Source organism: Flavobacterium bomense, assembly GCF_003970355.1.
Genome location: NZ_RYDJ01000003.1, coordinates 1 through 57,671 on the forward strand (window position 1 = coordinate 1; position 57,671 = coordinate 57,671).

56 protein-coding genes, 2 tRNA genes and 1 pseudogene (1 of these 59 running past the window's edge) are annotated in these 57,671 nt (G+C 34.6%); 39 read left to right on the plus strand and 20 right to left on the minus strand.

The window, feature by feature from the left end; translation table 11 throughout:
- Positions 1-60 precede the first annotated feature (60 nt).
- From EKL98_RS03980 to EKL98_RS04025, 10 genes are all read right to left on the minus strand, one after another.
- The gene (locus EKL98_RS03980; RefSeq protein ID WP_126561613.1) at positions 61-228 is read right to left on the minus strand and encodes a GxxExxY protein; all 168 of its coding nucleotides are present in this window, start codon (positions 226-228) and stop codon (positions 61-63) included.
- Between the two features lie 69 nt (positions 229-297).
- Positions 298-1,116, minus strand: a complete 819-nt coding sequence (map, locus tag EKL98_RS03985) for a type I methionyl aminopeptidase (protein ID WP_126561614.1) — start codon at positions 1,114-1,116, stop codon at positions 298-300.
- Between the two features lie 43 nt (positions 1,117-1,159).
- Positions 1,160-2,548, minus strand: a complete 1,389-nt coding sequence (locus tag EKL98_RS03990; RefSeq protein ID WP_126561615.1) for a TolC family protein — start codon at positions 2,546-2,548, stop codon at positions 1,160-1,162.
- Complete coding sequence (locus EKL98_RS03995; RefSeq protein WP_126458830.1) at positions 2,548-3,894, minus strand: HlyD family secretion protein; 1,347 nt, start codon at positions 3,892-3,894, stop codon at positions 2,548-2,550. Before EKL98_RS03995 ends, EKL98_RS03990 begins: the two co-directional genes overlap by 1 nt.
- A gap of 6 nt (positions 3,895-3,900) precedes the next feature.
- Positions 3,901-5,559 (minus strand): peptidase domain-containing ABC transporter, encoded by a 1,659-nt coding sequence (locus EKL98_RS04000; protein WP_126458833.1) that lies wholly within the window; start codon positions 5,557-5,559, stop codon positions 3,901-3,903.
- Positions 5,560-5,583: 24 nt separating this feature from the next.
- On the minus strand, positions 5,584-6,255 hold the full coding sequence (locus EKL98_RS04005; protein ID WP_126561616.1) for a TetR/AcrR family transcriptional regulator: 672 nt from the start codon (positions 6,253-6,255) through the stop codon (positions 5,584-5,586).
- 350 nt (positions 6,256-6,605) lie between these two features.
- Positions 6,606-7,103: a leucine-rich repeat domain-containing protein gene (locus EKL98_RS04010; protein ID WP_158618319.1), complete on the minus strand. Its 498-nt coding sequence runs from the start codon at positions 7,101-7,103 to the stop codon at positions 6,606-6,608.
- 485 nt (positions 7,104-7,588) lie between these two features.
- A complete protein-coding gene (gene gpmI, locus EKL98_RS04015) occupies positions 7,589-9,106 on the minus strand; it encodes a 2,3-bisphosphoglycerate-independent phosphoglycerate mutase (RefSeq protein ID WP_126561617.1) in 1,518 nt (505 codons plus the stop codon).
- Positions 9,107-9,247: 141 nt separating this feature from the next.
- Entirely contained in the window at positions 9,248-11,653 is a 2,406-nt protein-coding gene (locus EKL98_RS04020) for a DUF5916 domain-containing protein (protein ID WP_126561618.1), read from the minus strand.
- A gap of 132 nt (positions 11,654-11,785) precedes the next feature.
- Positions 11,786-14,179 carry a DUF5916 domain-containing protein gene (locus tag EKL98_RS04025; protein ID WP_126561619.1) on the minus strand — a complete coding sequence of 798 codons (2,394 nt, stop codon included), beginning with the start codon at positions 14,177-14,179 and terminating at the stop codon, positions 11,786-11,788.
- A gap of 189 nt (positions 14,180-14,368) precedes the next feature.
- On the opposite strand from EKL98_RS04025, the gene EKL98_RS04030 reads away from it, so the two are divergent.
- From EKL98_RS04030 to EKL98_RS04040, 3 genes are all read left to right on the plus strand, one after another.
- Complete coding sequence (locus EKL98_RS04030) at positions 14,369-15,091, plus strand: murein L,D-transpeptidase catalytic domain family protein (RefSeq protein WP_126554545.1); 723 nt, start codon at positions 14,369-14,371, stop codon at positions 15,089-15,091.
- A 758-nt stretch (positions 15,092-15,849) separates the two neighbouring features.
- Positions 15,850-15,922, plus strand: a tRNA-Gly gene (locus EKL98_RS04035).
- A 45-nt stretch (positions 15,923-15,967) separates the two neighbouring features.
- Positions 15,968-16,040 (plus strand) — tRNA-Gly (locus EKL98_RS04040).
- A 53-nt stretch (positions 16,041-16,093) separates the two neighbouring features.
- On the opposite strand, the gene pepE is transcribed toward EKL98_RS04040, so the two are convergent.
- Complete coding sequence (gene pepE / locus EKL98_RS04045; RefSeq protein WP_126561620.1) at positions 16,094-16,801, minus strand: dipeptidase PepE; 708 nt, start codon at positions 16,799-16,801, stop codon at positions 16,094-16,096.
- A gap of 150 nt (positions 16,802-16,951) precedes the next feature.
- Between pepE and EKL98_RS04050 the strand changes: the two genes are divergently transcribed.
- The 8 genes from EKL98_RS04050 to EKL98_RS04085 all read left to right on the plus strand — a co-directional run bounded on the left by EKL98_RS04050 (position 16,952) and on the right by EKL98_RS04085 (position 23,538).
- Complete coding sequence (locus EKL98_RS04050) at positions 16,952-17,707, plus strand: hypothetical protein (protein WP_126561621.1); 756 nt, start codon at positions 16,952-16,954, stop codon at positions 17,705-17,707.
- The gene (locus EKL98_RS04055) at positions 17,697-18,425 is read left to right on the plus strand and encodes a carboxypeptidase-like regulatory domain-containing protein (RefSeq protein WP_233589355.1); all 729 of its coding nucleotides are present in this window, start codon (positions 17,697-17,699) and stop codon (positions 18,423-18,425) included. The genes EKL98_RS04050 and EKL98_RS04055 overlap by 11 nt, the downstream gene beginning before the upstream one ends.
- Before the next feature lie 115 nt (positions 18,426-18,540).
- A complete protein-coding gene (locus EKL98_RS04060; RefSeq protein WP_126561623.1) occupies positions 18,541-18,771 on the plus strand; it encodes a hypothetical protein in 231 nt (76 codons plus the stop codon).
- A gap of 35 nt (positions 18,772-18,806) precedes the next feature.
- Entirely contained in the window at positions 18,807-19,562 is a 756-nt protein-coding gene (locus tag EKL98_RS04065; RefSeq protein WP_233588543.1) for a hypothetical protein, read from the plus strand.
- Positions 19,563-19,642: 80 nt separating this feature from the next.
- A complete protein-coding gene (locus tag EKL98_RS04070; RefSeq protein ID WP_126458867.1) occupies positions 19,643-20,149 on the plus strand; it encodes a DUF6702 family protein in 507 nt (168 codons plus the stop codon).
- 59 nt (positions 20,150-20,208) lie between these two features.
- Positions 20,209-22,452 (plus strand): M1 family metallopeptidase, encoded by a 2,244-nt coding sequence (locus EKL98_RS04075; protein WP_126561624.1) that lies wholly within the window; start codon positions 20,209-20,211, stop codon positions 22,450-22,452.
- Positions 22,453-22,561: 109 nt separating this feature from the next.
- Entirely contained in the window at positions 22,562-22,963 is a 402-nt protein-coding gene (locus EKL98_RS04080; protein WP_126451902.1) for a Sec-independent protein translocase subunit TatA/TatB, read from the plus strand.
- Positions 22,963-23,538, plus strand: coding sequence for a phosphatase PAP2 family protein (locus tag EKL98_RS04085; RefSeq protein WP_126554537.1), 576 nt, complete (start codon positions 22,963-22,965; stop codon positions 23,536-23,538). Before EKL98_RS04080 ends, EKL98_RS04085 begins: the two co-directional genes overlap by 1 nt.
- A gap of 128 nt (positions 23,539-23,666) precedes the next feature.
- Here the strand turns inward: EKL98_RS04085 and EKL98_RS04090 are convergent, their stop codons facing one another.
- Positions 23,667-24,308: an O-methyltransferase gene (locus EKL98_RS04090; protein WP_126458875.1), complete on the minus strand. Its 642-nt coding sequence runs from the start codon at positions 24,306-24,308 to the stop codon at positions 23,667-23,669.
- A gap of 80 nt (positions 24,309-24,388) precedes the next feature.
- On the opposite strand from EKL98_RS04090, the gene rlmN reads away from it, so the two are divergent.
- Positions 24,389-25,432, plus strand: coding sequence for a 23S rRNA (adenine(2503)-C(2))-methyltransferase RlmN (gene rlmN, locus EKL98_RS04095; RefSeq protein ID WP_126554535.1), 1,044 nt, complete (start codon positions 24,389-24,391; stop codon positions 25,430-25,432).
- A gap of 64 nt (positions 25,433-25,496) precedes the next feature.
- The gene (locus EKL98_RS04100; protein ID WP_126458881.1) at positions 25,497-26,474 is read left to right on the plus strand and encodes a polyprenyl synthetase family protein; all 978 of its coding nucleotides are present in this window, start codon (positions 25,497-25,499) and stop codon (positions 26,472-26,474) included.
- 357 nt (positions 26,475-26,831) lie between these two features.
- On the opposite strand, the gene EKL98_RS04105 is transcribed toward EKL98_RS04100, so the two are convergent.
- From EKL98_RS04105 to EKL98_RS04120, 4 genes are all read right to left on the minus strand, one after another.
- Complete coding sequence (locus tag EKL98_RS04105) at positions 26,832-28,403, minus strand: SusD/RagB family nutrient-binding outer membrane lipoprotein (protein WP_126458884.1); 1,572 nt, start codon at positions 28,401-28,403, stop codon at positions 26,832-26,834.
- A 10-nt stretch (positions 28,404-28,413) separates the two neighbouring features.
- Positions 28,414-31,533: a SusC/RagA family TonB-linked outer membrane protein gene (locus EKL98_RS04110; protein ID WP_126561625.1), complete on the minus strand. Its 3,120-nt coding sequence runs from the start codon at positions 31,531-31,533 to the stop codon at positions 28,414-28,416.
- A 595-nt stretch (positions 31,534-32,128) separates the two neighbouring features.
- Positions 32,129-33,211, minus strand: coding sequence for an ATP-binding response regulator (locus tag EKL98_RS04115; RefSeq protein ID WP_126554533.1), 1,083 nt, complete (start codon positions 33,209-33,211; stop codon positions 32,129-32,131).
- Positions 33,198-35,195, minus strand: a complete 1,998-nt coding sequence (locus tag EKL98_RS04120) for a sensor histidine kinase (protein ID WP_126458893.1) — start codon at positions 35,193-35,195, stop codon at positions 33,198-33,200. The genes EKL98_RS04115 and EKL98_RS04120 overlap by 14 nt, the downstream gene beginning before the upstream one ends.
- Before the next feature lie 307 nt (positions 35,196-35,502).
- Here EKL98_RS04120 and EKL98_RS04125 point away from each other — a divergent pair, with 307 nt between their 5' ends.
- A complete protein-coding gene (locus EKL98_RS04125) occupies positions 35,503-36,288 on the plus strand; it encodes a response regulator transcription factor (RefSeq protein ID WP_126458896.1) in 786 nt (261 codons plus the stop codon).
- A 130-nt stretch (positions 36,289-36,418) separates the two neighbouring features.
- Here the strand turns inward: EKL98_RS04125 and rlmB are convergent.
- The 4 genes and pseudogenes from rlmB to EKL98_RS04145 all read right to left on the minus strand — a co-directional run bounded on the left by rlmB (position 36,419) and on the right by EKL98_RS04145 (position 44,018).
- Positions 36,419-37,149 (minus strand): annotated as a pseudogene (rlmB, locus tag EKL98_RS04130) (23S rRNA (guanosine(2251)-2'-O)-methyltransferase RlmB).
- A 69-nt stretch (positions 37,150-37,218) separates the two neighbouring features.
- Complete coding sequence (locus EKL98_RS04135) at positions 37,219-38,658, minus strand: SusD/RagB family nutrient-binding outer membrane lipoprotein (protein WP_126458899.1); 1,440 nt, start codon at positions 38,656-38,658, stop codon at positions 37,219-37,221.
- Positions 38,659-38,669: 11 nt separating this feature from the next.
- Entirely contained in the window at positions 38,670-41,927 is a 3,258-nt protein-coding gene (locus tag EKL98_RS04140) for a SusC/RagA family TonB-linked outer membrane protein (RefSeq protein ID WP_126561626.1), read from the minus strand.
- Between the two features lie 468 nt (positions 41,928-42,395).
- Positions 42,396-44,018: a BamA/TamA family outer membrane protein gene (locus tag EKL98_RS04145; protein WP_233589357.1), complete on the minus strand. Its 1,623-nt coding sequence runs from the start codon at positions 44,016-44,018 to the stop codon at positions 42,396-42,398.
- A gap of 272 nt (positions 44,019-44,290) precedes the next feature.
- On the opposite strand from EKL98_RS04145, the gene rpsL reads away from it, so the two are divergent.
- The 25 genes from rpsL to secY all read left to right on the plus strand — a co-directional run.
- Positions 44,291-44,674 carry a 30S ribosomal protein S12 gene (gene rpsL / locus EKL98_RS04150; protein WP_007136570.1) on the plus strand — a complete coding sequence of 128 codons (384 nt, stop codon included), beginning with the start codon at positions 44,291-44,293 and terminating at the stop codon, positions 44,672-44,674.
- Between the two features lie 73 nt (positions 44,675-44,747).
- The gene (gene rpsG / locus EKL98_RS04155; protein WP_035668130.1) at positions 44,748-45,224 is read left to right on the plus strand and encodes a 30S ribosomal protein S7; all 477 of its coding nucleotides are present in this window, start codon (positions 44,748-44,750) and stop codon (positions 45,222-45,224) included.
- Positions 45,225-45,234: 10 nt separating this feature from the next.
- A complete protein-coding gene (fusA, locus tag EKL98_RS04160; protein ID WP_126451835.1) occupies positions 45,235-47,391 on the plus strand; it encodes an elongation factor G in 2,157 nt (718 codons plus the stop codon).
- A gap of 11 nt (positions 47,392-47,402) precedes the next feature.
- Positions 47,403-47,708: a 30S ribosomal protein S10 gene (rpsJ, locus tag EKL98_RS04165; protein ID WP_011963470.1), complete on the plus strand. Its 306-nt coding sequence runs from the start codon at positions 47,403-47,405 to the stop codon at positions 47,706-47,708.
- 155 nt (positions 47,709-47,863) lie between these two features.
- Positions 47,864-48,481, plus strand: coding sequence for a 50S ribosomal protein L3 (gene rplC / locus EKL98_RS04170; protein ID WP_126451836.1), 618 nt, complete (start codon positions 47,864-47,866; stop codon positions 48,479-48,481).
- Entirely contained in the window at positions 48,481-49,110 is a 630-nt protein-coding gene (gene rplD / locus EKL98_RS04175; RefSeq protein WP_091173690.1) for a 50S ribosomal protein L4, read from the plus strand. The genes rplC and rplD overlap by 1 nt, the downstream gene beginning before the upstream one ends.
- Before the next feature lie 6 nt (positions 49,111-49,116).
- Positions 49,117-49,407, plus strand: coding sequence for a 50S ribosomal protein L23 (gene rplW, locus EKL98_RS04180; RefSeq protein WP_126451837.1), 291 nt, complete (start codon positions 49,117-49,119; stop codon positions 49,405-49,407).
- 9 nt (positions 49,408-49,416) lie between these two features.
- Entirely contained in the window at positions 49,417-50,241 is an 825-nt protein-coding gene (gene rplB, locus EKL98_RS04185; protein ID WP_059114053.1) for a 50S ribosomal protein L2, read from the plus strand.
- 6 nt (positions 50,242-50,247) lie between these two features.
- Positions 50,248-50,526 carry a 30S ribosomal protein S19 gene (gene rpsS / locus EKL98_RS04190; protein ID WP_007136562.1) on the plus strand — a complete coding sequence of 93 codons (279 nt, stop codon included), beginning with the start codon at positions 50,248-50,250 and terminating at the stop codon, positions 50,524-50,526.
- Between the two features lie 6 nt (positions 50,527-50,532).
- Complete coding sequence (rplV, locus tag EKL98_RS04195; protein ID WP_007136561.1) at positions 50,533-50,943, plus strand: 50S ribosomal protein L22; 411 nt, start codon at positions 50,533-50,535, stop codon at positions 50,941-50,943.
- A gap of 5 nt (positions 50,944-50,948) precedes the next feature.
- Positions 50,949-51,707, plus strand: a complete 759-nt coding sequence (gene rpsC / locus EKL98_RS04200; RefSeq protein WP_126451838.1) for a 30S ribosomal protein S3 — start codon at positions 50,949-50,951, stop codon at positions 51,705-51,707.
- Positions 51,708-51,726: 19 nt separating this feature from the next.
- Positions 51,727-52,152: a 50S ribosomal protein L16 gene (gene rplP / locus EKL98_RS04205; RefSeq protein WP_007803637.1), complete on the plus strand. Its 426-nt coding sequence runs from the start codon at positions 51,727-51,729 to the stop codon at positions 52,150-52,152.
- A 13-nt stretch (positions 52,153-52,165) separates the two neighbouring features.
- Entirely contained in the window at positions 52,166-52,351 is a 186-nt protein-coding gene (gene rpmC / locus EKL98_RS04210; protein ID WP_091203666.1) for a 50S ribosomal protein L29, read from the plus strand.
- Between the two features lie 17 nt (positions 52,352-52,368).
- The gene (gene rpsQ / locus EKL98_RS04215) at positions 52,369-52,629 is read left to right on the plus strand and encodes a 30S ribosomal protein S17 (protein ID WP_066081027.1); all 261 of its coding nucleotides are present in this window, start codon (positions 52,369-52,371) and stop codon (positions 52,627-52,629) included.
- A gap of 2 nt (positions 52,630-52,631) precedes the next feature.
- The gene (gene rplN, locus EKL98_RS04220) at positions 52,632-53,000 is read left to right on the plus strand and encodes a 50S ribosomal protein L14 (RefSeq protein ID WP_026717863.1); all 369 of its coding nucleotides are present in this window, start codon (positions 52,632-52,634) and stop codon (positions 52,998-53,000) included.
- An 11-nt stretch (positions 53,001-53,011) separates the two neighbouring features.
- A complete protein-coding gene (rplX, locus tag EKL98_RS04225; RefSeq protein ID WP_035668111.1) occupies positions 53,012-53,326 on the plus strand; it encodes a 50S ribosomal protein L24 in 315 nt (104 codons plus the stop codon).
- Between the two features lie 2 nt (positions 53,327-53,328).
- Positions 53,329-53,880, plus strand: coding sequence for a 50S ribosomal protein L5 (rplE, locus tag EKL98_RS04230; protein WP_126451840.1), 552 nt, complete (start codon positions 53,329-53,331; stop codon positions 53,878-53,880).
- Positions 53,881-53,883: 3 nt separating this feature from the next.
- On the plus strand, positions 53,884-54,153 hold the full coding sequence (gene rpsN, locus EKL98_RS04235) for a 30S ribosomal protein S14 (protein WP_007136553.1): 270 nt from the start codon (positions 53,884-53,886) through the stop codon (positions 54,151-54,153).
- 140 nt (positions 54,154-54,293) lie between these two features.
- On the plus strand, positions 54,294-54,692 hold the full coding sequence (rpsH, locus tag EKL98_RS04240; RefSeq protein WP_066081018.1) for a 30S ribosomal protein S8: 399 nt from the start codon (positions 54,294-54,296) through the stop codon (positions 54,690-54,692).
- A gap of 17 nt (positions 54,693-54,709) precedes the next feature.
- Positions 54,710-55,252, plus strand: a complete 543-nt coding sequence (rplF, locus tag EKL98_RS04245) for a 50S ribosomal protein L6 (RefSeq protein WP_126451841.1) — start codon at positions 54,710-54,712, stop codon at positions 55,250-55,252.
- 11 nt (positions 55,253-55,263) lie between these two features.
- A complete protein-coding gene (rplR, locus tag EKL98_RS04250) occupies positions 55,264-55,614 on the plus strand; it encodes a 50S ribosomal protein L18 (protein ID WP_113636694.1) in 351 nt (116 codons plus the stop codon).
- A gap of 6 nt (positions 55,615-55,620) precedes the next feature.
- The gene (gene rpsE / locus EKL98_RS04255) at positions 55,621-56,148 is read left to right on the plus strand and encodes a 30S ribosomal protein S5 (protein ID WP_035668102.1); all 528 of its coding nucleotides are present in this window, start codon (positions 55,621-55,623) and stop codon (positions 56,146-56,148) included.
- Positions 56,149-56,160: 12 nt separating this feature from the next.
- Complete coding sequence (rpmD, locus tag EKL98_RS04260; RefSeq protein WP_027310825.1) at positions 56,161-56,343, plus strand: 50S ribosomal protein L30; 183 nt, start codon at positions 56,161-56,163, stop codon at positions 56,341-56,343.
- Positions 56,344-56,354: 11 nt separating this feature from the next.
- Positions 56,355-56,807, plus strand: coding sequence for a 50S ribosomal protein L15 (rplO, locus tag EKL98_RS04265; RefSeq protein ID WP_126451843.1), 453 nt, complete (start codon positions 56,355-56,357; stop codon positions 56,805-56,807).
- Between the two features lie 13 nt (positions 56,808-56,820).
- On the plus strand, positions 56,821-57,671 hold the 5' portion of the coding sequence (gene secY, locus EKL98_RS04270; protein WP_126451844.1) for a preprotein translocase subunit SecY. Its footprint extends 496 nt past the window's final position; 851 of the gene's 1,347 nt are visible here — the first part of the coding sequence; the start codon lies at positions 56,821-56,823; its stop codon lies beyond the right edge, outside the window.

The following is a 57,671-nucleotide window of genomic DNA, read 5'->3' on the forward strand; positions in this document are numbered from 1 at the left end:
AATTTTGCGGACTTGTTTCATAGGCTAAAATTAAGATTATTTCTTAACTTAATGTGATGGCTAAGTTAGCATGTCCACTTTTTTGATTTCATAAAAAAGACATTCTTGATAGGTTGATTCCAAAAGTCCCGGACCAAGCTGACGATGAACTTCAATAGCTAGACCAATTACTTTATAAGAAATTGCTTGTAAATCTTCAGAGATCTCTATAAATTCTTCGTTTGTCATTTATAAATAATTTAGGACTTAAATTTTTGTGAATCTTTGAGTTTACTTTGTGAATCTTTGTGAAATGCTTTACAATACTAAAGGCTCTCGTCTAAACTCATCTTCTTCTGTACTTACAATTCCTAACGCTTTATAAACATAAGCAAAAGTGGATAAAATTTCTGGTTTCCCATCGATAATGGCTACGTCGTGTTCAAAATGGGCACTTGGTTTTCCGTCAGCTGTCGTGATTGTCCAGCCGTCTTTGTGTTGCTTGATGTTTCTAGTTCCCATGTTAATCATCGGCTCAATGGCAACAACCATTCCTTCTACAAAAAGTTTGCCTCTTCCTTTTTTGCCATAATTAGGCATCTCAGGATCTTCATGCATTTTTTGTCCTACGCCATGACCCACTAATTCCCGTACGACACCGTATCCATATGATTCGGTATATTTTTGAATGGCATTGCCCACATCTTCCACGCGGTTTCCTATTTTAAATTCTCGGATTCCTACATATAAAGATTCTTTGGTTATCTGTAATAGTTTTTTAGTTTCCGGAGCCACTTCGCCAATTTCAAAAGAGTACGCATGATCGCCATGGTATCCATTTTTGTAAGCTCCACAATCTACCGAGATTACATCCCCGCTTTCTAATGGTTTGTTATTTGGAATTCCATGGACTACTTGTGCGTTTGGACTCATGCAAAGGGAGTTTGGAAAACCATATAAGCCAAGAAAACTTGGTTCAGCGCCATGGTCGCGAATGAAGGTTTCGGCTAATTTATCCAGGTATAATGTGGTAACTCCTTCTTTGATTTCAGAAGCAATCATTCCTAATGTTTTTGATACGATCAGCGCACTTTCGCGCATTAATTCTATTTCTTCACGGGATTTTATAATAATCATAATTTCATTTTTTCAAGTTGCAAAAATACAATTTTATAAGTATTTAATCCGGATTGGCCATGATTTTAAAAAGGTCCGAATTAGAGATGTAAAAACGGTTTTCTAATGCTATTTTCGAAAGTTGTGCCGTAACTAAATTATTTTCCCGGATATTGATTAAAAACAACGAGCTTTCACCAAAAGAGAACAAACGTTCCTCTGAATTTAGCATGATGAGATTGTCTTGCACTAAATCTTTGATTAACTCCTGTTGTTTTAAGAGTGATTTGATTTCTAGTTTTTGGGCATTGATTTTATTAGTCAACTGCACTTTTTCCAAATCCAATACAAATTCAGATTCCTGTACTTTGTATTTTGCCAGTTTCAAACTACCGCGTTCTTTTCTAAGAAATAAAGGAAAATAGAAATCCAATCCAATTTTATAATCCTCAAATTGATAGTTGTCAATATAACTGGGTTCTGAAATATAAGAGTACCCCACATCAATTTTAGGCAAAAGCATGTTGGCTTTTAGTTTTCGTTCCACATTCAGCATATCAATTTTGCTTTGCAATGCATTTATTTTGGGGTGATTGGTGATGGAGAAATCTGAATTCAATAAGGCATTGGTTTTTAAACTTTCCTGAATGGTAAATTCTAATTGTATTTCAGGAATTAAGGCATCGGATAATTCCAGCGGAATGTTGTTTTCTAGCCAAAGAAAAGTTGCTAGTTCTAATTTGGCTTTAGCCAATTTTAGGTTCGAATCCTCCAGGCTCAGCTTTCTGTTTTTCACAATAATTCCTGCTTCAACACTATCAATGGCGGGTTTGTCCCCTTGAATGATTAACGATTGAATTCCTTTGAAACGAATTTGTGCATTCTGGTTGTATTCCTGGTACAAGGCAACTTCGTTGAAGTTTTTTTTCCAATTGAAATACGCCAGTGAAGCATCATATAAAACCACAATGGCCTGCAGTTTTCGTTCTGCCAGACTCAGTTGCATTTGCATTTTGGCTTTTCGAACATCAGCCATCCTTTGATTTATAAACAAACCTTGCCCAAGCGGAATGGTCACTCCTAGCGAAGTTAATCCTTGATTGGGAAGCGTGTTTTGGGGATTCAAGTACACACCTTCACTATTATCGAAGCCCGCTTTAATCTCGATGCCATACCATGTGGGTATTTTGAAACTGCTGTTTAAAATGGAATAATATTCGCTGCCTTTGAATTGTTTTTCACTGAAATCAACTTCAATTTTTGGGTCAAAACCACCACGGGCCATCATCAAATTAGCTTGCGATTTACTGATCTCTAAATTGGCATTTTTCACTAAGGGATGGTACTTTTTTACATACCCCAGAAATTCAGTAAAGGTCAGTTCGTTGGATATTTTTTCTTGAGCACCCGCAGAAAGCCCGAAGAATAAAAATGCTAAAAATATCTGTTTCATTATTTTTTTTCTGTTGTTATTGTAGGCGAAGGTTTGTAATAATTAGGCGGAAATCCGTTTAAGGTTCTCCACAGCTCGAACCATACAGGAACATTGTCCAATAAAGCGATTGTTTGCGCACCAGCACCAATACTTAATTGAACAGGCCATTTATCTTCGTTTTTATCTGGAGCAATCAAAACTCGGTATTTTCCATTGACGCTAATGAAATTTTCAATAGCTACAATTTCACCTCCAAAAGTTCCGTAAGACATATTAGGCCATCCTGAAAAAACAATAGTAGGCCATCCATCAAACCAAACGCGTACTTTTTCACCTTTCGCTAATAATGGTAAATCGATTGGATTTACAAATGTTTCCACAGCGATATCATAATCTGAGGGCATGATAGTGGCTATTGGAGTGCCTTCTTTCACTGTTTCCCCAAGGCCGGATTGCAAGGCCCTGTTGATATAGCCGTTTTGGGATGCTTTGATGTAATACATTCCATTACGGATGCTGTAGTTTGCGTATAGATTCTCCAGTTTAGAGACTTGAACATCTGTTTCAAACTGGCTGCTGAGCGCTGTGAATTTTTCACTATTTGCTTTAGAAACTTTCTCCGTATACTCCGCACTTATTCGGTTTATTTCTACTTTTGCATTGATCAACTCGTTTTTACTGATTAAGTACTTGTTTTCTTGAGTGATGATTTTAGCTTCAACTTCCTGCAGTTTTAATCTTTTTTCTTCAATATCAGTTAGCGGTTTCAAGCCTTCTTTGTTCAATTGTACGGATCGATTGTATTGTGTAGTTGCAATTTTTAGTTGGGTTTTTACCGCAACAAGATCCATACTGTCACTTTCTATTTTTAAAACAGATTGTTTTATTTTGTTTTGTGCTTGTTCTAGTTTTAAGACTTTCTCCCTTTCAATGGCTTGAATTTGTTCTAAAAGCGTGCTTACTTTAGACCCATAAGATTGCAAAGATTGTTTTTTGGCATCGATCTGACTTTTGGTATTTTGCACTAAATTTGGATCCATATAATCTTCTTTGATCTCTGAGATAAAGAGTATGGTGTCGCCTTTCTTGACAAAATCGCCTTCCTGAACGTACCATTTTTCAATTCGACCGGAGATTATACTTTGGATAGATTGTGGTCTTTGACTTGGTTTTAAGGTGGTAACAGCTCCAGTACCAGAAATATTTTGAGTCCATGGCAAGAAAAGTGCAATTATACCAATTATGGAAACACCCGCTATAATTTTATTTAAAATTTTATAATGCGGCCTGTTTGTTAGATTTTTGACCGCTTCGTATTGGTCTAGCTGTTGCAGTTTTATTTTGTTGTCTGAAATGTTTAGCATGACTAATTATTTTTTTAAATCAAGTTGAATATGCCCATTTTTCATCGTGATTTTTCGATTGCATTTGGTTTCCCAATACGGGTTTTTTGAGGATACGATAATCGTCCATTTATTTTTATCGGATGTAATAAAATCTATAATTTCATTAGCTACTTTTTCATCCATGGTGTCAGTTGGGTCTTCGTAAAAAAGTATTTTGGGTTTGTGAATGATGCTTCTGGCTAATAGTACTTTTTGCGCGTTAGACGAGGATAATTGTCGTCCTTCTGGGTAAATTCGGGTGTCTAATCCTTTAGGGAACAATTTGATAAAAGAGGTGAGTTGTACTCCGTCTACCGCCCATTTTATATCTTCGGAACTGACGGAAGGATCGTTAAAAGTAATATTTTCTTGCAAGGTTCCCTCAAAAGGTTTCTCTCCATAAATGACACTTCCTATTTGCGAGAGGTATTGTTTTATGTTTATTTTACGAAAAGTATCGTCATTTACATAAAAGGAACCGCTGGTAGGCTGCAATAAGCCGGATAATATCCTAATTAAAGTTGTTTTTCCAGAGCCATTTTCTCCATTTATTACAATTCGGTCTCCTTGTTCTATTTTTAATGAAATAGAGTTTAAAATTTCTTTTTCTGAATCTGGAAATTTGAATGTAAGGTTTTCTATTTCCATTGAGATTTTATTGTAACAGATGTCACTGTTAACAATGGAAGAATTTTCTAATTCTAAGTCCGTTACCTCTCCGATTTTTTCAATAGATGTGAGTACGTCATAAAAAGTTTCCAATCCAATAATTATTTTTTCGACGGAATTGATAACTAATAAAATAATAATTTCAGCAGCTACAAATTGGCCAATATTCATTTGTTGAGATAAAACTAAGAATCCACCGATGGATAGTAAACTTCCGGTAATGATGACTTTGAAAATAATCAAATGCGTAAATTGTTTTTTGATCACATTAAAATGTTTATCTCGATACACCAGGTAATCGGTTACAATCATGTTGGTTTTTTTTAAAGCAAAATCATAATTTAGCTCGTTTCTAAAACTAAAATTATTGCGAGCTATTTCTTGTAGCCAACTCGCTACCTTGTATTTGAATTTAGATTCTTTTAAGCTCGTTTCCAGTCCGGATTTAAAAGAAAATTTAAAAATAAAATACAGCAATGCAAGCAGTAAAACACCAAATATGATAAAGTAAGGATGGTATAAGGACAATAATATTATCCCGAAAACAATTTGTAACAATGCTGCAGAGAAATCAGTTAGTAACTTTGAAGTCCCTTTTTGAATTATCATTGTGTCAAAGAAACGATTGGCTAGCTCCGGCGGATAGCTGTAGTATAATTCTTTTGATTTTATTTTAGGCAGTCGTGCAGCAAACTCAAAAGAGGAACGTACAAATATTTTTTGTTGTAAGTTTTCCGTAATCCGCAATTGCATGATGGATAAAATACCCACTAATGCCACACCAAAAATGACTAAAATGATTAGCACAATCCATGATGCGCTAACTCTTCCGGATTGGATAAAATTTGTAATTGCCTGTATTCCCAGTGGAAGGGACAAACTGAGTAGTCCGGCAAAAATGGCGTAAAAAAATATTTGATAGACGTCTTTTTTATCTAATTCAAGTAGATTGTAAAATCGTTTTAAGGGAGTCATAATGGGAGTGTTTTTTTTTTTTTTTTAACTTAAAACTTTTTCTGCAAGATTTTGATAAAAATCAGTGGTGCTCTCAGAATCAGTACAATCTGTGATGGTTTTTAAATGATCCATTAAAAAATGTTGGTGCAAACTTCCTTCAACAATTGTTGAAATTAGGGATTTTGAAAAGGGGTATTCCGGATTTACTTCTTTTACAATAGCCACAATTCTATTGATTACTCTTTTGTAAATCAAGAAAAAACCTTCCTTGTTTTCCTGATCGATTTCTTTGGTATGTAACGTTTTAGTAAATTCTGAAATGATAATTTTATTTAGAACGGCCTCGTTAATGTATAAGGCACTATTGTCATTCGTTATTTTTTCAGTAACAATTGTAATGGCTTTTCTGAGTTTTTCTTTGGGATCCAAAACATTTGTGGTTGCAATAACTAGCTTGTATTCCATCCAACTCCAATGCCAGGACGATAAATAAACCAGTAATTTATGTTTGTTCTCAAAATACCGATAGATGGAACTTTCATTAGATTTGATTTTCTCTCCTAATTTCTTGAAAGTAAAATTATCAAAGCCAATCTCATGGATTAAAAGGATACTTTGCTCTATGATTTTTTTTCCTAAAGCTGATGTCTCAGGATCCTTTACATAGATTTTTTCGTTGATTTGTATTTTTAAATTGGAGAGAACCGTATTCATTTTATTGAAATTTTATATAAATATAGTAGCATTACCAGCTATAAAAAAGTGTTTTACTAAATATATTGTAAGCATTGAATTTAGATACATTTATTCTCTGATTTCTGGGTGTAATTTCTTTAATTTTAGATTCTATATTTGGTTAATGCGGATGCTTAGCGCACCATAATTAGCAGGATCATTCAGACGAACTGAATAAATTGCAATAGAGCTAGCCGTTTTTTGTACTGCCCAAGTTCTTTACTTTTGTTAAAAACAAATAAAAATGTAGCAACTACTTGTTTTAATACGGCCACCATACTAAAACGTTCAGTCCGTGAATGGTTGCTACTCTGTTTTTTATGCCTGTTCTATAGATTTACTCTAAAACCAAAATTCAAATTTTCTGTAGACCGCTCTGGAACCATAATTTTATTATCTTTTATTTCGAGTAATTGTAAGTGTTTTAATTGTTTGATTTCTTTTGGAATTTCTTTAAATTGATTGTTGTTCAAATATAAAAATTCTAAATTTTTTAAACTACTGATGGATGATGGCATATTGTTTAAATTGTCATTTTCTAAATGTAATATTCGTAAAGATTTCATTTTGCTCATTATTTCTATATTCGCCTCTAAATTTAAATTTGTTTCATCGTTTAAAAAAAGTTCTTCTAAGCTTTTTAACTTCCAAAAATCTTCTGGCAATACTGAAAAATCATTTCCGCTTAATTCTAGTACTTTAAGTTTTTTTAGTAGTGTTATTTCTTTTGGAATTACCGTTAAATGATCATTTTTCAAACTTAAGTACTCAAGATTTATGAATTTTGACCAGTTAAGGCTGTCCAATTTTAAGGTTTGATTACTCAAATTTAGGCGGAACACTTTTTCGGGCTCCTTTAAAGCCTGTTCTATATTAGTGAACACTTTTTTGATTTGAATCGAATCAACGATTTGCCCAATACTTATTTGGGTCATTAAAAAAAGGGTGATTGTGTAAAATATTTTCATTGTGTTTGAATTTAGTTTGATTCGTAGGGTTATTACCCATCTTTTATTTGCTATTGAACACAAGTACAGTAGAATTCATGCTTTCTTGTTAGTGATTGTTTCTTGTTTGCAAATATAATAGTAACGCTATCAAACATAAAAGTATTTAACTTTTTTTTGTAAAAAAAAACTACTTGAATCAAGTAGTTTTTTATTGGGACATTTGTATCTAAGTAATAACCATGGTATAATGTCGTATTTTAAAATCAGGATAAAATTATGTAACAATCTGATTTAAAGCGGTTTTACTTAAAGTTAATTCTTTTGACTTTACGACTTTTAAACTTTCGACTTACTTAGTATCCTTAAAGTAAGGAATGACAGGTCATAACAGCAGGTTTTTCCACACCCATTAATTCCAAGATTGTTGGAGCAATGTCGCCAAGAACTCCATCATGAATGGTTTTCAAGTCGTTGTCTACTAAAATAATGGGAACGGGATTAGTTGTATGTGCGGTGTTTGGACTTCCATCAGGATTGATCATCGTTTCACAGTTCCCGTGATCTGCAATGACAATGGTAGTGTAATTATGCGCTAATGCAGTTGTGATTACTTTTGCTACGCATTTATCAACGGCTTCACAGGCTTGTATGGCAGCACTCATAATTCCGGTGTGTCCTACCATATCCCCATTGGCAAAATTTAGGCAAACAAAATCTACCTCTTCTTTCTCTAGTTCACAAACTAAAGATTCTGTTAATTCAAAGGCACTCATTTCCGGTTGTAAATCATACGTGGCTACCTTTGGAGAGTTTTTCAGGATGCGGCTTTCGCCAAGAAAAGGCTGTTCTCTCCCGCCAGAAAAGAAGAAAGTCACGTGTGGATATTTCTCCGTTTCGGCAATACGAATTTGCTTTTTATGGGCTTTTTCTAAAACTTCCCCAAGGGTTTCCGTGATATTATCTTTGTTATATACGACTTTTATGTTTTTGTAAGTTTCATCATAATTGGTTAGCGTCACATAATACAAATTGAGTTTGTGCATGTTTTGCTCATGACAATCTATTTGTGTCAATACTTCGGTTAGTTCTCTTCCTCTATCCGTTCTGAAATTAAAGAAAATAACCACATCATCATCTTCTATGGTTGCTACAGGTTTGCCTAGTTCATCCACCATAACTGTTGGGTGAATAAATTCATCCGTTACATTGACGTCATAGCTTTCTTGGATAGAAGCTACTGCATTTGTGGTAGGTGTTCCAATTCCGTTTACCAATAAATCGTAAGCTAGTTTTACTCTTTCCCAGCGTTTGTCCCGATCCATTGCATAATAGCGTCCCACAACCGAAGCCAGTTTTACAGTAGTATTCGCCATATAATTCTGTAAATCCTGAATGTAATGTGTACCGGATTTTGGATCCACATCGCGACCGTCCGTGAAAGCATGAACGAAAACTTTTTGTAATCTGTGTTGTTGTGTAGCGTCAATCAAACCGCGCAAATGAGAGGTGTGTGAGTGTACACCACCATCAGAAACTAGGCCTAAAAAATGTACTTTTTTATTGTGTGTTCTGGCATACGTAAAAGCATCAACTAAAACGGGCTCCTTTGCTAAAGTTTCATTTGCAACAGCAAGGTTAATCTTAGCTAAATCCTGATATATAATTCTACCTGCTCCAAGATTCATGTGTCCTACTTCACTGTTTCCCATTTGGCCTTCAGGAAGTCCAACATTTAAACCGTCAGTTCGTAGTTGAGCACTGGGGTAATTTTTATATAGGCTATTAATAAAAGGGATATTGGCATTGTCGATTGCAGAAACTTTTGGGTCAGGAGATTTTCCCCAACCATCCAGAATCATAAGAATTACTTTTTTGTTCATGGAAATTTATTTTAAACAAAGATAAAACATTTCTAAAAAGGTTCGAATGAATCAAAAACACTATTATTCATTCTAAGGGGATCACCTGCAAATAATGATTATTTTGCTATAGAAAAGGGACTTTTTTGAAATAAACGTATTTTAGAATTTGTTCTTAACCTCATTGTAATCTATAAAATAGCGAATGCTTATCGAAAAAACATGACTTAGTGCTTCGTTGTTCAATAAATTAGTCACATTCTCACCAAATTCTTTATTAATATTTCTTTCAAATGCAGCTGCATTATTTCGATAGAGAACGGACACTTGGCTACCGGGGGCAAACCACCAGGAATAGGATAAATCCGTATTCCAGGAGTGAAAACTGGAATTTTTATTGCTAGTGTAGGCCATGAAATTAGCCAATCTGCCGTTTTGTTGCAATGACAATGCGTTTTTGTTTTCAGCATACGACCAGTATTGACGTATTGAGAGATTAAAAGTCATCTGACTGTTTAATGAATATTTCCCTGAAAGAGTATTAGAATACGTAATTACATTTCTATTGGCAAAAACAATTGTGTTTGGTGTGGTTGCATTCATGTCGTCATTCACACTGTCTACATACCCTTTGTTATTGTTTTGTCTCAAAAAGTTGAAATTGTAATTCAAAGATAATTTATCGCTAAATCGGTATCTCGGACCTAAAGAAAACCCATAAGAGTTTCTTCCGGTTTCATCAAAAATTGCAAATGAAGGGTTAAAATTAATTGCAAATGGATTATTATAATTTGAAGAAAGATAAACAAAGCCACCAATTTTGGTTGGTTTTATTACAAATCGATCTGCCGATCTGGGTTCATAATAATCAAATGTTTCTAATGGATTGGCATCAATTCCCATTCCAAAATAATGATTTTTTTTGTTATTTGAGTTAATCTGAAAGCTGATGTTGCTGGACTGCACTTTGCCAGTTTCTTTTTGAAATTGGGAATACATATTTATTCGAGCATTAAAAGTGTTGAAATACTTCGTTGGATTCAATATTCGATAACTGGAATTGCCATAAATGCTATAATAATTAGTCTCGAAATTGATTCCTAAATCATTGTTATCGAAATTTTTAGTTGTGATATCAGCGCCCAGCCCGTAACGAAATTTTCCGCTGGTTTCAGAGAAATTCAATTGGGAGTTAATCCCTGTTTTCTCTTCTGTATCATTTATGTAACTGTACTTAAAATCTCCCGAAATGTTGTAGGTGTTCTTTTTTGTATTCAAATCCCAAACTAATGCCGTAACATTCCCATCACGAAAATGTCCGTTCCGAGTTACATTGGTGTTTACAAATGCAACTGAGGAGTTTTTGCGAAAGCGCTGGTCTAAAACCAATACACTATAGTTAGCCAGAGGTTCAAGTTCAGTTCTTAATGCCCTGCTTTCATTGTTGAAAATAGTCGTTGGGGTATTTTTAGTAACAGCGTTCAAAATTCCTATTCCTAATCCGTCTTTAGTTCGTCCCGAAATTTTAAAGGCATTAATAAGACTAATATTTGGGGCTTCCGCAAACGATTCATTTTTATTTAGTTTGTAGGAGGGCGTTCCCCCAATCCGTCTGGAATATAGTAGATTGCCTTTGCTGAACAAATCCGTTCCCTCTGTAAAAAAAGGTCTGTTTTCGTTGAATTGCTGTTCAAAAGGACCGAGATTTAGAATTTTATCATCAAATTTTGTTTGTCCAAAATCAGGCACAAGGATCATGTCCAGAGTAAAAGCATCATTTATTCCGTACTTCAAATCCAATCCGCCTTTGAGTGTCCCGATAGTTTTTTCTTGGCTGTTTGCATTTACATAAAAGGAAGAATACGGCAAAAGAAAGAGTCGGGTAGGTGGTTTTATATTTTCAATTCCTTCCAGAATTCCGGTTTGCTGGGTAAAGGTGCCTAATTTAGAATCGATGAAATTCCAAGTGTATTTATGACGGTCTCGTCGTATTTCCCTAAAGAAATTAAGTCCCCAAGTTTGTTTCTTTTCTCCCGAAAAACGCAAGGCTGCATAGGGAATTCGCATTTCTACAATCCAGCCTTTTTTCGTAATTACTGCTTTGCTATTCCATACGGCATCCCAGGAATAATCTTCGCCATTGGTATCTGTAGTGATGCAATCAGCCTGACCGTCTGCTGCATTGACAAAAAATTGAAAATCTTGTTGCCCATCATTAAAACCATTTATAAAAACGCCAAAAAGATCAGTAGTGCCAAAATTATCTCTTTGGGTAATTTCTCTCAGGATTTTATCAGGATTTTCATCATACATAGTTGCGCCAATATATAGGGCATCATTATCGTAGACTATGCGAACCTCTGTTCTTTTATTGTCAGGAATTTTTTTGCCGTTATCAGGTTCAAACATGATAAAATCAGTCGCTATTGCTGCGGATTGCCATGTCGCTTCATCTAGGTTTCCATCGATAGTAATTTTATCCGAAATAAATTTAGTGTGTAATACTTTTTTTTGGCTGTAGCCAATAAAAGAGAGTGCTAAAAAACAAAATAAGAAAGAATTCTTCATGAAATAGTTCAATGGTTGGAACAAAATTAGAAAAACTAAAATAGTTTCAAAGTGAAAATGTACCAATTCACACAATAGTTTATTCTACTAGACTTTCTTTTCAATGGAATGTTACAGTTTGATTCAAAAAAATTAAAATTTATTTTTGATCACATTGTAGTCTATAAAATAGCGGATGCTAATAGAAAGCACATTGGTCAGGTCACTGTTGAAAATGTTTTTAAGATTTGCAGACAAATCTTTTTCCACCATATCTGTTCTTTCTATACCAAAATTCCGGTACAAAACAGAGATTTCACTTCCTGGAGCAAACCACCAGGAATAGGATAAATCGAAGTTCCAAGAATTAAAATTCCTGTCTTTATTTTGTGCGTAGGTATTGTTTGGAGTCAAATAACCGGAGTTTTGTAAGGTAAGGAATTTATGATTTTTTGAATAGGACCAATAATAGCGTGCGGTTAGGTTTACAGTCATTCTATTGTTGATCGCATATTTTCCGGTAAAATCATTTTGGGCAGTTTCTCTGCTGCGTTCTGCAAAAATTATCCCCGTAGGATCCGAATCTACCCAGCCACGATCATTGGTTTTGTTAAAATAATCCAATATGTAAGTAATGGAAAGTCTGTCGTTAAATCGGTATTTTGGACTTATATACAACCCATAAACGTTTCGGTTCTTTTCATTGTATTTTGTGAAGGAAGGCTGGAGTACTAATGTAAAAGGATTGTTGTCGTTAGACGTGAAATTTACTGCTGCAAAAACTTTTTCCGGGAGAAATACATATTTGCCATATTCTCGTGGTTCATAAAAATCATAGGTTTTCAATGGAGAAAACTCTACTACAAATTCTAAAGCGTCGTTATTTAATGTTGTGGCCTTAGTTTCTGTTCCAAAAGCACCAGTCTGTAACTTACCGGAGGTGTTGTCTATTTCAAAATTGACATATTGATTGATTCTGAAGGTATTAAATAGTTTTGTCGGATTTACAATTCTGTAGCTTCCATTTGCATAGGCATTGTGGTAATTAGAATAAAAATTGATTCCTAAATCATTGATGTCATAGTTTTCTGAGACGTATTTTCCAGAAAATCCATACCGATATTTCCCACTCGTTTTGGCAAAACCTATTTCTGTTTTAAATCCGTCGTAATCTTCAGTCGTTTTGATGGAACTGTATTTGAAATCGCCATACAAACTATAGGTATTGGCTTTTGTATTCAAATCAAATAACAATGCAGAGGTATTTGCATCTCTGAAATCGCCATTTCTGGTGGTGTTTGCATTTATAAAAGAAACAGATGAGTTTTGGTTAAAACGTTGATCTACTACAAACAGATTATAATTAGTCAAAGGTTCAATTACTTCTTTTCTAATTTGGCCGGTGTCGTTGTTTAAAATAGTAGCTTTAGTCTTTTCCGTAACGGCATTCAGGAATCCAATTCCCAATCCTTTCTCGGTTCGGCCGGATATTTTTACGGCATTCAGTAAGTTTACGGTACTGGGATAATTTGTTATTTCTTCTTGATTATCAAGGAGTAATTCTGTAGTGGATCCTCCGCCAATTCGTCTGGAATAAAACAAACCACCTTTGTTAAAAAGATCGGTTCCCTCTGTAAAAAAAGGCCGGTTTTCTTCTAATTGTTGCTCAAATGGTTCTAAATATAATATTGCATTATCAAATTTTGTCTGACCAAAGTCAGGTACCAAAATAGCATCTAATGTAAAGGAATCATTGATGCCGTATTTGATATCCAAGCCCGCTTTTAAAGTAATGCCGGAGCCTATCGCACTTTGTTGGTAATACGCCGATGAATACGGAATCAAAAAAAGTCGTGTCGGTGTCTTTATATTTTCAATTCCCTGCAGGATTCCCGCTTGCGGAATTACGGCTCCAATTTTAGTATCAATCCTATTCCAGGTATATTTTTGTACGTCGCGCTTGATTTCCCGCATAAAGTTTAACCCCCAGATTTGTTTGTCCGCTTTGGAAAATCGTAAAGCGGCGTAGGGAATCTTCATTTCTACAGTCCAGCCAAATTCAGTGAGTGTTACTTGGCTGTCCCAAATGGCATCCCAACTAAAATCTTCAAAATCTTCCGTTGCTATACAGTCCATTTGTACGCCTGCCGCACTTACAAAAAAACGAAAATCTTGCTGGCCATCATTGAATCCGTTGATATAGACGGAAAAATGATCGGAAACACCAAAAATATCTCTATTCGTAATTTCTTTCTGAATTTTATCAGGTTCGTCATCATATAGCAGTGCTGAGATGTAAATGGCATTATTGTCATACAATATTTTTACCTCTGTTTTTTTATCCGGACTGATTGGTTTGCCATTATCAGGCTCAAACATGATAAAATCCGAAGCTACTGCGGCGGTTTTCCATATTTCCTCATTAAATCTTCCGTCAATTATAATGTTTTCTGTGGTGGGTTTTGCCTGAAGCGTTTTTTTTTGACTTTGTGCATTCAAACTAGAGAATATGAAATATAATAAAGTGATAGGTAGTAATTTGAACATAAATCTGAAGGATAATTGAACAAAAATAGTAAAATTAACATATAAACGGTATTTTTTTTAAGTTTATTACTCAATATTTTGTCACTTTTTTCGTTAGAGTTAGAATAAACTTTGTTAAAAAGTGGTTTCTGGCTTGATTTTTAACGTACGTTTGCAATCCTCAATTAGTCCATAACTTAAAGACAATCAATGATTTATAACATATTTCTTACTATTTTTTTGCTGCTAGTTTCGTTTGTGCCAATCAAAAACAACTTTCCTGAACCAAAGACACACACGCCAGTGATTTACGCTGAAGCTGTGAAACCGAGTTTAGACGATAATATTACAGTGGCATATAATAATTTGCATTCCAATAAATTTGCACTGCCTAAATTAGAAAGTTTCTCCGAAGCGCTAAAAGGATACTATTTGTTGAAAGAAAAAGGATTAGTCAAGAAGGAAATTTTGACCTTAATTGATTTTAGTTTGTCTTCTAATATTAAAAGACTCTGGGTGATCAATCTGGGTACCGGTGAGGTCTTATTTAATTCTTTGGTTGCACATGGTAGAAATACGGGCGATGAATTTGCTTCGAATTTTTCAAATACTGCGGAATCCTTTAAGAGTAGTTTAGGCTTTTATTCAACAGGCGAAATTTACGTTGGTAAACATGGGATGTCACTTCGATTAGATGGTCTGGAAAAAGGAGTAAATGATAATGCCAGAGCAAGAGGCGTGGTGATGCATGCAGCAGAGTATGTTTCTAATTCATTTATAAAAAACAATCAAAGATTAGGAAGAAGTTTGGGTTGTCCTGCTGTTCCTGTAACCTTGTCTAAAGCAATTATCAGTGTTATCAAAGATAAATCCTGTTTCTTTATTTATCATCCTTCAAGAGTGTCAAAATTTGGATCCAAATCAGTTTTGTAATTTGCCGTATAAAGCAGCATCAAAAGTATCGCTATCATCTTTAAAAATCAATTTATTGTTCTCGCTCCAAGCAGTCCAATATAAGAGATGAAAGGCGACTTTTTTTTTGATTTTGACAAATTTTGTTCTTTTGTTCTGTAACGTTTCTTTGATTTATTCCAGATTCCAATTGACTCCGTCGTTCAGTAAATATTCCGTTACTATTAACTCCTTTGTAAAATATTCTGTTTTTTTGTAAAAGCCAAGGACTTCTTTTGGGTCGTTGAACTAAATTACATTTGGTTTCTGTTTGAGATGCCGTTTTTCTCCGGGAACAATTCGTTTTTTGCCTAAACCAGTTTGTTTGAACCTGTTTTAGAATGGTCATTACCCATATTTGAAATTGCTTATTTTGGTAAATAAATCATTTTTAGCCTTGAATACGAGGGCTATTTTTAAGAGATTATAGCAGCATACTATTCAAAACGGCAAGTTGTTGCTCAAGTATCTTCGTCAAAACGACCGTTTTCTAGCGAGTTCTCATCCCTAAATTTAAGATATTGTACTGAAAAAGTCTTTAAACAGCCCTTTTTTTGATGTTTTGCTTTGTTTTTTTTTAAGTATTTTTTGAGTAGTATAAGGATATAATATTTTCATATTAAATTCTTTATGATTTGAATCCTCTTTTAAAAAAAGACTGTCGGAGTAAGTTTGAGACTTTTTAAGAAAAAAACTTGCATTGAAGCAAACTTATTAATTATATTTGCACCGTTGTTAATGCGAAAGTAGCTCAGTTGGTAGAGCTCCAGCCTTCCAAGCTGGTTGTCGCGAGTTCGAGCCTCGTCTTTCGCTCTGAATTTCAAATTTTAGTTTGAAATTTTATTTTACTGTTATCATGCGAAAGTAGCTCAGTTGGTAGAGCTCCAGCCTTCCAAGCTGGTTGTCGCGAGTTCGAGCCTCGTCTTTCGCTCTTTCAAGCCAAAACATAATTGTTTTGGCTTTTTTTTGTCATTTATTTTAGGATTACTTTACAAAACTCAAATCAGTTCCGCTTTCTAGTTCTTCAGGACTTTGATTTTGTCGAAACAATCGTGCGGTCAGATTGCCTTTCAGGGTGATTGAATCTCCTTTTATATCCAGCCAGCTTCCTTCTCTCAATCCTAAAACCGGAACAGTATTAAATGCATGGTATTCTTTAATTCGGGTTTCGCGAGTTTCGCCCATGTGTGTTGAAGTAGTATCCGGATCTAAATAATGCGGATTCAAATTGAAAGGAACCAATCCCAGCGTTTGAAAACTTGGGGGATAAACTATTGGCATGTCATTTGTTGTTTGCATCGTTAATCCGCAAATGTTACTTCCTGCGCTTGTTCCAAAATACGGAGTTCCGTTTTTTACCACATCAGTGAGGGTTTCCATAAGGTTGTTTTTGTATAATTGTGATACTAAAACAAATGTATTTCCACCTCCTGTGAAAATTCCTTCTGCTTTTTTTACAGCTAATTTGGTGTTTTCAAACTCATGAATTCCAATTATTTCTTTATTTATTTTGGCGAAAGCCAAGCGTACCATTGCAGTATACTCTTTATGAGAGATCCCACCAGGTCTGGCGTAAGGAATAAAGAGAATTGTATTACAGTTTTGAAAATGCAATTGTAATTCTGGTAATAAATAGTCCAGATAGTTCTCGTTTGCAAGAGTAGATGTGCTTGCAATTAGGATGTTTTTCATTTTTTTTTGATACATAATTTGCGCTAAAGGTATTAAATCAGGCTTTTTTATTTCAAATTTTTAATTAACATTTTTTTACCAAGGCATTAGTAATTAATTTGGAGTGCATTAAGATACTTTTACGATAAGTCAATAAGGACTTCAAGAACGATGATTAGAATTGTGTATTTGTTTTTGGCTTTTGCAACAACAGCGGCGATGTCACAAGAAGGAAGCCGAATACAACTGAACGGAAAAGTGACAGCTGATGTTTCTGTTCCGGAAGGGGTTTATGTCATAAATAAAAAAACAGAGAAGACTTCTATTACGGGTCAGGATGGTAACTTTTCTATTATGGCTGCCGTTGGTGATACGTTGTTGTTTTCAGCAGTGCAGTTCAAAGATACCAAAATACTTTTGACCCAAGTCCATTTTGATCAAGGGATTCTTTTTGAAAAAATGACACCTATTGCGAATCAATTGCGGGAAGTTATTGTTCGAAATGGGATCAATGCAGTATCAATGGGGATAATTCCTAGAGAGCAAAAAATTTACACCCCTGCAGAACGCAAATTATATACTGCCAGCAATCTTAATGCCAGTGCTAATGTGGGTAGCATGATGGGAGGGTCCGTGTCAGCAGATCCGTTATTGAACTGGATTTCAGGAAGAACAAAAATGCTAAAAAAAGAACTTGAAGTGGAGCAGAAAGAATCCTATTTGAGGCAATTAGAGAACCTGTTTGCCGTTGACTATTTTGTGAGTAAGTTAAAAATACCGGTTGAGTATGTCAAAGGATTTGAATATTACAGCCTTGAAAACGAACGATTTGTGGCTGTTTTGAAATCTAAAAATGTGACGATGACCACTTTTTTGATGGGGGAATTAGCAATAAAATATAAAGAAATAATTGCCAGTGAAAATTAAAAATACCTTACAGTTGTTATTCTTTCTCGTAGTTCAAGCCACTTTTGGACAGGTAGAAATGGTAAAGGAAATTCGAGGAAAAATCACTTCGGATTCTGTTGCTGTTGACCGCATTAATATTGTAAATATATCAACAGGAAAAGCAACCGTGTCACAGGGTAATGGCTTTTTTGTTATACCTGCAAAAGAAGGCGACGTTTTAGTCTTTACTGCCGTTAATCTGGAAACATTACGCCGAAAAATTAATAAACAAGATGTATTAGAAACGGTTTTTTCAGTGATAATGATCCCAAAAAGCATTATTCTGAATGAGGTTGTAGTCGGTGAATCTTCTATTTCAGCAGAGAGTTTAGGGATTATTCCCTACGGTCAAAAGAAATATACGCCTGCTGAGAGGAAATTATACACCGCAACTTCCGGTGGAGGAATTGATGGATTGCTCAATACTATTTCTGGACGAAAAGCCATGTTGAAAAAAGAAATTATAATTGAGAAGAAAGAACAGTTACTAGCGAGAATTGATGGGCTTTTTGAGGATAAGTACTATACGCAAACATTAAAAATACCCTCGGATTATATCAAAGGATTTCAATATTATTGTGTGGATAATATAGCTTTTGCAAATGCGTTGCGTGCTAAAAATAAAACATTGGTTATGTATTTAATTGTAAGCCTTGCTGCAAATTATAACGAAATAATAGCCCTTGAAAATCAATAGTGTTTTATCGGGGATGTTATTTTTACTAAACCAAATTTCTTTTGGACAAACGCACCATGAAAAGCTGCTAAACAAGATCAATGGGAGAACGAAACGGCTTAAGAAATTAGTTGTTTTGGAGAAAAAAGAAAACGATATCAAATTAATTTCTGAATTGTACAATCCAGAATATTTTACGGTTCAATTGGGGATTGCAAGTGATTACGTTACTGGTTTTAAATATTTTATAGTAGAAAATGAAATTTTTTTGGAAGTTTTAGCCTCCAAAAATAAACAAAAGACTACTTTTTTTATGGTAGCTTTGGCCGAAGAATATAAGGCTATACTTGCCAAAGAAAATAGATAACAGTCTTTAAAAAAATAATACTAAAAAAAATCACAATGAAAACAAGAATAAAAATCATTTGTTTAATTTTCTTTTGCCAATTTTCTTTTGGTCAAAATGAAAGCAGGAAGTCTTTACATGGTCAGTTTATTAACGAATCTGCTTTAGTGGATCACGGGTATGTTTTTAATTTAAATTCAAAAACCAGAACTTTTATAAGTAATCAGGGCTTTTTTGATATTTTGGCGAAAGCGAAAGATACGTTGCTTGTTTCAAGTAGTTTATTCAAGTCTAAAAAGATAGTTGTTGCGGAAAAAGATTTTGAAAAATCGTTGTTTGTAATTAATTTAGAGACGCAAACTACGCTGCTCAATGAAGTTATTGTGAAACGAAAAGCCGAAATTAAACCCATAGTAGGAGGTTCGCAGCGCATTGTAGATATGCAATTTGTAGATGACGAAAAATCATCTCCTATTAATAGAACAATGCCGTCAGACGGGACTATAGAAAACGGAATGGATTTTGTCAGAGTGTTCAAAATGGTTTCGAAATTATTTAAGAAAGATTCCGAAGATAAAGCAGGTTTAAATCCAAATGTAGATTTTTCGGATGTAGTCTCGAAAGGAATGGATGCTTATTTTTTTACCAATACATTGAGGTTGAAAAAGGATGAGATAGGTCTTTTTCTGGATTATTGTGAGGGTGATCCAAAAGCAAAAACCCTTTTGAAACAAGAAGATGAGTTTTTGCTGATTGATTTCTTAATTACCAAGAACGAAGAGTTTAAAAGAATTACTACTTTTGAAAAATGAAATCGCCATGATTCCAGAATACAAATAAGATTGAAGAATGGCGATACCATTTTCCGATAAAAAACAAATAGAATCTTCGAATGAAAAAAATAATTTTAATTTCCTTTTTTGGACTGCTATTTTTGACGTTAACTTCGTTCAGTATGCACAAGTTTTACGTGGCATTGTATCAGGTGAATTACGCTCCCGAAAAGAAAATGCTCCAAATCACCTCGCGTATTTTTGTAGATGATTTGAATAGTGCTATCGGAAAAAAGTACAGTAAAAAAATCAACTTGGGTTCTGAGAAAGAAACCGCTGCGGATTTGGTTTTATTGAAAAAGTATTTCACTGAAAAGTTTTCCATAAAAATTAATGGACATCCCACCACGATGTATCTTTTGAGTAAAGAAATGGAAGGCGATGTGCTTATTTGTTATTTGAGCATAAAAGATATTCCAAAAATAACGACTCTTGAAGTGTATAATACAGTCCTTATTGAAGGAAATAACGAGCAGCAAAACATCATGCATTTTAAGGTTTTTGGGATTAAAAACACGATGCTGTTTACAGATTCTGTATCAACTGGAGTTTTAAAGTATGAATAAATTTTGAAACGGCTATTTAAAATGCTAGTTTCACACAATTAATGAACCATAAATTTACTATGAAAAAAATATTTTTATTTTTATTTCTTCCTGCGTTGTTAGTTGCGCAAGAAAAATCGACTACGGTAACGCCAAAACAAACCGGAAAGTACGATACCAATAAGTTTAGTCAAATGTATGATTTGTTAGCTACGCCTAACCTATTTCGTACGGCTTCAGGAGCTCCGGGTCCTGCTTATTACCAGCAACAAGCTGATTATAAAATCAATATTGATTTAGACGACAAAAATTCTAAGCTAACAGGCTCTGAAACTATTACGTATTATAATAATTCACCTGATACCTTAGAATATTTGTGGGTACAACTAGACCAAAATCAATCCGCTAAAAATTCGCAAACCCCTTTAGCAGAAAGCCAAAGAATGGAACAGGTTTTTCCGGCGGGAAACTTCACAAATAAGTTTTTAAAACAAGAATTAGAGCGTGGTTTTAATATTGACTTTGTAAAAGACGCGAAAGGAAATCCGTTATCTTTTACGATCAACCAAACTATGATGCGTATTAATTTAGAGACACCGATGAAACCAGGAGAGAAATTCTCTTTTGCAATCAATTGGTGGTATAATATCAATAATTACAGAGCTGAAGGCGGCCGATCCGGGTATGAATTATTTGAAAAATCAGGAAATAAATTATATGTAATTGCGCAGTTTTATCCTAGAATGGCAGTATACAATGATGTTGAAGGATGGCAGAATATGCAATTTTGGGGAACGGGAGAGTTTACGTTGCCTTTTGGTGATTTTGATGTGAACATCACGGTACCTGCAGATCACATTATGGAAGCTACGGGTGATCTTATGAATAGGAGTGAAGTGTTTACGGCGGCGCAACTAAAAAGATATGAGTTAGCACAAAAAACGTACGACAAACCTGTAGTTGTTGTTACGCAAGCAGAGGCGGAAGCTAGCGAAAAAGGATTTTCAGATAAGAAAAAAACATGGAAATTTAGCGCTAAAAACGTGAGGGATTTTGGTATTGCTACTTCTAGAAAGTTTATATACGATGCAATGGCCGTTAAATTGAATGATAAAACGGTAATGGCAATTTCAGTTTATCCAAAAGAATCCAATCCACTTTGGGGAGAAACGGCAACAAGAACCGTAGCACACACGCTGAAAAGTTATTCAGCGCATACTTTTGACTATCCTTATCCTAAAGCAGTTTCAGTATCTGCTGAAGATCAAGGAATGGAGTATCCAATGATTTGTTGGAATTACGGGCGTCCAGATGAAAAAGGTGTTACTAGTGATCGCATAAAAAATGGAATGATAGGTGTAACAATTCATGAAGTAGGACACAATTTCTTTCCTATGATTGTAAATTCTGATGAACGTCAATGGTCCTGGATGGATGAAGGATTGAATACCTTTATGCAGTATATGGCAGAGCAAGAAATGGGAACTAATTTTCCTTCCAGTCGTGGTCCAGCAAGTAAGATCGTTCCGTACATGAGCGGGGATCAAAAATTCTTGGAGCCTATTATGTCTAATTCGGAGACAATAGTTCAATTTGGGGCAAACGCCTACGGAAAGCCAGCAACAGGCTTAAATATCCTTAGAGAAACTATCATGGGAAGAGAGTTGTTTGATCATGCTTTTAAAGTATATGCAAACCGATGGAAATTCAAGCACCCAACACCAGAAGATTTTTTTAGAACTATGGAAGATGCTTCTGCAGTAGATTTAGATTGGTTTTTCAGAGGTTGGTTCTACTCCACGGATTTTGTAGATATAGGCATCAAGGAAGTTAAACAATATTATGTTTCACTGACTCCCACGAAAGATTTAAAAGACGCCACAGTACGAAGAGGTCGTTTTGGACAAGAAAAAGGACCCTTCCTTTATTTAGTCCCAGAAACAAGTGAAGAATTGTCCGCTAAAGATAAAAAAGCATTGGCAATTGCAGATGTAAATTTACTTTCGGAGTATGTAAATCAAAATTTTACTGCAGATGAAAAAGCTAAACTTAAATCGCCAAAGTATTTCTATGAAGTAGATTTCAACAAGCCAGGCGGTATGTTAATGCCAATCATTGTTGAGCTAACCTATGAAGATGATACAAAAGAAACCTTCAAATATCCTGCGCAAATCTGGAGAAAAAACAATGATACGGCTAAGAAAGTGTATGCAACTGAAAAAGCAATCAAAAAAATCCAGATAGATCCAAAATTAGAAACAGCTGATATTGATGTAACCAATAACACGTGGCCAAAAGAAGAAGTGAAGTCTAAATTTGATTAAATAAACGGTACTGCTAAAAAAAGACTCTAAAAAGAGTCTTTTTTTATGAAAAAATTAAAACGCAAAGTTTCAAAATTAGGTATCTTTGTAGCAACTAAAAACAAAAAATATGTTTGGCATAGGAGGAGGAGAATTAATATTTATTATGTTTATAGTGCTCATGCTTTTTGGGTCAGATAAAGTACCTGAAATGGCACGTACGATGGGTAAAGCAATGGCGCAATTGAAAAATGCAACTAACGATATAAAAAGCGAAATTCAAAAAGGAGCAGAGGCGAATGGGTTTGACACCAAATCTTTGAGCGATTTTCGAGGTAATATTACGACTGAAATCAATAAAGCAAAGGACAATTTGATGGGGGATACCTCGCAATTTAAAAACATTACAGAAGGCGTATCGACCGAAATTAATAAAACTACTGAGAGTTTACGGGAAGAAACAACTTCGCAGATCAACACAACAAAAGAAATTATTGAAGATGCCGCAGGTCCCATAAAACGTCAGGTATAATGATAGAAAAAATAGTATCCCTTGATACCCAGTTATTTGTTTATTTGAATGGTTTAGGTTCGACCACTTATGATGGGTTTTGGCTGTTTATCACCAGTCAATTCAATTGGATTCCGCTTTTTTTGCTTTTGTTGTATTTCATTTATAAAAAATTAGGCCTACAGCAAACCTTATATGTATTGTTGTTTGCAGCTCTTTTAGTGACAATTACAGATCAGACAACGAACTTATTCAAGAACGGATTTCAACGATTGCGTCCCTGTAATAATCCGGAAATCAATTCCTTTATTCGTATTGTGCAAGTCCGCAATTCCTTTAGTTTTTTCTCGGGTCACTCCTCAAACACAATGGCTGTTTGCGTTTTTTTATACTTTGTTCTCAAAAAAACGACTAAATATATGGCCTTTCTGTTCTTATGGCCTTTAGTTTTTGCCTACAGTAGAATCTATTTAGGATTGCATTATCCATTGGATATTTTATCCGGCTATTTATGTGGCGTTATTTTTGGAACACTTATGTTTAAAGGATATACAATAGCACAGAAAAAATATTTCCCAGTTAATCCTATCAAGTAGCAGGAGTCGTTTCCTGCTCTAGACTGTATTTCCGATATAAAACTACGATTAAAGATCTTGTTTTTCTACATCGGGAGATGTCGTTCCTGCCGGGGCTAAGGTATTTGGTTTCAAAAAAAGATTGCTAACTAAAGCACTCTGCTCACTGTCAATCCATCACGAATAGGCAATAAAACAGTTTCTATACGGGGGTCATTTTTTAATAATTGATTGTAGGCTTGTAATACTTTTGTACTCACATCATTGGTTTGTAAGGGTTCCAGAACTTTTCCGCTCCACAAAACATTATCGGATAGGATAACGCCGCCTTTATTCATTTTAGGAACAATCATTTCAAAATAATTCAGATAATTTTCTTTATCAGCATCGATGAAGACCAAATCAAATTGCAGTTCTAAAGTTGGGATTATGGCTGTTGCTTCACCTAAATGTTGTACAATTTGCTTTCCCCAAGATGACTTGTCAAAATGTTTGCGCTGGAAATCAACTAATTCTTCTTTGATGTCAATCGTATGCAATTGACCATTTTCCCGCATGCCTTCGCACAAACATAAAGCGGAATACCCGGTATAAGTCCCAATTTCCAGAATGTTCATAGGTCGAATCAATTTTGATAGCATACTCAAAACCCGACCTTGAAAATGACCACTTAACATGCGTGGCAATAAAATTTTCTGGTAGGTTTCTTTATTTAGTGCCGCTAATAAAGCAGGCTCTTTTTCGGAATGTTGCTCGATATAATCTTCTAATTCTTGGGAAATGAAATGCATTAGTTGAGTTTTTTCAATTTGTGACAAAGTTATCAAATTATCAAATCAACAAATCAACAAATTGTCATTAACTTTGCACCATGCAAATCGAGAAAAAAGACATACGAGCGGTATCCAAAGAACAATTACGCGAATTTTTTATCACTAACGGAGACAAAGCCTTTCGCGGAAATCAGGTCTACGAATGGTTGTGGAGCAAAGGTGCGCATAGTTTTGAGGATATGACTAATGTGTCTAAAGAAACGCGTGCTATGCTTGAAACACACTTCGTGATCAACCATATCAAAGTAGATACAATGCAACGCAGTGAAGACGGAACGGTAAAAAATGCTGTACGTTTGCATGATGGGTTGGTGGTGGAATCAGTCTTGATTCCTACTAATACCAGGACTACAGCTTGTGTTTCCAGTCAGGTGGGGTGTAGTTTGGATTGTAATTTTTGCGCTACAGCGCGATTAAAAAGAATGCGAAATCTGGAGCCAGCGGAAATTTATGATCAGGTAATAGCCATTGATAAAGAAAGCCGTTTGTATTACAATCATCCGTTATCAAATATCGTTTTCATGGGAATGGGAGAACCTCTTATGAACTATAACAATGTCTTGAAAGCTATTGAAATGATTGTTTCTCCAGAAGGGTTAGGAATGTCGCCTAAACGCATTATGGTTTCTACTTCAGGAGTGCCTAAAATGATTAAGAAATTAGCGGATGATGAGGTGAAGTTTAAGTTGGCCGTTTCGCTACATTCAGCAATCGATGAAATTCGTTCCAGAATCATGCCGTTTAGCGCAAACTTTCCATTGGCAGAGTTGCGGGAATCATTAGAGTATTGGTACCGAAAAACAAAAAGCAAAATTTCCTACGAATATGTTGTTTGGAAAGATATAAATGACAATAAAGCTTCGATAGAGGCCTTAGTAAAGTTTTGTAAATATGTTCCTTGCAAAGTGAATCTTATTGAATATAATCCCATTGATGATGGGGAGTTTCAACAAGCCTCTGATGAATCAATAGAGGCGTACATAAAAGCGCTTGAGGCTGCCGGAATTGTTGTAAAAGTGCGAAGAAGTCGCGGTAAAGATATAGATGCTGCCTGCGGACAATTAGCAAACAAGGAAGCGTAAAAGGATTCGGTTTTTATGGAAATATCAAAATAATGGCAGGTTAATAATGTACCTTTGAATTCTAATGAATGTGACCTCTAAAATTAAACAGCCCATTTTTGATGAAATGGAACTTTTTGAAAAAAAGTTCTACGAATCGATGACGTCTCAAGTGGCTTTGTTGAATAGAATCACGTATTATATTGTCAATAGAAAAGGAAAACAAATGCGTCCCATGTTTGTTTTTTTGACGGCCAAAATGGTTTCGGCAGGAGTTGTAAACGAGCGTACATATCGCGGCGCTTGTGTTATTGAACTTATTCATACCGCTACATTAGTTCATGATGATGTAGTAGATGACAGCAACCGCAGAAGAGGTTTTTTCTCGCTAAATGCGCTTTGGAAAAATAAAATTGCCGTACTTGTTGGTGATTATTTGTTGTCCAAAGGATTGTTGCTTTCTATAGACAATGGTGATTTCGATTTACTCCGAATTATTTCCGTAGCAGTACGTGAAATGAGTGAAGGGGAATTACTCCAAATTGAAAAAGCCCGAAGACTTGACATTACAGAAGATATCTATTATGAAATCATTCGGAAAAAGACAGCTACACTTATTGCTGCCTGTTGTGCTCTGGGAGCAAGATCAGTAATTGAAGAGGAAGTTCAGGTTGAAAACATGCGCAAGTTTGGAGAACTCATAGGCATGGCTTTTCAAATAAAAGATGATTTATTTGATTATACGGAGGAAGCTATTGGTAAACCAACCGGAATTGACATCAAAGAACAAAAGATGACATTGCCACTTATTCATGTTCTGAATACGTGTACTTCAAAAGAAAAAACGTGGTTGATCAACTCCATAAAAAACCATAATAAAGATAAAAAACGCGTCAAAGAAGTGATTGCTTTTGTGAAAAACAATAACGGATTGCTTTATGCGGAACAAAAAATGGTCGAATTTCAGCAAGAAGCCCTTTTGATTTTGGATAACTATCCCAATTCTGAATTTAAAGAGGCACTTATTTTAATGGTAAATTATGTCATTGAAAGAAAAAAATAATTTTTTTTAAAATAATCTTTTCTCGTTAACTATCCATTTTATTAATTTTTTTAAACCTAAAATTTTGGCAGTGTTTTTCTTTTTAAGAACTCTTGCTGCGTTTCAAACTTGCAAAGGGTTTAGTTTTTAAATGACAGTCTTACTTTGTCTTTTTTTTATAACTTAAGCAGTGGATTGGAGGACATAAGCACGGCATGAGCCGAATTTGATAGTACGGAGCGTAATTCAAATAAGAAGCTTAATCTGTGTCAAAGGAACTTTTTAAACAAAAAAAAACAGTAGCGAACATTTGTTTACTACTGTTTAAAAATTGTAATTTTTTAGTATTCTTCTTTTTAAAAACTAATTAAAGGATAATTAATTTTTGTCCCAAATCAATTTAGTGGTTAGTAAATCACCACCTATATTAGAGGATGCTTGTTGATAATTTTCGCCGTTTAACTGAGGGGAGTTCACGGGATAATTAAGGCGACTTGGCATTTCTGTCAAATTGTTTAAAGCTTTAAAGGTATAGGTTGTTGCGCCTTCAAAAGGATTATTCAAGGCATAAGTACCGCCTGGTTTCAAGATTGTATTAGGGAATCCAGTTCGTCTGTGTTCTGACCAGGCCTCTGTAGGCTGCATGTAAAGCGCTATGTATTTTTGAGTCAGTACATTTTCTTTTGATGGTGGGGCCAGGTTCGTTAAGTAGGTACTAATTTTAGCTGCTGTGACTCCCCAACGTTCCATGGAAGCTCTTACGCCATTGGTGTAATTTGTATTGTTCCAATTGTTATTTTCGGCCAATAAAAATTCAACTTCCGCATATTCCATAAAGTATTCAGTATAATTAGTTTTAAGAATATTAGAACTAAATCGCGATGTATTAGGTAACTGTGATGGTGCTGATGCACTAGGAATTCCATATGGCATTCCGATATATTGGGCTAAATCATCAGTTTCTGTATACAAGTTGTTACCCACATCTTCTAAGGATGCAGTTATTGGAGCTGCATATTTTTGCAACCTTGGATCCGCACTATTGTTTCCTAAAGTTCCTTTTAATAAGTCTACAAAAGTATTAGAAATCGTAAAATCATCTCTGTTGTTTATAAAAAAAGCAATATAGAGTGGGCTAGGATTGATGGCATCATTTTGATAAGTCAAGCCAACATTATCTGAATTTGAAAGCATAACGCCCGAAGCGATTGCATCAGTAATGTGACCTTCGGCACCAGAAACAACTCCTTTTACTCTGTTTGCTATTCGTAAGCGCAGGGAGTTAGAGAATCTTTTTAGTTTTTGAGCATTTCCCTGAAAAAGTTGATCCCCTCGGGTAAAAACTACTTCAGTAGCTACAATCATTTCAGAGGCTTCTTGTAATTCTTTTAGAATATCAGCATATATTTTTTGCTGACTGGCATATTTGGGTTTCAGAATGCCTTTTTCTAATTGCAAAGCTTGAAAATCGGCATCACTATTTCCGTAAGAGTAATAAGGGACATCACCATAGGTGTCTACTAATTGAGAAAAAGTATACGCCAGCATTATTCTTGCCGCAGCTATTTGATTGTCATTATTTCCATAAGATGACATTTCAGCTCTTGTTGCAGGATCTACATTCAAATCTATGACTAACTTATAATTATTGGCAGCTAAATAATAGGAGTTGTATAAAGCAGTATTGGTTTCCTGTCTGAATTGGAAGCGATCCTCTTCTGTGTAATTTGTCTGTGCCGAATATTGAACCCATGGTAAAGTCATTCTAGCAGAAGAGAATGGGCCTCTGGTTCCGTCCATAATGGCTTTATTGGCAAAGTTGAATACTCCATAGCTAGGTACGGATACCGGTCTGTTTGGGTCATTGTTGATTTCTTCTAAATCAGCGGTGCAGCTTGTGGTTACAAGTATAGCAATAAATGCTAAGGCAGATATGATTCTTTTTTTCATGATTTTTTTATTAGAATTTAAATTCCAGGTTCATTCCGTAGGTTCTGGTAGAAGGCAATGAACCTCCTTCGATACCTTGTGTATTGCCACTTCCGTATGAAGCCATTTCTGGATCCATTCCTTTCCAGGCCAATCCCCAAGCAAATAAGTTTCTTCCATAAACAGATAGTTTAATACTGCTAAAAGGACTTTCTTTTTTGATTGGCAAGTTGTATCCAAAAGATACTTCTCTTAATTTGATGTAATCAGCATCAAAAACATTTTGAGCATCTACAGTGTTGTAATGTGCTTGTGCCCATGTTCTTGCAGGAATATTTTGTGTATTTTGTGTTCCGTCAGCCAAAACACCATCTACAACAATTCCATTTTCTCTTATTCCGTTTGCTGCAGAATTTTCAAGCATTCCAGAATAAGTTCCCCACATGTGAGTAGTAGAGAAATAACTACCACCTTTTTGAATGTCAATTAAAGCACTCAAGCTAAAGTTTTTATACCGGAAAGCATTTCTTATTCCCATGTTGTAATCCGGTATAATAGATCCGAGTGATTTTTGTTCAGAGGCTACGTAATTTCCATCTGCTCCCACTAGCTTGTTCCCATTGTTGTCATATACAAAGTCAGTTCCGTAGAGTTGACCGTATTTTTGACCTACAACAGCTAATAAACGTGCTCTAAAAGGCCCTTGTGCTAATTGTAAACTCGTTACATCTTCGAATAATTCGACTAATTTGTTGTCATTTTTAGCAAAGTTCCAAGTGATGTCCCAGTTGAAATCTTCAGTTCGTATCGGGTTAATGTTCAAGGTAGTTTCGATACCTCTGTTTTGTAATTTACCTGCGTTAATCAGTTTAGAGCTAAATCCTGTGCTCGTTTCTAATTGTATCGGTGTAATTAAATCAGTTGTAATTACGTCATAATAGGATACGTCTAAATTTACTCTTTTTTTGAATAAACTGAATTCCAGACCAATTTCTTTAGTAGTTTTCAATTCAGGTACAAGATCAGCGTTATTAGAGCTTAAAGCCGTACTATATCGTGGATCACCTTGAAAAGGAGAATAAACGTCAATATAATTTTGAAGACGGTAAGGTGATGTGCTGTTTCCGGCTTGTGCCCAACCTGCTCTTAGTTTACCAAAATCCAACCAATCAATATCAGTCAGTTCAGAAAAAATAAAACTACCCGTTACCGAGGCGTAGTTTACGGATTTGCTAGTGGTACTAAACCAGTCATTTCTATCCGTAACTTCAAGAAATAACATGTTGTCATATCCCACCGAAGCAAAACCATAAAGACTATTAGTGGTCATGAATTGTTGCTCATTAGTAGCTAGAGCTTGTTCAGAACTGTTGGATAAGTTATACAATCCTGGCAATACTAATCCTCCTACAGACTCTCCGCGAATGGAGTTGAAGGAATAATTTCTTCTGTTTGCACCTAAAAACGAATTAACACTAAATTTTCCTATTTTTTTGTCAAAATGGACTCTTCCTTCATAATTGAAATCACTTAAAGTTCTGGTTTGATCCGTATAACTCGATTGAGCCTGTGAGCCTATAGCGACTCTTTCACTTACTCTAAAAGTATAAGTGTCAGCATACACATTTCCTACTACATATAATTCATCAGTGATGTTATATGTCAATTTAGCGTTTCCAAAAAGACGGTTTCTTTTGTCTTCGGATGTATTTTCATTGATGGTCCAATAGGCGTTGTCAGAATAATTAGGTGCAGCATCGTCAAAACCTTTTCTGTTCCAAGTTCTTTGGTCGCCATTGGCCAGTTTGTAATCCTTTAATTCATTGTAGTCCAATTGTCTTTGTCCCCATTGAAAGAATTTTTGTCCTAAACTATTGTCTCCATATCCTTGTTCGGGTCTGTTAAAACCTTTGGTCAAAGTATAGGTAGCCATAGCTTCTACTTTTAATTTATCCGATATTTTAGTACTCGCATTAAAAGAGAAGGTGTTTTTGGACAGTCTGCTATTTGGAACGATTCCGTCTGTACTTTGGTTCGCATAGGCAACTCTGATATTAGAATCTTCGGTTGCTTTCATGAAAGAGATCGAGTTGTTGCGTGTTACACCAGTTCTAAAAAAAGAACGAACATCGTTAGCAGGTGCAACCCATGACCTTTCTTTTAGAAAATCATTAGAAAATTCAGGATCAAAAGCATTCCAGGGAAGGTATTTTAAATTGGGATCGTATTTAGGTCCCCAGCTTTCATCTGTTCCATAATCAGGAACGTTGTATGTGGTTCCGTTTATGTTAGCTGTTCCAAAAGTAGTTGAATTACCACCACCATAAGAGTTTTGAAGGTTTGGCATGATGTTGATCGATTCGAGAGTGATTCCACTGTTGAATTCGATTACACCTTTTCCTTTTTTAGCTGATTTTGTAGTGTACAAAATGGCACCGTTACCGGCTCTATTCCCGTAAAGTGCGGCAGCAGGACCTCCTTTTAATACCGTAACGGATTCGATATCGTCTGGATTAATATCCGCAGAAGCGTCTCCATAATCCCTACCTCCGGCTCCTCTTTCGGTATTGGAGTCGTTATAATTACCATTGTCTAAAGGAATACCATCTATCACAATCAAAGGTTTGTTTTCTCCGGTTACGGATCCAATACCTCTCATGATAATTCGTGAAGAGCCTCCCATTGTTGATGGTGCAACTACTTGAACCCCTGCCACATTTCCAGAAAGAGCTGATACTGCATTGTTTTGACCACCTTGAGACAGTAAATCACCGCCTACTTCCTGAGTTGCATATCCTAGTGATTTTTTTTCTCTTTTGATTCCAAGGGCTGTAACTACAACACCTTCTAATTGTACAGCATCATCTTTCAGTTTGATTGTCAAATTAGTTGATGAAGCTAAGACTTCTTTACCGATCATTCCAATGTAGGAAAAAACCAGCATTTGTTCTGGTGCTACCATGATTTGAAATTTACCGTCAAAATCAGTCTGAATTCCGTTTGTGGTTCCTTTAACCAGAATGTTAACTCCTGGAATTGGTAATCCGCTTTCGTCGGAAACCAACCCGGAAACCATTCTTTCCTGAGCAAATGTAACTTGCGAAATCAGTGCTATTGCCAGCACCAAAAAGCTATTAAACATTAATTTCATATTAAAATATTTTTGAATTAGATTTTCAAAATTCTTAATAAATTCTTAACATTCCTAATTAAAACCTATTAAATATTAACGATAATTCAATATATTGAACAAATACTATTAATTATTCAATTTTTTTATTCAAAATAAATTAAGTATAATTGTGTTTTTTATCATAAAAAAGCACCTATTGATCTCAATATTATGATAATTTTTTGCGGATGCTTAATCTAGATATTATATATGGAAATGGAAGGAGTAGTTAAATATTATTAGTTTTTTTGCTTCGAAAAAGAACGGTATTTGGCACAGTTATATTACTAGGATTGAAAAACTGATTTGTATGAAGATACCTAATGAATTAATAATTAGGGCTTTATTTTCATACTGCCTTGGAGATTGCAAGTAACGATACTTATTGCGCTTTTTTTTTAATAATATCGAAGTTTTAAGTACTAAAGATGTCTTTGTCTTGTTTTATTTATCCTAAAAAAATACAGTATTAAATCAAACAAAAATACGAAAGAGGTTAGGTAGTTTAAACAGATTTAGCGGACACTAATGGTCTTTTATTAGTTGAGAAACTGCAGGATGCTTGTTATGTGTATCAGCAATTAGAGTCTAATGGAAGGAATATTTTAATGGTAGTGCCTTCATTCTCTTTTGAAACAATACTGAAAACACCATTTATTTTTTTTATAATTGTTTTGCTTAGATAAAGGCCCATGCCTAATCCCTGTTGTTCTCTCTCTTCTCTTTTGAATTGTTGCGCAGCACCAATTTTATTTAATTCAGCAGAACTAAACCCTATGCCAAAATCTTTAATAACCAGTTCATAGTATTCCTCATTATATTTTTGGCCGGAAACAATAATTGTAGGATCCTTTTTAGAAAATTTCAATGCATTATCAATTAATTCAAATAGGATGAATTTTAAGTGTCTTTGACTAATTTTTATAGTAGCTTCATCTATTTTGAAATTAATTGTATTGTTTTTTTTATCATAAATCTCAAAAATTTTGCTTGTAGTATTTACAAATGTCGTCGCTATTTCAGTTTTTGACTGGTGATCAAACTCGATTGTATTGTTTTTAAGATTTTGATAGAGTATTAAGTTTTGCATTGTTCTGTTTAATCGTTCTCCAGAGACCCTTATTGAATCATAAAATGTAGCGATTTCATTTTTTTTATAGTTTTCTGTAGCATCCATGAGCAATTCTATTGAACCTAAAATCCCGGAAAGAGGGGTGTTTATTTCATGTGCAAAATGATTTTTTTTGCCAATATATAAATTATTATTGGCATTCTTTATTTTTTCAAATCGTTCTATTTTTACATCTATTGTTTTTATTAACTCTTTGATTTTAAATGGTTTTGATAAAAAATCATCAACGCCTTCTAACAGGCATTTTCTCATCAAATTATTTTCTTTTTTTGCTGTCAGAAAAATAAAAGGAATGGGGCTCAAAGATTGGTTTTCTGAGATTGTTTTATGGAATACATGTCCGTCCATTACGGGCATCATTATATCGCATATAATTAAGTCAGGAATCCAGTATTCTAGTAGATCTAAAGCGTTTTGGCCATTAGAGGCAACTTTTACCTCGTAATTTTCATACCTTAGAAGTTCAGCAATGGTCTCTCTAATATTTGGGTCATCATCAACTAAAAGGATATTATTTTTTTTCATAAGGGAAAATTAATTTTATTCGAGTTCCAATGTTTTCTTGAGTTTTTAGTTCTATTTTACCGTTTAAAAAATCTGTAAATTGTTTTACAACTGCTAATCCTAATCCGGAACCAGTTATTGCCGTTGTATTTGAAGCTCTAAAAAAGGATGTAAATACATATTGAATATCATTTTCGGGAATTCCAATTCCAAAATCAATCACCTCTATTTCTAGTTCTTTTTCTAAATAGGTTATAAGGAGTAAAGGGTCTGGTTTTCCTTTGGAATATTTAAAGGCATTATTAATTAGATTCGTTAGAATGTGAGTCATTAAGATTTCATCTGTAATAAAAAAATGTTTTTCACCTTTTATTTTTACTTGAATTTTGCGTTTGTGATGTTGATTATTAAAATAAAGATTTAATAAGGAGTTAATGAATGTATTAAAATCTAGAACTTTTATTGTTTTTTGAATTTTTTCCGATTCGTATTTTCCAAAAATTAATATGTTGTTCATTAACTCGATCATTCGATCTACTTCATTTTTTATTCGTAACGTTATTTTTTCTAAGGATTGGTGTGTGTTTTTGTCAAAATGATCTAATTTAAGCTCAATGAGTTCCGCATTGGAATAAATAACCGTCAAAGGGGTTCTAAATTGATGAGACGCCATTGTAATAAACCTAGATTTCATTTCGTTAAGTTCTTTCTCTTTTTCAAATGCTATCTTGATTTCTTCGGTGGCTTTAATTCTATCGCTGACATCTCTGCTGGAAGTTTGTATACCAATGATTATGTTTTCATGATTTAATATTGTTTTTAAAGTGGTTTCCAGCCATATATAGGCATTGTCTTTTTTTCTAAAACGATACGTTACCGTTTTGTTTTTACTGCAATTAAGAAACGCTTTATAATAATTCAACATGTCTGTATGATCGTCAGGATGGATGTAATCAAATATTTTTTTGTTTATTAATTCATCAGGTGTATATCCTATTATTTCTTTTGAAGAATTTGAAATATAGTAATAACTTCCGTCCATTTTTTGTTGACAAATTATATCGGTTGTATTTTCTGCAATGAATCTAAATTTAGCTTCGGACAACTCTAATTGGTTTTCTTTTTCTTTAATCTCACTAATATCAGTATGTGTTCCAATGACTTTTGTCGGCTTTCCTTTTTTATTTTTTTTAAGTATTCCGGAATATTTTATCCATATTATATGTCCGTCTTTATGAATCATTCTTGAAGTTCCTTCATACCGATTTAATTTTTGCGTAACAAAATATTCTAAATCGATTGCAATTTGAATCATGTCCTCTGAGTGAATGCTTTTTTGCCATAATTCTTTATCTTGTATGATTTCTTCTTCAGTATATCCTAACATTCCTTCCCAATTATGAGAGTAGGTTGTTTTCTTAGTTTTAATATTCCATTCCCACATTGCTTGATTTGAACCGGCCATGTAAAAATCAAATCTTTCCAAAGTTTTTTTTAATTTTATATTAATTTTATCTTTGTAAAGCCTGTCTCCAATATTTTTAGCAACTGTGTGTAAGGTTTTAATTTGTTCCTCTTGCCATTTTCTTTCCTCTTTGCATATGGTGTAGCTGATCCAGCCCCAGAATGTAGTTTCCGAAAATATAGGGGTAAATAAATAGGATTTTATTCCTTTTGTTTCCATATATTTTTTAGAAATCACATTTTTATTGTCTCTGACAAGACCATGCAAAGACTTGTTTTTTGATAATATTTCATAAAGTTCTGAAAAATTATCGTAATTATGGTCGTTTTGATTAGGATTGTTAATTTCATTATCTGGTCTTTTATTGACAGAATGAAAGGTTATTATGCCGTTTTTTGTTTTGTTCTTATAAATAGTATAGCTGTCGATTTGTTGTTCTTTGGCAATGTCGCTTAAGTATAAGTCTAAGGCGTCATTTATGGAGTGTTTTTTTAATACAGTATTAGTGACTTTAGAAATGTTTATTAAGAGATTTTTCATCAATCTAAGACGGTTTTATTTATTTGATTTTTTCAATATAATAAATCAATTTTATTAAGACTAATTTATTTCTAATAAAGCATACGCCTTTCTGTTGTATGCGCAAAATTATTTTATCAGATAAAAAAATAATTGTAAATCAATCGGTCTCTTTTGTTAGATTTTTTAGGTGTAATTGCTTCATTTGCGAGGTGTAGTTCTTTAATCATAAATAAAGATATTTTAATTTTAATTTATATGAATACTAGTCCTAATGATTTAAAAAATAATAACAATAATTTAAAATAAAAATAGTTAATTTAGGTGCATGATAAATCAAAAAAGCGGAATAGTATTGATTGAAGATGATGTAGCGCTTGGCAACTCAATCTCGGAGTTATTGAGCCTGAGTGGTTTTAATGTGAACTGGTTCAAAGACGGTATTGATGCACTGTTATACTTAAACAAACACATACCCGATATTATTATTAGTGACTTGATGATGCCTAATATGAATGGAGAAGATTTGTATTTTAATATAAAAAAAAATGGTAAACTAAACGCAGTTCCATTTGTAATAATCACTGCTAATATAGACGATAGCGTTCAGTATAAGCTACTTGAAAACGGAGTCAATGATTTTATAGTAAAGCCTTTTAAGGTTAGAGAGTTAATTTTTAAAGTCAATAATTTACTTGAATTCAAAAATAATATAGAAAAAAAATTCAAACCAGATCCGTTTTCAAAAGTTACTATAAAATTATCTGAAAAAGATTTTCTTACGAGTGTAAATGAACATTTGTTGAATAATTTGAAATTGAATGTTGATATAGATGAATTGTCCAAACAGCTTTTTATTAGTAAATCAACTTTAGATAAAAGAATCAGAAAACTGACAAATAAGAACATCAGCCAATATATGAGAGAGTTTCGATTGGATTACGCCATTAAGCTGATCCATCTTGGAGAAAGAAACATACAGTTCTTGGTTCATGAAACAGGATTTAATTCATTTTCATATTTTACCACTAGTTTTAAGTTATATAGTAATCTGACGCCCAGAGATTATATAAAATCCATCCATAATGACAGTAAATTGCTGGAGAATAACTAAGAAAATAAGGAATAATTAATTGTTGTGTTTTTTTAATTTATTAATAAAGGTCTGGACTTTTTACAAGTAAAAAAAATGAATTTACCGAAGTCATAACTCTTCTTTAGAAGAGGTTGTTACAATAAAAATTCTAAGATCGTTGTCTTGTCGCTTCACATAAGAAAGCACCACAGGCTACCGAAATGTTTAATGATCTAATGGTTCCAAACCATTGGAAGTTTTGCTTTTTTATCAACAATTTCAAGAAACGAAGGATTTACACCACGATCTTCAGATCCTATAATAATCGCTACGGGTTCATTAAGTAAAATGTCATATATATTGATCTGTTTTCTCAATGGCCACAACGTTCTTTATACCAGTAGCCTGCAACAAAAAAATAGTGTCTTTGATGCGTCCTACTGTACAAATAAGAATATTAAAAACGGCGCCTGCAGATGTTTTACCTTATCATCGTTTATTGGTGCTGAACCTGCTTTTTGAACGATAATTTCATTTACTCCTGTACATTCGGCCGTTCTTTTGATAGCACCAAAATTATGGGCATCCGATATTTACCAAAATTAATAACAAAGGTTTCTTTCCATTCTCTATTACGGATTCAATCAAAGATTCTAAATCAAAAAAGGAAATTGTCGGGATAGTTGCCACCGCACCTTGATGATTGTTAGGAGTCAATCTGTTTAGTTTTTCAACTTGAACATACGAAAAGTTGATGTTTCTGCGATTCATCACTTTCATTAAGTTTTACATTAGTTTGCTTCTTGCTTCCTTTTGAATATAAACTTTGTCTACTGTTGCACCCGCTTATATAGCTTCAATTATCGCTCTAATCTCAAATATTTTATGTTCTTTTTCTATCATGCAAAAGATATAAAAAAAAACCACCCCAAAAAATGGGGTGGTTTTAATAATTGAATTAAGTGATAACTAGAATTTATCCCAGAAAAGTTTTGTTGTTTGTTTATCACCTCCAATTGCGGCAGATGCAGCAGTATAGTTGGCGTTATTTAAATTTTGTTCATTAATAGGGTAGGTGTATCTCGTTGGAACTGGATCTTCAGATACTGCTGGTAAGTTAAAGCCAGGGAAATCATAACTTCTCCAAGCAGTCCATGCTTCGTAACCTCTGTTATACATAGCTAACCAAAGTTGGGTGCCAATTTTTACTCTCCAAGTTCCTTGTGCTGTGGCATAATTTACTTTAGTACTTAATAAATAATTAGCTGCATTTGGAGCTCCCCAATAGTCAAATGATGCAGTAATACCTTTATTGTAAAAATCAGCAGCTGTAGCAGGTGTTCCTGATATAGAGCGCTCCGCTGCGTCCGCTAAGTAAAAGCAAACTTCTGAATAATCTATTAACGATGCTGGATTAGTTGGGTCTATTACTCTTGCGCTTACATGAGTGTAAGATGAAAAAGCATTATTATCACCATAAGGTCCGCCTTCGTAAACACCTGCCCCTTTATTTTGATCGAAGTAAAAAGGTCTTCTAGGGTCATTAAGATCATTCATTTTATCCACTAATGTATTAGCAATAACAAAATCCGATCTTCCTGATTGTACTAAATCAACCCAAACTGGATTAGTATTGGGAGTAGCACTGGAATAAGCTAAAGCAGCATTATCGGCGTTTGATGTGAATACTCCACCACTAACAGCCGATTTAATTGCAGCAGTTGATTGAGCAGTCATTGCCGAAACATCCGCAACTCTTACTCCCATTCTTAATAACAATGAATTACCGAATTTTTTCCATTTAGCTGTATTTCCTCCGTAAATATTATCTGCTGCTCCAAAACCGGTGTTAGATAAGTTTGGAATTGTAGCAGTTAAACGAGTAAGCAAATCGCTGTAAATTGTCGCTGCGTCATCATATTTGGGTAATACGTATTTACCTGCATTCAACGCTTGAGTATATGGAATGTTTCCAAAAGTTTCAACCATTTGCGCCCAAGTATAAATTGCCAAAATCTCAATTTGAGCATTTCTTGTTTTTCTGGTAGCCTCTGATATTGCAGTATCTGCATCATTATTTGTTTTTGCAGTTGCTAAATCCAATAAAACATCTCGGTACATTTCAGACCAGTGGTTTTGTGGGATATTACGAGTATTGAAATCATAATTGGCTTCATCTACATACGTTGTTTCAGTCCAATGTTGACCTAACATCCTAAAGATATTTGTATTTACATTGGTGCTGGTCATCTGATCGAACAAACTCTTGGTCGCAGCATTGAATAAAAAATCTGAACTAACCTGAGTAGGGTTCTTTGGATCTCTATTTTTATCTTCATATTGGTCGTCAGATTGACATGATACCATTAAAGTAATAATAGTTAATGTTGTTAATATTATTTTTTTCATAATTTAATTTTTTAAAACTGTAGTTTAAGACTTGCTCCGACTTCTCTTATTGATGGATAAGCTCCCGATTGGTATCCTTGAACATTTCCAGAACTTAGACCAGCTTCAGGATCTGAATATGGAGTATTTTTATCAATAATCCATAGATTTCTTCCAATTAACGATACAACAATATTAGTGAAAGGAGAATTTTTTAATGTTTTAGTACTAAAGTTATAACTTAAACTTGCCTCACGTAACTTCACGTAACCCGCATCATAAACATGAAGTTTATTAGGGGCTCTAGCGTAGCCCCAAGCTGTTGTATATACACTTCCATTAGCTCTAACTGCATTTGGTGTTCCATCAGGAGCCGCACCTGGTAAAATAAATCCACCACTATTAGCTCCATAGTTTCCTGGTGTTCCAACAATTGGATCTCTAACAGGGTTGCCTAATTCATTATTGGCAGCTGAGAAATCATACATTCCTGTCGCATAACCATACCATGTGTCAAGGGAGAAAACATCTCCACCTTTTTGCATGTCAATTAAGAAGCTTAAATTGAAATTTTTGTATGTGAAACTGTTGTTAAGGCCTGCTTTCCAATCAGCATTGATATCTCCAATAACTATGTTATTTGCACCTGTTCTTTGATACGTACCAATTCTAGATCCGCTTCCTGTCTGGTTAACGATTGGTTGGCCATTATCAGCATAAATAAAATCACTACCTCTGATGGTTCCGTAAGGTTGTCCAGGGGTAGCATTAATAGAAACGCCACCTTGTAATGAAGCTAATTGTAAATTTTCAATACCGTTCAATAATTCAACAACTAAACTCTTATTTTGAGACCAGTTCAAATTTAAATCCCATCTGAAATCATTTGTTTTTAGTGGTGTTCCATTAATCTGGACCTCAAGTCCTTTGTTTTCGATTGTTCCAGCATTTAAAACTGCTGAATTATATCCTGTAGCCGTTGATAATGGAATACTTGTAATTTGATTGATATTTAAGTCATTGTAATAAGACACATCAAATCCAAGACGTCTTTTAAAGAAAGTCATTTCTAAACCAAATTCATAACTTTTTTGTCTCTCTGGTAAAAGGTCCAAATTATTTTGAGCACCAGGATTTGAAGCAATACCAGTTCCGTTAAATGGAGTTCCAATATCGAATGTGTTGAACACACTGTATGGTGTCGTGTCGTTACCTACTTCAGCGTAATTAGCTCTTAATTTACCAAAGGATAACCAGTCTACATTAATATATTTAGAGAAAACTAAACTTCCAGAAACGGAGTAATAGCCGTATCTGTTATCTTGTTTTGGTAAATTTGATGAACGGTCACTTCTGTAACTTCCTTCTAAGTAAGCAAAATTATCATAACCTAAACTAGCTCTTATGTAAGCACCGTCAACCATACTACTTGCTTCATATTCTTGCGGTGCAAGAATTGGACTAACACTGTTTGAAAGTGAATAAAGACGCGATTTGTTTAAACCTCCGTTAGTAGTTGCAAAAATACTGTTTCTAATGTTGTTTCTAACATTATAACCTATGTTGCCTTCTAAATTTAATTTTTCAGTTAAATCTTTATTGAAGTTTAACATTAAATCGTAGTTGTATTCTGATACATTATTATTGTTTCTTGAATATTTAGATACGTCTGCACTTCCAACATTTGTTCTTTCCTCTTGTAATTCACTGTAGGTGTCAAAAGAGAATCTACCCATTATGCTCAACCAATTAGTTAATTTATCATCTAATGCTATATTACCAAAGTATCTTGATCTTGTATCTGTTTGATAATTTTCATAGAATGTCCAATATGGATTATCTGAATAAATGGGTTTTAAATTAGTAGAAGAGTTTGGATTCCAAGTGATGTTCTCTCTTGTAAGTAAATAAGCAGCTTTTTGTTCGTCGAAATCAACGTTCATTTGATTCCATTGTCTAAACTGTTGCATTACGTTTGTAGAAGAATAACCTGTACCATTTCTCCCTTTTCCATCAGTTTTGATAAAATTAAAACTTGCAGAAGCTTTTAATTTTTCAGTTAAATTATGAGTTCCTGAGAAAGAGATTGTATTTCTTTTAATACCACTGTTTGGTAAGTTGCCTTCTTGTAATAAGTTGGTAAAACCTAATCTAAAAGAACTTTTATCATCCCCGCCATCTAATGAAACAGAGTTTACAGCAGTACTTCCAGTACCCCATACAGAATTTGGAGTTGCTTTACCAGCAACCCAAGGAGTCGCTTTTCCGAAAGTTTCAGTTAATTGAGGATAAATAGAATTCCATTGGTAAATTAATAACGATGGGTTAAATGCTGCTCCATAAGAAGCATCTTCAGTAAAAGGAGTTGTTAAATCATCAACACCGTCTCCGTTAACGTCAGCCAATCCAAAATATCCATCAGCGGAGTCATAATAAGGACCATATCCAGCTCCGTATTTATTTTGATATCTAGGCAAAGTTTCTTTGTCTGCTCTCCCTAAAGTTAAACTCGAACTAATAGTGATTCCAATACCGTTTTGACTCTTCCCTTTTTTAGTAGTGATCATTACAACACCATTAGAGGCACGAGAACCATAAAGTGCAGTTGCAGCAGCTCCTTTTAAAACATTAATAGATTCAATATCATCAGGGTTGATATCGGATGCAGCATTACCGTAGTCATATCCACCTCTACCAGCTTGTTGATCCCTTGTGTTTGAGTTGCTGTTATCTATTGGAACACCATCAACTACAAATAATGCTTGATTATTTCCTTGTATTGAGTTATTTCCTCTGATAACTACTTGTGTGGACCCACCTAAGTTTCCTGAAGTTTTAATTTCTAAACCTGCAACTTTACCAGATAGCGAGTTTACAAAGTTTGAACTTTTTACTAGGGCTACAGCGTCACCTTTAACTTCCTGAGTAGCATAACCTAGAGATTTTTTCTCTCTTTTAATCCCCAAAGCTGTTACAACAACACCTTCAAGCTCCATGGCTTCACTAGCTAATTTAACCTTTAGGTTTGTAGAACTAGCTGCTACTTCTTTGGTTTTCATCCCAATGTAGCTAAATACCAAGACTTGGCTTGGTGTTGCTCTGATGGAATATTTCCCATCAAAATCAGTTTGTGTTCCAGTATTTGTTCCTTTCACTAATACACTCACGCCTGGTATTGGCAATCCTGCATTATCAGAAACAACACCTGAAACAGATCTTTCTTGCGCAAAAGTAAGCTGCGCCATAAGTACTACAAATAGTACAAAGAATCCATTGAACTTTAGTTTCATTTTATAAATATTTTGAATTAGTTTAGCAAATCTCTTAATAATTTGTTAATATTCCTAATTATTTATCGTTAAAATTTAACAATAATTTAATATTTTCAATAATTACTATTAATTAGTCAATATTTTTGTTTTTTTTAAACAAAAATCAGGAGATATCTCATGAAAACATAATATTGTTTAAATAGGATGATAATTGTTTGCGGATATCTAGATTTTTTTTACTGCTATGTTTGTCTGTAGTGTAAATGTTCTGTTAAAAAAAGTATGGGCTGGACATTGTGCCTTACTGGATGCAAAGAAATAGAGACGAAAACTGTTTGCCATGTCAAAAAATGTTTTCTAATTCTTTTATTTAAGTTTTGAAGTAAATTAGAAATTAATTTTAATATGCTATTCGCAATGTTTTTTGATTTTTAAATTTTGACTATTTTTAATAGAACAAAAGTCGTGTAATCGGTTTCTAATGTTTTAAAAAGTGACATTATAGCTGATGTGTACAATTGTATTGTTGATTTCTATTGGTTGATTTGTGGTGCTCCCACTGGCAAGTGCTAATTTGAATAATCCATTTTTTGTTAGTAATCCCAATCCCATTCCAATGCCTATTAAGTTTTCTTTTTTGTCTTGTTGGTCTATTGCGGATTTATCTTTGTAAATACTGTAATCTAAAATTGAATGAACGTAAAGATTGGGAGATACAATATAGCGATACTCCGTGAGTAGTGAAGTCATGAGGTAGGCTTGCAGGCTATTTTCAGCAAAACCTCTTACGCTGTTGAATCCCCCAAAACGATATAATTCGTTTGTGACATAATTATTGCTTTGTAGATAATAATTTAGACTATTTACATAGATGGAATTTTTTTTATTCAGGTTAAAGTTGTGTACACCTTGAATGTTTATAAAAAACTGGTTGCTTTTTGTTGTATTTTCGGATAGGGTATAAAGAACTCTGCTTCCTATTCCGGATTGTAGTGTGAGACTTGATTTTATTGAAAAAATAGAATTGGCTGCGTTTAATTTTATATAATTAAAACTTGACGTTAGGAACGAATTATTGAAATCGCTAATTGGATTATTGTTTAAATTTTGGATAGCGCTGGATTCTGTTTTTTGGTATCCTAAATAAAACCGGGTGTTGTAATTAATGAAGTAGCTCAGGTCTATTGCGGTTTTAGTGTTTTGAAAGGTTGTGTCTTGTCGGAATAGTTGAATCTGTGCTTTTAGGCCTATTGGAGTTTTTAGTAAATAGGGCAATTCTACACTTGCTTTAAATGTTTTTTGGTCATTGCCATCGCTTTTCCAATATACTGAAAGTTGTTCGCCGGTACCTAAAATATTTTGGAGTTGTACATCTAAATATCCATTTAATGTGATTTTTTGATTTTCATTGTTAGAAAATCCAATGAAACCGTCAAATGTGTTTGATTTTCTTTTTTGAAGATATACGTATACTTTTGTGGTATCTTTTGTAAATAGAATTTCCGGATATTTTATTTGACTGATGAATCCAAAATTTTCAAAATCAGTGTAAATCTGATCGAGTACTTTTTGGTTAAAAATGCTTGTTTTGTATTTTCTGTTTAGTTGAGCAAAATGTCCGGATGGGAATTTTGTAGTTGAATTTGTGTCTTCATAATTTATGGTTATCGCATTTAAGATTCTTTTCTTGTCGGTTTCTATTTTTAAATTGGCGTACAAAACGGCATTTATTCTTTTGATGTTTGTCAGCTTTAGTTTAGCTAATGCAAACCCATTTTGTTCTAATTCTTGTATTTTTTTACGCAAGTAAAAATCTATTTCTGGGTAAGGTAGTATAATAGTATCTTCTTCTTCTTCTTCTTTTAAAAGTATAGGAAGGTTTGGTTTTTTGTTGCTACCTATATATATATGTATCGCTTTTATTTTTTCTCCTAAATGTATTTTAGCAAGATAACTGGAGTCATTTATTTGGATTGGTGGTCCGGTAATGTTGTCAATGTATCCAATTCTTGAAAGATCTTCGGACAGCCTGTTTAATTCAATCTCAATTGATTTTGTGTTTGTGTGTTTTGGGTTATATTTTAAAGAGTCGATTGTCTTTGTTTCCAATATTGATTTTCCTGTAATGAGTACCTGAAAGCTTTGAGCAGAGCAGTGTAGGCCCAAATTAAAAAGGAGAATATAAATAAGGAAGTGCTTCAAGTGAATTTTGTTTTATTAAATAGAATGTAAATATCTGCTTTTTGCGATTAAAATCGAATGATAAAATAATCTTATTGAAAATTAGTGGATTAACGTTTGTAGAATAAAAAATATTTTCTACATTTGCAACCCCGTAAAAAGCGGGAATTTAATATAATAAGAAATTTTTAGTATTAATTATGCCAACAATTCAACAATTAGTAAGAACAGGAAGAACTCAGATAACTAAGAAGAGTAAATCGGTTGCTTTAGATTCTTGTCCTCAAAGAAGAGGGGTTTGTACGCGTGTTTACACTACAACACCAAAAAAACCAAACTCTGCAATGCGTAAAGTAGCGCGTGTACGTTTGACAAATGGTAATGAAGTAAATGCCTACATCCCTGGTGAAGGACACAATCTACAAGAGCACTCGATAGTATTAGTTAGGGGTGGAAGGGTAAAAGATTTGCCAGGAGTTAGATATCACATCGTTCGTGGTGCCCTTGATACGTCAGGAGTAGCAGGAAGAACGCAAAGAAGATCTAAGTACGGAGCAAAACGCCCAAAAGAAGCAAAAAAGTAATTTAAAAAGTTATTCTTGTAAAGCCGCGATTCGTCGCGACTATATTAGTATGACGTTTTATTAAAAAAAAGACATGAGAAAAAGAGCGGCAAAGAAGAGACCACTTTTACCAGATCCTAGGTTTAATGACCAACTGGTAACACGTTTTGTGAACAACTTAATGTGGGATGGAAAAAAATCGACAGCGTTTAAAGTATTTTATGATGCAATTGACATCATTGAGTCTAAAAAACAAGATGCGGAGAAACCATCATTAGAAATTTGGAAAGATGCCTTAACCAATGTTATGCCTCACGTAGAAGTACGTAGTCGTAGAGTAGGTGGAGCTACATTCCAAATTCCGATGCAAATTCGTCCAGACAGAAAAATTTCTATGGCGATGAAATGGTTAATTCTTTATTCTAGAAGAAGAAACGAAAAATCGATGGCTCAAAGGTTAGCTTCAGAATGTTTAGCTGCGGCTAAAGAAGAAGGAGCTGCTGTTAAGAAAAGAATGGATACTCACAAAATGGCAGAAGCTAATAAAGCATTCTCTCACTTTAGATTTTAATTCTTAAGAAATGGCTAGAGATCTAAAATATACAAGAAACATAGGAATTGCTGCTCACATTGATGCTGGTAAAACAACAACAACAGAGCGTATATTATTCTACACTGGAAAATCACACAAAATTGGTGAAGTACACGATGGTGCTGCAACAATGGACTGGATGGCACAAGAGCAAGAAAGAGGTATTACAATTACTTCTGCAGCTACAACTTGTGAATGGAATTTTCCAACTGAACAAGGTAAAGTTTTATCTGAAACAGCTCCTTATCACTTCAATATTATCGATACACCGGGACACGTTGACTTTACAGTTGAAGTAAACCGTTCTTTGCGTGTTCTTGATGGTTTGGTTTTCTTATTTAGTGCTGTTGATGGTGTTGAGCCACAATCAGAAACGAACTGGAGATTGGCAGATCAATACAGGGTGCCACGTATTGGATTCGTTAATAAAATGGATAGACAAGGATCTAACTTTTTGATGGTTTGTCAACAAGTAAGAGATATGTTGAAATCAAACGCAGTTGCAATCACTTTGCCTATTGGTGAAGAAAATGATTTCAGAGGTGTTGTGGATTTAGTTAAAAATCAAGCTATAGTATGGCATGAAGAAGGTTTAGGAGCAACGTATGATATTGTGCCTATTCCAGAGGATATGCTTGAAGAAGTGAAGGAGTACAGATCGATTCTTATTGAGGCAGTAGCTGATTATGATGAGACTTTACTTGAAAAATTCATGGAAGATGAAAACTCTATTACAGAGGAAGAAATCAATATTGCATTGAGAGCTGCTGTAATGGATATGGCTATCATTCCTATGATCGCTGGTTCTTCTTTTAAAAATAAAGGAGTTCAATTCATGTTAGATGCAGTATGTAAATATTTGCCATCTCCAATGGATAAAGATGGTATTGAAGGAATTCATCCTGATGATGCTGAATTGTTAGAAGAAGATCAAACTAAAATATTGCGTAAGCCCGATGTTAAAGAGCCATTTGCTGCTTTAGCTTTCAAAATTGCTACTGACCCATTCGTAGGTCGTTTAGCTTTCTTCCGTGCTTACTCAGGACGTTTAGATGCGGGTTCTTACGTTTTGAACACACGTTCAGGAAATAAAGAAAGAATTTCTCGTATTTACCAAATGCATGCAAACAAACAAAATCCAATCGATTATATCGAAGCGGGTGATATTGGAGCGGCAGTTGGATTTAAAGATATCAAAACTGGAGATACGTTGTGTGATGAAAAACACCCAATTATTCTTGAGTCTATGAAATTTCCAGCACCGGTTATTGGTATTGCAATTGAACCTAAAACTAAGGCTGACGTAGATAAAATGGGTATGGCTTTGGCTAAATTAGCTGAAGAGGATCCTACATTTACGGTTAGAACAGATGAAGCTTCTGGGCAAACTATTATCTCAGGTATGGGTGAGCTTCACTTGGACATCTTAGTTGATAGAATGAGACGTGAATTCAAAGTTGAAGTAAACCAAGGTGAGCCTCAAGTTGAATACAAAGAAGCATTTACAAAGTCTGCTCAACACAGAGAAACGTACAAAAAACAATCTGGTGGTCGTGGTAAATTCGGTGATATCGTATTTAGATTAGAGCCAGCTGATGAAGTTGATGGTAAAGCTCCTGTTGGATTGCAGTTCGTTAATGCTGTCAAAGGTGGTAACGTTCCTAAAGAATATATACCATCTGTAGAAAAAGGTTTTAGAGAAGCTATGAAAACTGGTCCTTTAGCAGGATATCAAGTAGATAGTTTGAAAGTAACTTTATTGGATGGGTCTTTCCACCCTGTGGATTCTGATGCACTTTCTTTTGAGCTTGCAGCAAGAATGGGGTATAGAGAGGTAGCTAAAGCAGCTGGTGCTGTTATATTAGAGCCAATCATGAAAATGGAAGTGATTACACCTGAAGAAAACATGGGAGATATCGTAGGTGATATCAACCGTCGTAGAGGTCAGGTAAATGATATGGGTGATAGAGCGGGTGCTAAAACCATTAAAGCCGATGTGCCATTATCAGAAATGTTTGGTTATGTTACTACTTTAAGAACTTTATCTTCAGGTCGTGCAACATCAACAATGGAATTTTCACATTACGCTGAAACTCCTTCGAATATTTCGGAAGCAGTTATCAAAAAAGCAAAAGGAAACGCTTAATCTTTAAGAAAATGAGTCAAAAAATCAGAATAAAACTAAAATCTTACGATCACATGTTAGTAGACAAGTCTGCTGAAAAGATTGTAAAAACAGTTAAAAGTACAGGAGCAGTTGTTACAGGTCCAATACCATTACCAACTCACAAAAAACTTTTCACAGTATTACGTTCTCCACACGTTAACAAAAAAGCAAGAGAGCAATTTGAAGTAATGTCATACAAGAGATTGATTGATATTTATTCATCTTCATCAAAAACTATTGATGCCTTGATGAAACTGGAATTGCCTAGCGGTGTTGAAGTAGAGATCAAAGTTTAAGTAGCTTACTAGTAAGAAAAGGACGCTGTTTTTAATCGAAAATTATTTTTTTGGTTTGTGTGTAAATAAGTTATACATTTGCACCCACTTAAAAAATAGGATTTGGTTAAAAGCTGCGTTCTATATTTATATTTAATAATTAATAATTAATAATTATGTCTGGGTTAATTGGTAGAAAAATCGGCATGACTAGCATTTTCGACGAAAACGGGAAGAATATTCCTTGTACAGTAATCGAAGCTGGACCATGTGTTGTTACCCAAGTCAGAACCAAAGGTGTTGACGGGTATGAAGCGTTGCAACTTGGTTTCGATGACAAAAACGAGAAACATTCCACAAAAGCGGCTTTAGGTCACTTTGCAAAAGCGGGAACTGTAGCTAAGAAAAAAGTCGTTGAATTCCAAGATTTCGCAACAGAACAAAAATTAGGGGATCTTATTGATGTTTCTATTTTTGCTGAAGGAGAATTTGTAGATGTGCAAGGTGTATCTAAAGGTAAAGGTTTTCAAGGGGTTGTTAAACGTCACGGTTTTGGTGGTGTTGGTCAAGCAACTCACGGTCAACACAACCGTTTAAGAGCGCCGGGTTCTGTAGGAGCGTCTTCTTATCCATCCAGAGTATTCAAAGGAATGCGTATGGCTGGACGTATGGGAGGAGACAATGTAAAAGTTCAAAACCTTAGAGTTTTAAAAGTAGTGGCTGAAAAGAACCTACTTGTTATTAAAGGATGTATTCCTGGATGTAACAACTCTTATGTAATCATTCAGAAGTAATGGAAGCAAAAGTATTAGATTTCAACGGAAAAGATACTGGAAGAAAAGTGCAACTTTCTGATTCAGTATTTGGTATAGAACCAAACAATCACGCAGTATACCTTGATGTTAAGCAATATCTTGCTAATCAAAGACAGGGAACGCACAAAGCTAAAGAAAGAGCTGAAGTAGCGGGAAGTACGCGTAAGATTAAAAAACAAAAAGGAACTGGTACTGCTCGTGCGGGTAGTGCAAAGAATCCATTGTTTAAAGGTGGTGGAACAGTTTTTGGACCAAGACCAAGAAGTTATTCATTTAAATTGAATAAAAGCTTGAAACGTTTGGCTAGAAAATCTGCTTTCTCTATTAAAGCAAAAGAATCGAATATTATCGTTCTTGAAGACTTTAATTTTGAAACACCAAACACTAAAAATTTCATCAACGTTTTGAAAGCTTTAGAGTTAGAAAATAAAAAATCTCTGTTTGTGTTGGGTGATGTAAATAAAAATGTATATTTGTCGTCACGCAATTTAAAAGGCTCTAGCGTAGTAAGTAGCTTAGAATTAAGCACTTACGCTATATTAAACGCTAATAATTTAGTGCTTTTAGAGAGTTCTTTGGAGATAATTGAAGAAAATTTAAGTAAATAATAGGATATGAGCATCATAATTAAGCCTATAGTAACGGAAAAAGTAACCAAAGAAAGTGAAGTTTTAAACCGCTTCGGATTCGTTGTTGATAAAAAAGCAAACAAAGTGCAAATTAAGAAAGCTGTTGAGGCTGCTTATGGAGTAACTGTTTTAAGTGTCAATACGATGAATGTAAGGCCAGATAGAACTACTAAATACACTAAAAGTGGTTTAATAAGTGGAAAGACGAATGCAACTAAAAAAGCAATTGTTCAAGTACAAAAAGGAGAAACAATTGATTTTTACAACAATATCTAAGATAGAAAAATGTCAGTAAGAAAATTAAAACCTATTACCCCAGGTCAGCGATTTAGAGTTGTGAATGGTTATGACGCCATTACAACTGATAAGCCGGAACGCTCTTTGATAGCGCCGATAAAAAACTCTGGTGGTAGAAATAGTCAAGGAAAGATGACCATGCGTTATACGGGTGGTGGTCACAAGCAGAGATATCGTATCATTGATTTTAAACGTACTAAAGAAGGAATTCCTGCTACGGTAAAATCAATTGAGTATGATCCGAATCGTACTGCATTTATCGCTTTGTTAGCGTATGCTGATGGAGAGAAAACGTATGTTATTGCTCAAAACGGATTGAAAGTTGGTCAGAAATTAGTTTCTGGTCCAGAATCTCAACCTGAAATTGGTAATACTTTACCTTTAAGTAGAATTCCATTAGGAACTGTTATTTCTTGTATCGAATTGAGACCAGGTCAAGGAGCTGTAATAGCTCGTTCTGCTGGAACATTTGCTCAATTAATGGCAAGAGATGGAAAATACGCAACAATCAAAATGCCTTCTGGTGAAACAAGATTGATCTTGTTGACTTGTTCGGCTACAATTGGAGCGGTTTCTAATTCAGACCATCAATTAGTTGTATCAGGAAAAGCTGGTAGAACAAGATGGTTAGGTAGAAGACCTAGAACAAGACCTGTAGCGATGAACCCTGTCGATCACCCAATGGGTGGTGGTGAAGGTCGTTCTTCTGGTGGACATCCACGTTCAAGAAATGGAATACCAGCAAAAGGTTATAGAACTCGTTCTAAGAAAAACCCGAGTAACAAGTATATCGTAGAACGTAGAAAGAAATAATAAGATATGGCACGTTCATTAAAAAAAGGACCTTTCGTTCATTATAAGTTAGACAAGAAAGTTCAAGAAAACATTGCAGGTGGAAACAAAGGAGTTGTTAAGACATGGTCTAGAGCTTCTATGATTACTCCAGACTTTGTTGGGCAAACTATCGCAGTTCATAACGGTCGTCAATTTGTACCAGTTTACGTAACAGAAAACATGGTAGGTCACAAATTAGGAGAATTTTCACCAACTAGATCTTTTAGAGGTCATGCTGGAGCAAAAAATAAAGGTAAAAAATAAGAAGCAATGGGAGTTCGTAAAAGAGAAACAGCAGATGCGAGAAAAGAGGCTAATAAGTCTATTGCTTTCGCAAAATTGAATAACTGCCCCACTTCACCTAGAAAAATGCGCTTAGTAGCGGACTTGGTAAGAGGTCAGAAGGTAGAAAGAGCATTGAACATCTTAAGATTTAGTTCTAAAGAAGCTTCAAGAAAATTAGAAAAATTGGTTTTGTCTGTAATTGCCAACTGGCAAGCAAAAAACCCTGACGCTAATATGGAAGAAGCAGGTTTATTTGTAAAAACGATTACAGTAGATGGTGGAATGATGTTGAAAAGACTTCGTCCAGCTCCACAAGGTCGTGCACACAGAATAAGAAAACGTTCTAATCACGTTACAATCGTGCTTGGATCTATTAATAACACACAAGCAATTTAATAAAGATGGGACAAAAGACAAATCCAATTGGAAATAGACTTGGTATCATCAGAGGATGGGACTCAAACTGGTATGGTGGAAATGATTACGGTGATAAACTTGCCGAAGATTATAAAATCAGAAAGTACATCCATGCTCGTTTATCAAAAGCTAGTGTATCAAAAGTAATCATCGAGAGAACTTTGAAACTTGTAACCGTTACTATCACTACAGCCAGACCGGGTATTATTATCGGGAAAGGTGGACAAGAGGTAGACAAGTTGAAAGAAGAACTTAAGAAAGTTACTGACAAAGAGGTTCAAATCAACATCTTTGAAATCAAAAGACCTGAGCTTGACGCGTATCTAGTTGCTACCAGCATCTGTCGTCAAATCGAAAGCAGAATTTCTTACAGACGTGCAATCAAAATGGCAATTGCCGCCTCTATGCGTATGAACGCAGAAGGTATCAAAGTTTTGATTTCTGGTCGTTTGAATGGTGCTGAGATGGCTCGTTCAGAAGGTTTCAAAGAAGGTAGAATTCCTCTATCAACTTTCAGAGCTGATATTGATTATGCTTTGGCAGAAGCTCATACTACTTATGGTAGAATGGGGATCAAAGTGTGGATCATGAAAGGTGAAGTTTATGGAAAGAGAGATCTTTCTCCACTTGCCGGAATGGACAAAAAACAATCTGGTGCTGGTGGTAAAGGTGGCGATTCTCCTAGAGGAGACAGAAAGCCTTTTAATAAAGGTGGTAAACCAGACGCTCGTAAACGAAAGTAAATTTTTAAATTAAAGAAAAATGTTACAGCCTAAAAGAACAAAATACCGTAAGGTACAAAAAGGTAAAATGAAAGGGAATTCTCAAAGAGGACATGAACTTTCTAATGGAATGTTTGGTATTAAATCTGTACATGAAGATGGAATGTTCTTAACTTCTCGTCAAATAGAAGCTGCACGTATCGCTGCAACTCGTTTTATGAAAAGAGAAGGGCAGTTATGGATCAAAATATTTCCAGACAAACCAATTACTAAGAAGCCTCTTGAGGTACGTATGGGTAAAGGTAAAGGAGCAGTTGAGTATTGGGCTGCCGTTGTTAAACCCGGAAGGATTATGTTTGAAGTTGGAGGAGTTCCTTTGTCAGTTGCTAAAGAGGCGTTACGTCTTGCAGCTCAAAAGCTTCCAGTAAAAACTAAATTCGTCGTTGCTAGAGATTTCGAAGCATAATCTATATTATATTATGAAACAATCAGAAATAAAAGATCTTTCTGCAGCAGAGTTGCAAGAAAAGCTTAGCCAAACTAAGAAAACATACGCTGATCTAAAAATGGCTCACGCTATTTCACCAATTGAGAACCCACTTCAAATTAGAAGTGTAAGAAGAACAGTTGCAAGATTAGCTACTGAACTTACTAAAAGACAATAACTGTAGTCTGCTGAAAGATGGAAGAAAAAAGAAATTTAAGAAAAGAAAGAGTTGGTGTTGTAACTTCGGACAAAATGGATAAATCTATTGTTGTTGCAGAAGTGCGTAAAGTAAAACACCCATTATACGGTAAGTTCGTGTTGAAAACTAAAAAGTATCACGCACACGACGAAATGAACGACTGTAACATTGGAGATACGGTAAGGATTAGCGAAACGCGTCCTTTAAGTAAAACCAAATGTTGGAGGTTAGTTGAAATCTTAGAAAGAGCTAAATAATTATGGTACAACAAGAATCAAGACTAAAAGTAGCAGATAATACTGGAGCAAAGGAAGTTTTAACTATCCGTGTTTTAGGAGGTACCAAAAGAAGGTATGCCTCTGTTGGTGACAAGATTGTAGTTTCTATCAAAGATACTGCTCCCAACGGAAGCGTTAAAAAAGGAGCTGTTTCAACTGCAGTTGTTGTACGTACCAAAAAAGAAGTAAGAAGAGCCGATGGTTCATACATTAGGTTTGATGACAACGCATGTGTGTTATTGAATGCTGCTGGTGAAATGAGAGGAACTCGTGTTTTTGGTCCGGTAGCAAGAGAACTTCGTGAAAAACAATTCATGAAAATTGTATCATTAGCACCAGAAGTGCTTTAATTCGTTTTAAGATGATAAAGCTAAAAATAAAATCAGGTGATATAGTAAGAGTAATTGCTGGAGACCATAAAGGTGCTGAAGGTAAAGTATTACGTGTTTACCGTGAGAAAAACAAAGCGATTGTTGAAGGTGTTAACATGGTATCGAAACATACGAAACCAAGTGCAAAAAGCCCTCAAGGTGGTATCGTAAAGAAGGAAGCTTCTATACAAATATCTAATATTTCTTTAATTGATCCTAAAACTAAGGAAACAACAAGAGTTGGTATTAGAGTAGAAGGAGATAAGAAAGTAAGATTTTCAAAAAAATCTAATCAAGTACTATAGTAATGGAGTATATACCTAGACTAAAAGAAGAATATAAGAGCAGAGTAATTGCTGCTCTTAAAGAGGAATTCGGATACGTAAACGTAATGCAAGTTCCAAAATTGGAAAAAATCGTTTTAAGTAAAGGAGTTGGTGCAGCTGTATCTGATAAAAAACTAATCGACTACGCGGTTGATGAGTTGACAAAGATTACTGGACAGAAAGCAATATCTACTATTTCAAAGAAAGACGTTGCGTCATTCAAATTGAGAAAAGGGATGCCTATTGGAGCAAAAGTTACTTTGCGTGGAGAAAGAATGTATGAGTTTTTAGATAGACTTATTACTTCAGCTTTACCACGTGTAAGGGATTTCAGTGGTATTAAAGCTACTGGTTTTGATGGAAGAGGAAATTATAACCTTGGAGTTTTGGAGCAAATCATTTTCCCGGAAATTGATATTGATAAAGTTAACAAAATTTCAGGTATGGATATTTCTTTTGTAACTACTGCAAAAACAGACAAGGAAGCAAAATCATTATTGGCTGAACTAGGTTTACCTTTTAAAAAGAATTAAGACATGGCTAAAGAATCAATGAAAGCCCGCGAGGTTAAGAGAGAAAAAACAGTTGCTAAGTATGCTGAGAAAAGAAAAGCTTTGTTAGAAGCTGGAGATTTCGTAGGTTTGCAAAAGTTGCCAAAAAATGCTTCACCAGTTCGTTTGCACAATCGTTGTAAATTAACAGGTAGACCAAGAGGGTATATGCGTCAATTCGGTCTTTCACGTGTTACATTTCGTGAAATGGCAAATAACGGATTGATACCAGGTGTTAAAAAAGCATCTTGGTAAAATTCAATTATGAATTTCAAATTATGAATTACCTTTTAAAAAGTAATTCGTAATTTGAAATTTGTGATTATAGAAATTTATAAATTGGTTTCAGGTTCGACAAATACTTTGTCGAAAACCGTTGCCGCAAATCAATACACATGTATACAGATCCTATTGCAGATTATTTGACGAGAGTTAGAAACGCTGTGGCTGCAAACCACAAAGTCGTTGAGATTCCTGCATCTAATCTAAAAAAAGAAATAACTAAGATCTTATTTGATCAAGGTTATATCTTGAGTTACAAATTTGAAGACAACGCTGTTCAGGGTTCAATCAAAATTGCTTTGAAGTATGATAAAGATACTAAAGAGTCCGTAATTAAAGATATCCAAAGAATTAGTAAACCAGGTTTACGTAAATATTCAAGTTCTTCTACCATTCCTAGAATCCTTAATGGATTAGGCATCGCTATTGTATCTACTTCTAAAGGGTTGATGACAGGAAAAAAAGCGAAGCAATTGAATGTAGGTGGTGAAGTAATTTGTTACGTATACTAATTTAAAGACTATATAAGATGTCAAGAATAGGTAAAAGTCCGGTTGTAATCCCTGCTGGTGTAACTGTTGAAGTTGCAAATGGTATTATTACAGTAAAAGGAAAAAATGGTCAACTAACTCAGGAGTTTTCGGACGTTACTGTTACAGTTGAAGGGGATCTAGTTCAAGTAGAAAGATCTTCTGATCACAAAGACCAAAGAGCAAAACACGGTTTGTATAGATCTTTGATCAATAACATGATTATCGGTGTAACAGATGGTTTTACTAAGTCATTAGAATTGGTAGGAGTTGGTTACAGAGCTTCAAATCAAGGACAAAAATTAGATTTAGCACTTGGTTATTCTCACAATATTGTTTTAGAAATTGCTCCAGAAGTGACTTTAGAAACAATATCTGAAAAAGGTAAAAACCCTATCGTGAAATTAACATCATTTGACAAACAACTTTTAGGGCAAGTAGCTGCGAAAATCAGAGGTTTCCGTAAGCCTGAGCCGTATAAAGGAAAAGGTGTTAAGTTTGTAGGGGAAGTATTAAGAAGAAAAGCAGGTAAATCAGCTTAAAAAATAAGATTATGTCATTAACAAAACCTGAAAGAAGACAACGAATTAGATTCAGAATTAGAAAAACAATTAGTGGTACTGCTACTAATCCAAGACTATCTGTATTTAGAAGTAACAAAGAAATTTACGCGCAACTTATTGATGACGTAAACGGAGTTACTATATTGGCGGCTTCTTCAAGAGAAAAAGAAATAGGTAACGGTACGAACATTGAAGTTGCTACAGCAGTTGGAAAACTAGTTGCTGAAAAAGCTTTAAAAGCTGGGATAGACGTAGTAACTTTCGATAGAGGAGGTTATTTATATCACGGACGTATTAAATCATTAGCGGAAGGCGCAAGAGCGGCTGGACTTAAATTCTAATATAGTATGTCTAATAGTAAATACAAGAATGTAGAGTTAGTAAAACCAAGTGGTCTTGAATTAAAAGATCGTTTGGTAAGTGTAAATCGTGTTACTAAGGTTACAAAGGGTGGTAGAGCTTTTGGTTTTTCTGCTATTGTAGTTGTAGGTGATGAAAACGGAGTGGTTGGACACGGATTAGGAAAATCTAAAGATGTTTCTGAAGCAATTGCGAAAGCAGTAGAAGATGCTAAGAAAAATTTAGTAAAAATTCCTTTGAATGGTCAGTCAGTTCCTCACGAACAAAAAGGTAAATTTGGTGGTGCACGTGTATTCTTAATTCCTGCCTCTCATGGTACAGGAGTTATTGCTGGTGGAGCTGTTCGTTCAGTTCTTGAATCAGTAGGAATTCATGATGTATTATCTAAATCTCAAGGATCTTCAAATCCTCACAACGTGGTAAAAGCAACTTTTGATGCTTTATTACAAATGAGAAGTGCTTATACTGTTGCAAAACAAAGAGGCGTTTCTTTAGAAAAAGTTTTTAAAGGTTAATTCAAGGAAATTATGGCTAAATTATTAGTAAAACAAGTTAGAAGCAAAATCAACTGTCCTCTTACTCAAAAGAGAGGTTTGGAAGCTTTAGGTCTACGTAAAATGGGACAAGTTGTAGAGCATGATTCAAACCCTACAATCCTTGGGATGATAAATAAAGTTAAACACTTAGTTTCTGTTGAAGAAGCTAAATAACAAATACTGTTATGAATTTAAGTAACTTACAACCTGCTGAAGGTGCTACACACAATCAAAATAAAAGGTTAGGTAGAGGAGAAGGTTCTGGAAAAGGTGGTACTTCTGCAAGAGGTCACAAAGGAGCCAAATCTCGTTCTGGTTATTCTAAAAAGATTGGTTTTGAAGGGGGACAAATGCCGCTTCAAAGACGTGTACCTAAGTTTGGTTTTACAAACATCAATCGTAAAGATTACGAAGGTGTAAATCTTGATACACTTCAACTATTAGTTGATAATGGTGTTATTAAAGATACTGTTGATATGACAGTTTATGTTGCTAATCGTTTAGCTACTAAAAATGAAATCGTTAAGATTTTAGGTAGAGGTGAATTGACAGCAAAATTAAAAGTAACCGCTCACAAATTTACTGCTACTGCAAAAGCTGCTATTGAAGCTGCTGGTGGAGAAGCTGTAACAATGTAATTTTTCAATTAATATGAAGAAATTTATTGAGTCAATTAGTAATGTTTGGAAAATCGAAGAACTGAAAAATAGAATCCTAATTACATTGGGTTTGCTTTTAGTGTATCGTTTTGGGGCTCAAGTAACCTTACCAGGTATTGATGCTACACAGTTGGGTAATTTAGCCGGGCAAACTAAAGAAGGAATTGGTTCAATTCTTGATATGTTTACTGGAGGAGCTTTTTCACAGGCTTCTGTTTTTGCCTTAGGAATAATGCCTTACATTTCTGCTTCAATTGTTGTTCAGTTGATGGGAATTGCGGTTCCATACTTGCAAAAACTTCAAAGCGATGGAGAAAGCGGTAGAAAAAAAATTAATCAAATTACACGTTGGTTGACTATTGGTATCACCTTGGTTCAAGGTCCTACTTACATCTACAATTTATATAGAACGTTACCTAGTAATGCATTTTTATTGGGATTCAATTCATTTGAATTCTTATTTTCGTCAGTAATTATTTTAGTCACAGGTACAATTTTTGCGATGTGGTTAGGAGAAAAAATTACAGATAAGGGAATAGGAAATGGTATATCTTTGTTGATTATGGTGGGTATTTTGGCAAGATTGCCTCAGGCATTCATCCAAGAATTTACCACGAGAGTGACTAATAATAACGGTGGTCCGATGTTGTTAGTTATCGAAATTATCATTTGGTTATTGGTTATTGTTTGTTGTGTATTGTTGGTTATGGCGATTAGGAGAATTCCTGTTCAATATGCCAGACGTACTACTTCAGGGGATTTTGAACAAGACATGTTAGGTGGAAATAGACAGTGGATCCCTTTAAAGCTTAATGCTTCTGGGGTGATGCCAATTATTTTTGC

Bases quoted from the DNA above. Each gene is read 5' to 3' on its own strand.
- EKL98_RS04090 (WP_126458875.1), bottom strand. From the start codon at position 24,308: ATGCATTTCATTTCCCAAGAATTAGAAGATTATATCGAGCAACATTCC.
- rplE (WP_126451840.1), top strand. From the start codon at position 53,329: ATGGAGTATATACCTAGACTAAAAGAAGAATATAAGAGCAGAGTAATT.
- rpmC (WP_091203666.1), top strand. From the start codon at position 52,166: ATGAAACAATCAGAAATAAAAGATCTTTCTGCAGCAGAGTTGCAAGAA.
- rpsN (WP_007136553.1), top strand. From the start codon at position 53,884: ATGGCTAAAGAATCAATGAAAGCCCGCGAGGTTAAGAGAGAAAAAACA.
- EKL98_RS04120 (WP_126458893.1), bottom strand. From the start codon at position 35,195: ATGAAAAATCTCTTAATAAACATTTCTAAAGTCACTAATACTGTATTA.
- EKL98_RS04080 (WP_126451902.1), top strand. From the start codon at position 22,562: ATGTTTGGCATAGGAGGAGGAGAATTAATATTTATTATGTTTATAGTG.
- EKL98_RS04050 (WP_126561621.1), top strand. From the start codon at position 16,952: ATGATTAGAATTGTGTATTTGTTTTTGGCTTTTGCAACAACAGCGGCG.
- EKL98_RS04100 (WP_126458881.1), top strand. From the start codon at position 25,497: ATGAATGTGACCTCTAAAATTAAACAGCCCATTTTTGATGAAATGGAA.
- EKL98_RS04115 (WP_126554533.1), bottom strand. From the start codon at position 33,211: ATGAAAAAAAATAATATCCTTTTAGTTGATGATGACCCAAATATTAGA.
- rplC (WP_126451836.1), top strand. From the start codon at position 47,864: ATGTCTGGGTTAATTGGTAGAAAAATCGGCATGACTAGCATTTTCGAC.
- EKL98_RS04025 (WP_126561619.1), bottom strand. From the start codon at position 14,179: ATGTTCAAATTACTACCTATCACTTTATTATATTTCATATTCTCTAGT.
- EKL98_RS04085 (WP_126554537.1), top strand. From the start codon at position 22,963: ATGATAGAAAAAATAGTATCCCTTGATACCCAGTTATTTGTTTATTTG.
- fusA (WP_126451835.1), top strand. From the start codon at position 45,235: ATGGCTAGAGATCTAAAATATACAAGAAACATAGGAATTGCTGCTCAC.
- rplX (WP_035668111.1), top strand. From the start codon at position 53,012: ATGATAAAGCTAAAAATAAAATCAGGTGATATAGTAAGAGTAATTGCT.
- rpsE (WP_035668102.1), top strand. From the start codon at position 55,621: ATGTCTAATAGTAAATACAAGAATGTAGAGTTAGTAAAACCAAGTGGT.
- EKL98_RS04125 (WP_126458896.1), top strand. From the start codon at position 35,503: ATGATAAATCAAAAAAGCGGAATAGTATTGATTGAAGATGATGTAGCG.
- rplB (WP_059114053.1), top strand. From the start codon at position 49,417: ATGTCAGTAAGAAAATTAAAACCTATTACCCCAGGTCAGCGATTTAGA.
- EKL98_RS03990 (WP_126561615.1), bottom strand. From the start codon at position 2,548: ATGAAACAGATATTTTTAGCATTTTTATTCTTCGGGCTTTCTGCGGGT.
- pepE (WP_126561620.1), bottom strand. From the start codon at position 16,801: ATGAAAAACATCCTAATTGCAAGCACATCTACTCTTGCAAACGAGAAC.
- EKL98_RS04065 (WP_233588543.1), top strand. From the start codon at position 18,807: ATGAAAACAAGAATAAAAATCATTTGTTTAATTTTCTTTTGCCAATTT.
- rplN (WP_026717863.1), top strand. From the start codon at position 52,632: ATGGTACAACAAGAATCAAGACTAAAAGTAGCAGATAATACTGGAGCA.
- rplD (WP_091173690.1), top strand. From the start codon at position 48,481: ATGGAAGCAAAAGTATTAGATTTCAACGGAAAAGATACTGGAAGAAAA.
- EKL98_RS03995 (WP_126458830.1), bottom strand. From the start codon at position 3,894: ATGCTAAACATTTCAGACAACAAAATAAAACTGCAACAGCTAGACCAA.
- gpmI (WP_126561617.1), bottom strand. From the start codon at position 9,106: ATGAACAAAAAAGTAATTCTTATGATTCTGGATGGTTGGGGAAAATCT.
- EKL98_RS04005 (WP_126561616.1), bottom strand. From the start codon at position 6,255: ATGAATACGGTTCTCTCCAATTTAAAAATACAAATCAACGAAAAAATC.
- EKL98_RS04140 (WP_126561626.1), bottom strand. From the start codon at position 41,927: ATGAAACTAAAGTTCAATGGATTCTTTGTACTATTTGTAGTACTTATG.
- rpsQ (WP_066081027.1), top strand. From the start codon at position 52,369: ATGGAAGAAAAAAGAAATTTAAGAAAAGAAAGAGTTGGTGTTGTAACT.
- rplW (WP_126451837.1), top strand. From the start codon at position 49,117: ATGAGCATCATAATTAAGCCTATAGTAACGGAAAAAGTAACCAAAGAA.
- rplO (WP_126451843.1), top strand. From the start codon at position 56,355: ATGAATTTAAGTAACTTACAACCTGCTGAAGGTGCTACACACAATCAA.
- rpsC (WP_126451838.1), top strand. From the start codon at position 50,949: ATGGGACAAAAGACAAATCCAATTGGAAATAGACTTGGTATCATCAGA.
- rplF (WP_126451841.1), top strand. From the start codon at position 54,710: ATGTCAAGAATAGGTAAAAGTCCGGTTGTAATCCCTGCTGGTGTAACT.
- EKL98_RS04075 (WP_126561624.1), top strand. From the start codon at position 20,209: ATGAAAAAAATATTTTTATTTTTATTTCTTCCTGCGTTGTTAGTTGCG.
- EKL98_RS04135 (WP_126458899.1), bottom strand. From the start codon at position 38,658: ATGAAAAAAATAATATTAACAACATTAACTATTATTACTTTAATGGTA.
- rplR (WP_113636694.1), top strand. From the start codon at position 55,264: ATGTCATTAACAAAACCTGAAAGAAGACAACGAATTAGATTCAGAATT.
- rlmN (WP_126554535.1), top strand. From the start codon at position 24,389: ATGCAAATCGAGAAAAAAGACATACGAGCGGTATCCAAAGAACAATTA.
- rpsH (WP_066081018.1), top strand. From the start codon at position 54,294: ATGTATACAGATCCTATTGCAGATTATTTGACGAGAGTTAGAAACGCT.
- rpsL (WP_007136570.1), top strand. From the start codon at position 44,291: ATGCCAACAATTCAACAATTAGTAAGAACAGGAAGAACTCAGATAACT.
- EKL98_RS04105 (WP_126458884.1), bottom strand. From the start codon at position 28,403: ATGAAAAAAAGAATCATATCTGCCTTAGCATTTATTGCTATACTTGTA.
- rpsG (WP_035668130.1), top strand. From the start codon at position 44,748: ATGAGAAAAAGAGCGGCAAAGAAGAGACCACTTTTACCAGATCCTAGG.
- EKL98_RS04020 (WP_126561618.1), bottom strand. From the start codon at position 11,653: ATGAAGAATTCTTTCTTATTTTGTTTTTTAGCACTCTCTTTTATTGGC.
- EKL98_RS04000 (WP_126458833.1), bottom strand. From the start codon at position 5,559: ATGACTCCCTTAAAACGATTTTACAATCTACTTGAATTAGATAAAAAA.
- rpsJ (WP_011963470.1), top strand. From the start codon at position 47,403: ATGAGTCAAAAAATCAGAATAAAACTAAAATCTTACGATCACATGTTA.
- EKL98_RS04070 (WP_126458867.1), top strand. From the start codon at position 19,643: ATGAAAAAAATAATTTTAATTTCCTTTTTTGGACTGCTATTTTTGACG.
- EKL98_RS04030 (WP_126554545.1), top strand. From the start codon at position 14,369: ATGATTTATAACATATTTCTTACTATTTTTTTGCTGCTAGTTTCGTTT.
- EKL98_RS03980 (WP_126561613.1), bottom strand. From the start codon at position 228: ATGACAAACGAAGAATTTATAGAGATCTCTGAAGATTTACAAGCAATT.
- rplP (WP_007803637.1), top strand. From the start codon at position 51,727: ATGTTACAGCCTAAAAGAACAAAATACCGTAAGGTACAAAAAGGTAAA.
- rplV (WP_007136561.1), top strand. From the start codon at position 50,533: ATGGGAGTTCGTAAAAGAGAAACAGCAGATGCGAGAAAAGAGGCTAAT.
- rpmD (WP_027310825.1), top strand. From the start codon at position 56,161: ATGGCTAAATTATTAGTAAAACAAGTTAGAAGCAAAATCAACTGTCCT.
- map (WP_126561614.1), bottom strand. From the start codon at position 1,116: ATGATTATTATAAAATCCCGTGAAGAAATAGAATTAATGCGCGAAAGT.
- rpsS (WP_007136562.1), top strand. From the start codon at position 50,248: ATGGCACGTTCATTAAAAAAAGGACCTTTCGTTCATTATAAGTTAGAC.
- EKL98_RS04110 (WP_126561625.1), bottom strand. From the start codon at position 31,533: ATGAAATTAATGTTTAATAGCTTTTTGGTGCTGGCAATAGCACTGATT.